Genomic DNA, 57,671 nt, shown 5'->3' with positions numbered 1-57,671 from the left:
GCCGACAAAGCCTTCGACCGTCTTCGACGGCGACAGATTGGGTGCGATCTTGGTTCGTCCGAACAGCTTTCCCCAGACGTACTGAAGCACGTCGCTAAGCTGAACAATGATCACCAGAAATGCGATCAGGAGCACATTGCGCTCTTCATATCCCGCGATGTGGAGCGTCAGAAGCGCAGGGACGTGCGACGCACAGAAGACGCAAATCATCAACGCCCACTGGACCTCGGCGATCCGGACAAGGAAGCGTTCGGTATCACCACGCAACACGGAAATGATTGGCATCAGCAAGAATGCGTAGACCGGGATGAAGATCGAGAAAATGCCGTACTCCTCAGCCCAGAGAAGGAAATACTGGATCGGAAGCACCACGAAAAAGGCGGCAGCGAGCGCCCAGTGATCTGCACGTTTGGTGTTGGTCAGTGTGATGAATTCCCGCAGGGCGGCAAACGAGCAAAAGCCGAAGAGGACCAGCACACCGATACGGCCAACGAGAAAGGCAAGCCCGATCAGGATCGCCATCACCCACCAGGCCTTGATGCGCGCATTGAGATTTTCGATGGCCGCATTCGACCCATCCTGCGAAAGTCGCCGCTGCAAAACGTAACCGATGGCTGACGCGACGATGAGGACGGTCAAGGTGCCCAGGACCAGTCTCCACAGATCGGAAGCTGCTGCGCTCATTCGTGACCGCCTATTTGTTTGCGGGATAGATCGAGAAGTGCGGACCGCGTCCTGGCCAGAAACGCCTCCTTGCTTTCGTCAGCGTCGATTTTCATGGGGCTGCCGAAAGTGACGGTGCAAATGAGAGGGATCGGAATGATCTCGCCCTTGGGCATGACGCGGTTGAGATTGTTGATCCAGACCGGAACAAGCAGCACGTCCGGCCGCGCCGACGCAAGGTGAAAGAGCCCGCTCTTGAACGGGAGGAGCGCCATCTCCGTCTGGTTGCGGGTGCCTTCCGGGAAGAGGATCAAAGAGGAGCCTCCATCGATTGCAGCCGCCATGGCTTCGACCGGGTCCTGCGTACGCTTATCAGGATCACGCTCGATCAGAACCGCGTCGAAGACGTCACGTCCGATGAAGCGATTGATCGCCGATTTCAGCCAATACTCAGCACCGGCAACGGGACGTGCCTGACTCCTAAGTCGCGGCGGCAGTACGGCCCACACCAGGATGAAATCGCCATGGCTGGAATGGTTTGCGAAGTAGATGCACTTGCCTTGGGGAGCGCCCTCGTTGGGCCAAATGGCGCGGACGGCCGTTATGGCACGTGCGAAGAGGACGATAGCTGCCGCAGCAGGTCTCGCAATCATCCTTCGCATCGATTTCAGCCCCCGCCGCGCCCACAAAGCAGATTGCTGGACCGTAACCGTATTTCTGCCCGCTCGAAAGCCCCACCAAAGCCTGATAGGCGCAACCGTCAAAGGTTGGTGTCGCAAGCCCCAATCAGCGCGCGAAGAGGCGATATCCCAGGTGGCGAGAGGTCGGCAGTTTTATCCCCGCCGCAGAGCAAAGCGTTAACCATGCTCGGCTACCAATTACATCAGTCGCAACGGAACGAGTCGATGTCAGTACAGTCAAAGAAAACCCTGAAGGCAATGACCACAAGCGAGATCGTCGTTTTCCCGGTCGCGTCACGTGCCGGTGATATCGCAAGGTGCGCCGCCGCCCTTGACAGCTGCCACGGCGAGGAAGCCGTCCGGTTCTGGAAAGCCGAGTGCCGCAAGCTGGCAGACCAACTGACATCGCTAGGCCTCTCAGAGTCTGAAGTGCGCCAGCAAGTGCTGACCTTTCAGGCCGAAGTGCAGGGGGAGCTTGTTCGAAGCCACCAGGCGCGAGCGATCTCTGAAAGCCGCAACGGTCGCGCGATCAAGCGATAACATCGCCGAACAGGGGACTCGCGGTAGCCAACCCTCCTGCGGCAACCCTACCATATCGTACGAACGATAAATCCAACCTCTCATCGCGCTAGCCGAGCTTTCTCGGTTAGCAATTCCATTGTCGCAGTGCGAGGACCGGAGCGGCGCACGGCCAAATGGCCGCGCTGAAAAGTCATCGCCGCTGTCTCGGTAGGAAAGCGGATGCTGACGAATAAAGTCTCGCCCGGCGAAACCGACCGCCCGCGAAAGCCGGGGCGTGGTTACGGATTGCCTGTTCCGGCTACCGTCAAGGCTACGGCTACTAAACACGCTGGAATCGCTTGCCATATCGAGTATCTTCAGCGAGATTTATGGCGCTCGGCTGGCTAGGGAGGCGCGGCCGGCAAGGTGTGGACCGCTATGGCCAGGCGTTTGTAAGGACCTTGAAGAGCGGTAGGCAGACTCGCTGCTGCTAATGCACCGGACCTGGGAGGAAAGGGCATGTATTCTGGTGGCCTGAAATTTGGCTTGGCGGAAGAGATCGAAGCACTACGGGACAGCGTCCGCCGCTTTGCTCTCGAGCGCATTGCACCGCTTGCCGACGAGACAGACCGCAGCAATAGCTTTCCCATGCGGCTCTGGCGTGCGATGGGCGAAATGGGGTTGCTCGGCATTACCGCAGATGAGACCTACGGCGGTGCCGGGCTGGGTTACCTTGCGCATTGCGTCGCCATGGAAGAAATCAGCCGCGCTTCCGCATCCGTCGGTCTCAGCTATGGCGCGCATTCCAATCTTTGCGTCAATCAGATCAGCCGCAATGGAACGCCGGCGCAGAAATCGCGCTATCTCCCGAAGCTCATTTCGGGCGAGCACGTCGGCGCACTTGCCATGTCGGAGCCAAATGCTGGATCCGACGTCATTTCGATGAAGCTTCGCGCCGAAAAGCGCGACAACGCCTACGTCCTGAATGGCAGCAAGATGTGGATCACCAACGGACCAGACGCCGATGTGCTGGTTGTGTATGCGAAGACAGATATCGAGGCTGGGCCTCGTGGAATCACGGCTTTCCTAGTGGAACGTGGCTTCAACGGTTTTACAACAGGGCCGAAGCTCGACAAGCTGGGGATGCGCGGCTCCAATACCTGCGAATTAATCTTCCTCGATTGCGAAATACCGCAAGAGAATATTCTCGGCGGCCTCGGCGGCGGCGCTCGCGTCCTGATGTCGGGCCTCGACTATGAGCGTGTGGTTCTCTCCGCCGGCCCGCTTGGAATAATGACCGCGTGCATGGACATCGTCGTGCCCTATCTTCACGAGCGGAAACAGTTCGGTCAGCCGATCGGCGAGTTCCAGCTGATGCAGGGAAAACTTGCCGACATGTATGTGGCGATGAACACGGCACGAGCCTATGTCTATGCCGTCGCAGCCGCCTGTGACCGCGGCGAAACAACACGCAAGGATGCGGCCGGCTGCATCCTCTATGCAGCCGAGCGCGCGACTTTCATGGCGCTAGAGACGATCCAGGCGCTCGGAGGAAACGGATACACCAACGACTATGCCGCGGGCCGGTTGCTCCGCGATGCAAAGCTCTACGAAATCGGTGCCGGGACATCGGAAATCCGGCGCATGCTGATTGGGCGCGAACTCTTTGCGGAGACGGCCTGATGCGAGAACTGATCCGCGAACCCGGCGCTGGTGACGAATGACGATTCTGAAGTCGCAGATATCGACGAACTCGGAAAACTTCAAGACGAATCGCGCTGCGATGGCGGACGCGATCCGCGGCATCGAAGAGGCGGCGGCATCGGCTGCCGGCGGTGGCGGGGCCGTCGCGCGCGAACGCCATGTCGGGCGTGGCAAGATGCTGCCGCGCGACCGTATCGCGGCGCTGCTCGATCAGGCGACACCATTTCTTGAGATAGGGCTGACCGCGGCGCACGGCATGTACAACAACGATGCGCCTGGAGCTGGCCTGATTACCGGCATTGGCCGCGTCGCAGGCCAAGATTGCATGATCGTGTGCAACGACGCGACCGTAAAAGGCGGCACCTACTATCCGATTACGGTGAAAAAGCATCTGCGTGCGCAGGAGATCGCCGCCCAGAACAACCTTCCATGCATCTATCTGGTCGATTCCGGTGGCGCCAATCTGCCGAACCAGGATGAGGTCTTTCCAGATCGAGACCATTTCGGTCGGATTTTCTTCAATCAGGCCAACATGTCGGCGGCTGGAATTCCGCAGATTTCGGTCGTGATGGGGTCTTGCACCGCGGGTGGCGCCTATGTTCCGGCAATGTCGGACGAAGCCATCATCGTCGAAGGCCAAGGCACGATTTTTCTTGCCGGGCCACCGCTCGTCAAGGCGGCTACCCGTGAAGTGGTCTCGGCGGAGGACCTCGGCGGTGGGGATGTTCACACACGGCTCTCGGGAGTGGCCGATCACCTAGCCCGCGACGACGCTCATGCGCTCGCCTTGGCACGGCAGGCTGTCGCTAATCTCAACCGGTGCAAGAACAAAGACGTGGCGCGTCGATCGCTAGAGGCGCCGCTTTTCGATCCAGCCGAAATTGCCGGAATCGTGCCGGCTGACGTTCGTACGCCATACGATGTCCGTGAGGTGATCGCCCGCGTCGTCGACGGCTCCCGGTTCGACGAGTTCAAGGCACGCTACGGAACTACGCTGGTTTGCGGCTTTGCGCATATTCATGGCATCCCCGTCGGGATCGTCGCAAACAACGGCGTGTTGTTTTCGGAGTCCGCGCTGAAGGGCGCGCATTTCGTCGAACTGTGCTCACAGCGGAAGATACCGCTGGTATTCCTCCAGAACATCACCGGCTTCATGGTGGGACGCAAGTACGAGACGGAAGGTATCGCCAAGAACGGCGCCAAACTGGTGACCGCGGTTGCGACGACCAGCGTGCCTAAAGTGACGATGCTGATCGGCGGCTCGTTCGGTGCCGGAAACTACGGGATGGCCGGACGAGCTTTCTCCCCACGCTTTCTCTGGACCTGGCCGAACAGCCGCATCTCGGTGATGGGCGGCGAGCAGGCGGCAGGCGTGCTTGCGACCGTTCGCAGCGAAGCGCTCGCTCGAGCAGGCACGCCATGGACGCCCGAGGAAGAAACAAGTTTCAAACAGCCGGTCCTCGACCTTTTCGAGAGGCAAAGCCATCCGCTTTACGCCTCGGCGCGCCTTTGGGACGACGGCATCATCGATCCTGCGAAGAGCCGCGACGTACTTGGTCTTTCGCTTTCCGCAACGCTCAACGCACCGATCGAAGATACGCGCTTCGGTCTGTTTCGGATGTGAGGCAGAGATGTTCCACAAGATCCTCATTGCAAACCGGGGCGAGATTGCCTGCAGGATCATCCGCACCGCCAAGCGCATGGGGATCAGCACGGTTGCGGTCTACTCGGATACCGACGTGGCGGCATTGCACGTCGAACTGGCCGACGAGGCGGTGCGCCTCGGCTCAGCCAGTGCCCGGGAGAGCTACCTTTCGATCGAGCGCATCATCGCAGCGGCTCACCGGACCGGCGCGGAAGCCATCCACCCCGGCTATGGCTTCCTGTCGGAGAACGCCGACTTTGCCGAGGCGGTGGAGGCTGCTGGGCTCGTGTTCATCGGACCGCAGCCATCATCGATCCGGGCAATGGGATTGAAGGATGCTGCGAAGGCATTGATGGACCAGTCGGGCGTTCCGGTCGTGCCGGGCTATCATGGCGAAGAGCAGGATAACGGATTCCTAGCTGATCAAGCGGTTCTGATCGGCTATCCCGTCCTCATAAAGGCTCGTGCCGGCGGCGGCGGCAAGGGCATGCGCCGCGTCGATCACGAAGACGATTTTCCGCAAGCGCTCGAAGCGGCTAGACGCGAGGCGATGGCAGCCTTTGGCGACGACGCCGTCCTGATCGAACGCTGCCTGATTCGCCCCCGCCATATCGAGGTCCAGATTTTCGGGGATCGTCATGGCAACGTCGTTCATCTCTTTGAACGCGATTGTTCGCTGCAGCGCCGCCATCAGAAAGTCATCGAGGAAGCGCCCGCGCCGGGCATGACGCCCGAGATGCGACGGGTGATGGGCGACGCTGCCGTGCGAGCGGCACGCGCAATCGGCTATCGCGGCGCCGGCACCGTCGAATTCATCGCGGATGTGTCGAACGGGCTCTGGCCGGACCGGTTCTATTTCATGGAGATGAACACCCGGCTTCAGGTCGAGCATCCCGTCACCGAAGCGATCAGCGGCGTTGATCTGGTGGAGTGGCAATTGCGGGTCGCCGCGGGCGAGCCTCTGCCGAAGAAGCAATCCGAACTGGAAATCTACGGATGGGCCTTTGAAGCACGAATCTATGCGGAGGACGCGTCCACCGGTTTCCTGCCTGCCACAGGCACGATCCGGCAGTTGAGTTTCCCGGATGTGACGGCACGGGTCGATGCCGGCGTGCGTTCCGGCGACGTCATCTCTGCCCATTATGATCCGCTGATTGCCAAGATGATCGTGCACGGCCCGAACCGAACGGTGGCACTGGCGCGCCTGACGAGAGCGTTGCAGGCGTCTCATATCGTCGGTGTTACGACCAATCTCGACTTCCTGGCACGCTTGAGCGCTGAAGCTGAGTTTGTTGCCGGCCATCCCGATACCGGATTGATCGAGCGCAACCTTCAGGCCCTCACCGCAGTCGAGCCTCCGACTGATACCACCATCGCGCTTGCAGCCGTGCTGTCCTTGGGAACGCTGGCGCCGCTGCAAGGCGGTAACCCCTGGGACGCGCTGGGGCACTGGCAGCTGTGGAGCGAGATGCAACGCATCGTCACGTTGTCGCACAAAGGGGGGCACGCCAGCCTGCGGATCGCCGCCAGGGGTTTCGATTTCTTTGCCGTCCACGATGGCCGAAGGGTTATCCCGGTGAAAATCGTCAGCCGCGCGGCTGAAGGTTGCAGGGCAGAAGTCGATGGCCGACAAATCGAGGTCATGGCAAGCCTGAGCGCCCACCAGCTTGTTTTGGGCATGGATAGCAAATCACACGTTTTCCATCTCGCCAATCCGCTCGATGCCGAGACCGGAAAGGCCGCCGCCGGAAACACGCTCATCGCGCCAATGCCCGGTTTCGTCAAGATCGTCCATACCCGCCAGGGCTCCGAGGTCGCCAAGGACGAACCTCTGCTCGTCATGGAGGCCATGAAGATGGAGTTAACACTTGTCGCGCCACGCGGCGGAACCATCGAAGCGGTGCAAGTCAGCGAAGGGCAGCAGGTCGATGAGGGTGCGGTTCTTCTCACCCTGCAGGAAGAGGAGAAATAGTCGTGCAGGTCGCAGAATCGTCCTTGCTGCCACGGGATGTCTCCATCGTGGAGATGGCGCCGCGCGACGGTCTGCAGAACGAGGCGGACCTAATTCCGACAGCAGCAAAGATCGCGCTCGTCGACCTGATTTCCGAATGCGGTTTCGAACGGATCGAGGTAACGAGCTTTGTCAGCCCAAAATGGGTGCCGCAACTCGCCGACGCCGCCGAGGTGATGGCCGGCATCAAACGCAGGCCCGGCGTACGCTACGCCGTGCTCACGCCGAACATGAAGGGTTTCGAGGCGGCGATGGCATCCGGTGCGGATGAGATTGCAATCTTCGCCTCCGCCTCGGAACGTTTCTCGCAACACAACATAAACTGCTCGATTGCTGAAAGCATCGAACGGTTCAAGCCTATTGCTGACGCGAGCCGACAGCGTGCGATTCCGATGCGTGGCTACGTCAGCTGTATCGTCGAGTGTCCCTACGAGGGAGCGATCGCGCCAGATGCGGCGGCAAAAGTCGTCGAACAGCTGCATGCGCTTGGCTGTTACGAGATCAGCCTCGGAGATACGATAGGTCGCGGCAGACCGGAAGAGGTCGAACGGATGCTGATGACCGTTCTGTCCTATGCGCCGGCTACGATGCTCGCCGGTCACTTCCATGACACTGACGGCTGGGCGCTCGACAACATCGCCGTTTCGCTGGAGCACGGTCTGCGCGTGTTCGATGCATCGGTCGGCGGACTTGGTGGCTGTCCCTACGCACCGGGCGCCAAGGGCAATGTCGACACGCTGGCGGTAGCAGAGTTTCTTGCTCGCAAGGGTTATCGGACAGGTCTGCTTCCGGCGAAGCTGAACGCGGCGGCCGCGTTTGCCCGGGACCTTGGAGGCGAACGCTGATGCCGCAAACCCTCCGTATCTTGATCGACGAACGCGGTGTCGCGCGCGTGACCCTTTCTCGGCCGGACAAACACAATGCAATGTCCGAACAGATGATCGACGAGTTGACTGAGGCGGCTGCAGTGCTGGGCGCTGACGATAATGTGCGCGTCGTCGTCATTGGCGGCGCGGGCAAGAGCTTCTGTGCCGGCGGTGATCTGGAATGGATGCGCACCCAGTTCGCGGCAAGCCGCTCCGAAAGAATCTTCGAAGCACGACGGCTGGCGATGATGTTCAAATCGCTGAATGAGCTTCCAAAGCCACTGATCGGCTGTATCCACGGAAACGCCTTCGGCGGCGGCATCGGCCTGATCAGCATCTGCGACATGGCGATTGCCGTGGAAACAGCACGCTTCGGCCTGACCGAGGTTCGGCTCGGACTTATACCGGCGACCATCAGCCCTTATGTGGTAGCGCGTATCGGCGCCGCTGCTCGACCGCTCTTCATCTCGGGCAGAATTTTCGACGCGTCGCATGCCAAGGCAATTGGCCTCGTCAACACTGTTGTCCCCGCAACCGAGCTCGACGGCGCAATGGAGACCGAGATCACTGCTTTCATTGCAGCCGTGCCGCAAGCCGCCGCCCGCGCCAAGGCTCTTGCGCGTTCGCTTGCGCCGTCTATTACCGGCGACGTCATCGAGGACGTCATTCATCAGCTCGCGGACAGCTGGGAAACCAAGGAGGCAATGGAAGGAATTTCAGCCTTCCTGGACAAGTCATAGCTTTCGCCGAGCTCGCTGATCGGCCATGCACCACACAGCCACCCCTCCAGACATGTCGTCCCTTAGAATCATTGGCTTTTATGTCACGGGAACCAATAAGGCGAACCTTCGTTATCCGATCAGCAACGACAAAGGAGATCCCCATGCTTTACTATGCACTTGTGTTTCTTGTTGTGGCACTGATTGCCGGCGTATTGGGCTTCGGTGGTATTGCGGGCGCTTCCGCATCCATCGCGCAGGTCCTGTTCTTCCTATTCCTCGTGTTGTTCGTAGTCTCGCTGGTGATGCGTCTCATGCGCCGCGCCTAGGATGCAGCACATAGTTCGGCAGAGCCGGCGCTATCCAAGCGCCGGTTTTTTATTCTCGGCGCAATCCCAGAGCGAGGCAGTTGCCCCGAGCGAAACATCTTGACTTGAATTATTGTAATAGTGTCCAACTTTCTCGGATGAGGGCACGACGGGGCCATGTTGTCGTAAAGCCCGCACCGCGTTTAAACCGATTAGTATCGCCCGTTGATTGCCCTCGCATGCTGCCGCACGGCACTAGGTAAACCCCGCGCTGTTCATGTGGCAGTCATACTTGGCGGTGCAAAAGGCTTCACATAATGACCACAACTCCGTTTGGATCCAGACCGAACCCATGACCATTTCCGTCACGTCTCCGAGCCCGTCCCGCGAGTCCGAAATGAAGCAGATCGATCACAACGATTCGATCCGCTCGACCTATCTTTCCATCGAAGACATCAAGGCGATGGGAGAATCCGCCGCCACCCGTGGAGTGGATGCGCTCCCAGCTTACGCGCCTTTCGATTTCTTCGCTCGGCACAAGGAAAATGAAAAAGAAATCCTGCGTGTCTACCGTACGACGGCGGCAGACGTTGAATCAGGCGAGACCATCACGCCAGCGGCGGAATGGCTGCTGGACAACCACTACATCGTCGAGGAAGCGATCCAGGAAGTACGTCGCGACTTCCCGAAACGGTTCTACCGCGAATTGCCGACAATCAACGTTGGCGGCACGCAAATTCCGCGAACGCTTGCGCTCGCCTGGCTGTATGTCGCCCACACCCATAGCACGATCTCCCAGGAAAGCCTCACCTCGCTGGTTGATGGCTTCCAGCAGAGCGAAACGCTGAGAATCGGCGAGCTCTGGGCCCTGCCGTCGCTGGTGCGCTACGTGCTGGTGGAAAACTTGCGCCGGATCTCAAGTCGAGTGGAGCGGAGCCGGCGCATGCGTCGCCGCGCCAATGAGGCGGCAGACGAACTTGTGCGGCTGACCGATCCAGCAAAGGCGGCCGAGTACCTGAAGTCGCTTCAGCCGCTTGCGGAAGACAATACATTTTCGACACAGTTCCTTTACCGCATGCGAGACGGTTCGCAGGCGTCCAGTGTCGCCATCGCGTGGCTTGACGAACAGCTGGAGACGCTCGGGCGCGACACCGAAGAGACGACGATGGCGGAACACAGCCGTCTGTCCTCCGGCAACGTCACGATGGGCAATATCATTCGAAGCCTCCGCGAAATCGACGATACCGAGTGGTCGGTATGGGTCGAACAAGTCAGCCACGTGGACAAACTGCTCTGGGATCATTCGGATTACGGCACGCTCGATTCCGGTTCACGCAACAAATACCGCAAGCAGATAGAAAAGCTCGCCAAACGGTCGTCAATGACCGAAATGGAAATCGCGCAGCTTTCGCTTGATATGACGCAGGAGGCAGTTGCCTCGGGAGAGCAGGAGCCACACGAGCCGAATGTCGGCGGCTACCTGACCGGTGCCCAACGGCCAAAGCTCGAAGCACGGGCAAACTATCGCCCGACGCTTGTCCAGTATTTTGTACGGACGGTCCGCAAGTTCAACTGGCTGTCGATTGCCGTTCCCGTGCTGCTGCTGACCGTCGTCGCCATGGCCATCGTTGGGCGGTTCATGGCGAATGCCGGCATGGGTCCGTTCGAGATCGCCGTCATGCTGATCATGTTTTCGCTCCCGGCCTCCGAGGGTGCGACAGGCCTGTTCAACACCTTGCTGTCGTTTTTCGTTACACCGGCGCGGCTCGTCGGCTACGAGTTCAAGGAAGGAATTCCGGAAGAGGCGCGGACGCTCCTGGTGGTGCCGTGCCTGATCTCGAACCGCGACAGCGTCGATGAACTCGTCCGCAATCTTGAGGTCCACTATCTCGCCAATCCGCGCGGTGAAATCTATTTCGCATTGCTCAGCGATTGGCCAGACAGCGAGGTTGAGGAAACCGTAACCGACCTCGAAGTCCTGGACTATGCCCGCCGCGAGGTCGCCAACCTTTCAGCACGTTACGCCTTTGACGGAAAAAACCGCTTCTATCTCCTGCACCGTCGCCGCCTCTACAATCCCTCCGAAGGCGTGTGGATGGGCTGGGAACGCAAGCGCGGGAAACTCCACGAACTGAACTTGCTGCTTCGCGGCGATCGCGACACGACCTACCTTCCTGGCGCCAACACGGCACCGGCAAACGTCCAGTACGTGATGACGCTCGACGCGGACACGCGCCTGATGCGCGACGCGGTCACCAAGCTCGTCGGCAAACTCTACCACCCTATCAACCGACCCGTTATCAATCCGACGACGGGTCGCGTCGAAAGCGGCTATGGGGTGCTGCAGCCACGCGTGACACCATCCCTGACAACGGGCAAGGACGCGTCGGTGTTCCAGCGGGTCTTCTCGATCAACCGCGGCTTGGATCCCTATGTCTTTACCGTTTCCGACGTCTACCAGGACCTCGCCGGCGAGGGCACGTTCACCGGCAAGGGCCTGTACCACGTCGATGCTTTTGAAGCGTCGCTGAAGGGCCGTATCGATGAAAACTCGGTGCTCAGCCATGACCTGCTCGAGGGCTCGATGGCGCGGTGCGCATTGGTCACAGACCTCGAGCTCGTGGAAGATTTCCCGGTCCGCTACGAGGTCGAGACCTCGCGCCAGCATCGCTGGGCACGCGGCGACTGGCAGCTGCTACCCTATATGTTCAACCCGAAGTACGGCGTCACCGCACTCGGCCGCTGGAAGATGTTCGACAATCTCCGTCGTTCGCTGACGCCAATTGCCTGGTTCTTCGCTTCCGTCCTGGGCTGGTATTTCATGGGTCCTCTCGGAGCGCTTATCTGGCAGATTCTCCTTATCTTTTGCCTGTTCGTCGCACCGACATTGTCACTCATCAACGGGATCATTCCGCGAACCAGCGATATCGTCGCTCGCGCCCACCTCTACACCGTATGGTCCGATATCCGCGCAGCCAATGCGCAAGTCGCACTGCGAATTGTCTTTATTGCCGATAGTGCCTGCATGATGGCTGACGCGATCGGCCGGTCTCTCTACCGGCTGATGGTCAGCCACAAGCTGATGCTCCAGTGGAAAACCGCAGCCAGCGTCCAGGCCGGCAAACAGGGCACGATCTTGTCCTACTACAAGGCGATGTGGCATGCGCCGGTGCTGGCAATCCTGGCCCTCGGCTTCGCAGCCCTTTCGGGTGACAACGCCTATCTGGTCGGAATCCCCTTCGCAGTACTCTGGATTCTTTCCCCGTTGGTCGCTTACTACGTCAGCCAGTCGGCAGAGACGGAAGATCGCTTGGAAGTTGCCGAGACCGTTTCCACCGAGCTTCGCAAGATCGCTCGTCGAACCTGGCGCTATTTCGAAACATTCACCACGGCCGAGCAGAACTTCCTGCCGCCGGACAACGTGCAGGAAACGCCACATATGATCGTGGCGACCCGCACCTCGCCGACCAACATTGGCGTCTATCTGCTGTCAGTCGTGTCCGGTCGCCATTTTGGCTGGTTCTCGTTCGAAGAAACCATCACGCGGCTCGAACAGACGATTGCCACCATCGATAAGATGGAGAAGTTCCGCGGCCACCTGTTCAACTGGTACCATACGGACACGTTGCAGACGCTTGGACCGCGTTACGTCTCGGCGGTCGACAGCGGAAATCTCGCCGGCCACCTCATCGCGATATCATCCGCTTGCCGTAACTGGGCCGAAGCGCCTTCAGCCCATATGCAGGGCAATCTGGATGGCGTTGGAGATACTGCCGGCATTCTCGCGGAAGTGCTTTCCGAGCTGCCTGATGATCGAAAGACCGTGCGTCCACTGCGTCGCCGGCTCGAAGAGCGCATCATCGGATTCCAGAATGCCCTGGCGGCGGTCAAGCGCGAGCACGAGTTCGCCTCCATCCGCATCATCAATCTGGCGGTGCTTGCCCGCGACATACAGAAACTCGCGGCAAATCTCGATCACGAGGTTAAGTCTGCGCTGAGTGCCGAAGTGACGCTTTGGGCAGAATCGCTCGTCAGGGTCTGTGAAGCTCACATCTCCGACAGTACCTTTGATCTGTCGAACATAGACGCACTGCGTCCGCGCTTGATCGCCCTCCGCGATCAGGCTCGCGACCTCGCCTTCTCCATGGATTTCGGCTTCCTGTTCCGTCCCGAACGCCGCCTCCTTTCGATCGGGTATCGCGTCGAAAGCGGCGAACTCGATCAGGCCTGCTACGACCTTCTGGCTTCCGAGTGCCGCCTGACCAGTCTGTTCGGGATCGCCAAGGGTGATTTGCCTACAGAGCACTGGTATCGCCTCGGCCGTCAGGTCGTGCCGGTCGGCTCCCGCGGTGCGCTGGTCTCGTGGTCCGGCTCAATGTTCGAATACCTCATGCCGCCGCTCGTGATGCAGGAGCGCGGGGGTGGTATCCTTAACCAGACCAACAACCTCGTGGTGGTCGAGCAGATGAACCACGCTCGCAAGCTGGGGATTCCGTGGGGCATTTCCGAAGCGGCGTTCAACGCACGCGACCACAATCTCAACTATCAGTACACAAACTTCGGCGTACCGACGCTCGGCCTCAAGCGCGGCCTTGGCCACAACGCCGTAATTGCGCCGTACGCATCGATCCTGGCCAGCCAGTACAATCCCCCGGCCGCGCTGGAAAATCTCCAACGCCTGCGCAAGCTCGGCGCCCTTGGCAAGTACGGTTTCCATGACGCCGTCGACTTCACACCGACACGTGTGCCGGAGGGCAAGACTTGCGCCGTCGTCTACAATTATTACGCCCACCACCATGGCATGTCGATTGCGGCGGTGGCAAACGTGGCTTTCAACGGCCACCTGCGCGAGCTCTTCCATTCGGATCCGGTCATCGAAGCTGCCGAACTCCTGCTTCAGGAAAAGGCGCCTCGCGATATCCCGGTGATGAGCGGCAAGCACGAATCCGACACGCCAGCCAGCATTCAGGACGATCTGCTGAAGCCCGAACTGCGTAAGATCTATGACCCCGCATCGCGCGATCGCGAGCTGGTGTTCCTCTCCAATGGCCATTACTCGATGATGCTAACGGCAACCGGCGTCGGCTACGCGCGCTGGAATGGCCAGTCCGTGTCGCGCTGGAAGGCTGATCCGACCGAAGATCGCTGGGGCACCTTTATTTTCCTTCGCGATACAGCGACCAACGAATGGTGGTCGGCGACTGCGGAGCCCAAGAGTGTCGAAGGAGAACAGGTGCGGGTTCTTTTCGCCGACGAAAAGGCGGAGTTCACGAAAACCGTTGGCGACCTGACCAGCGAGGTCGAATGCATCGTCGCAACAGAGCACGATGCCGAAGGCCGCCGTCTGACCTTGATCAACACCGGAACGGAAGACCGCTTCATCGAGGTAACCTCTTACCTCGAACCGGTACTCGCGACGGACGATGTCGACAACGCTCATCCGGCGTTCGCCCGTATGTTCGTCAAGACGGAAATCGGCAAGCGCGGCGATGTCATCCGCGTCGAGCGCAACAAGCGTGACCCCGGCGAGCCGAATATGGCAGTTGCCCACCTCATCGTGGATAATGCCGGTTCGTCGCGCCACACCGAATTCGAGACCGACCGACGCAGGTTCCTGGGACGCGCCCGGACCTTGGCGAATGCTGCCGCCTTCGATGCCGGCGCGACGCTTTCGGGCACCGACGGTTTCACGCTCGATCCCGTTCTGTCGCTGCGCCGCACGGTCCGCGTACCAGTCGGCAAGAAGGTCAGCGTCATCTTCTGGACAATTGCCGCTCCTAGCCGCCACGAGGTGGATCAGGCAGTCAGCCGCTACAGGCACGCCGATGCGTTCAATCACGAGCTCGTCCAGGCCTGGACACGCACGCAGGTACAGATGCGCCATGTCGGTGTGACATCGCAGCAGGCAGCTGCGTTCCAGTATCTCGGCCGACATCTTGTTTATCCGGATATGCAATTACGCGCCGACGCGGCAGCGGTCGAGGCCGGCATGCAATCGCAGTCGTCTCTCTGGCCATTGGCGATCTCGGGCGACTTCCCGATCTTCACCCTTCGCGTCAATGACGACATGGATCTCGATATCGTCCGAGAGGCCCTGCTCGCGCAGGAGTACCTCCGGTCCCGCGGCGTTACCGCCGACCTCGTCATCATGAACGAGCGCGCGTCGTCCTACGCACAGGACATGCAACACGCGGTCGACCAGATGGCGGAGAACGTGCGCCGCCTGGGTCAGGCCGACGGCCTGCGCCAGCACATTTTCGCGGTCAGAAAGGACCTGATGGAAGAGGCGACCTACCACGCCTTGATCTCGGCATCGCGTGTCACCTTCCACGCGAAGAACGGCAAAATCATCGATCAGCTCAATCGTGCCGTGGCGCTTTCCGCTCCGAGCAAGGAAGAGCAGCTGGAGCTTGAGCGCGTCAACCGCGCCAAAGGTCCCTCAAAGCCGATTGCGCTGACACCCGCATCTGAAATATCGAAGCAGGTTATAGAGGATGAAGGCGACCTGAGTTTCTGGAACGGAATGGGCGGCTTTTCCGGAGACGGCCGCGAGTATGTGGTGCGGTTGCCGGGCGGACACGCCACCCCGCAACCATGGATCAATGTCATCTCGAACGAAAAGTTCGGTTTCCACGTCTCCGCGGAAGGGGCTGGCTTCACGTGGAGCGCGAATTCGCGCGACTACCAACTGACGTCATGGTCAAACGATGCGGTCGTCAACCGGCCAGGCGAGGCAATTTACGTCGTCGATCGTGACGACGGCGCAGTGATGACACCATACGCAAGCCTTTCCAAGCGCCAGGATATTCGCTTCGAGGCACGTCACGGTCTAGGATACTCGACTTTCTCCAGCATCCAGAACGAGATAGCCCTCGAGATGACGCAAACCGTCGATCGTGAAAGGCCCGTCAAGCTGCAACGGCTGCGGCTGCGCAATCAGGGATCCAAACCGCGCAAACTTCGGCTCTACGGTTATGTCGAATGGATTCTGGGCAACAATGCCCAGAAGACTGCACCGTTCATCCTCTCTGAACTTGATGAGGAGACGGATGCCCTGTTCGCCAGCAACAACTACAGCATCGACTATTCCGGTCGTGTTGCGTTCTTCGCGGCGAGCGAAAGGCCATCGAGCTTCAGCACAAGCCGTCGCGAGTTCATCGCAAAGGGTGGCACGATCCAGTCGCCGCGCGCCGTAGTTTCCGCCGCCACGCTCGCCGGGGTGACCGATCTGGACGGCGATCCCGCGGCAGCGCTGGCGATCGATATCGAATTGGCGCCGGGTGAAGAACGACACATTTCCTTCTTCCTGGGCGACACCACGACGAAAGCCGAAGCGCGAACCTTGATTGCTGACATCCGGCAAACGGCATTCGATGATGTGGTTCACTCCAACCGCTCCTTCTGGCAGGACTTCACGGGCAAGGTACAGATCTCGACCCCGGATCAGGGCATGAACAACCTGATCAACACCTGGCTGCCCTATCAGAGCCTCGGTTGCCGCATCATGGCACGCACCGCGTTCTATCAGGCCAGCGGCGCTTTCGGTTTCCGCGACCAATTGCAGGACACCTTGGCCTTCGTGCTCCACGAGCCTTCGATCGCCCGCAAGCAGATCCTGAACGCTGCCTCGCGTCAGTTCCGCGAGGGTGACGTTCAGCATTGGTGGCTGCCGGGCACAGGTGCCGGCGTTCGCACGCTGATTTCCGACGATGTGGTCTGGCTCGCCTACGCCATCCATCACTACTGCAGCGTCACAGGCGACAAGGGCGTGCTCGACGAACAGCTTGCCTTCCTCGAGGGCCCCGCCCTTCTCGAAGGCCAGCACGATTCCTTCTATCGGCCAGAAATCTCCGAAGACACGGCCAGCGTCTATGAGCATGCGGCAATCGCGCTCGATCTCGCCATCGCGCGCAAGGGAGCAAACGGCCTGCCGCTGTTCCTCGGCGGTGATTGGAACGACGGCATGAACCGTGTCGGCGTTGGCGGCAAGGGTACCAGCGTATGGCTCGGCTGGTTCCTGGCCGGCGCCCTGCGCTCGTTTGCCTCCTACGCCGAGGAGCGCGGAGATACGGCGCGTGTTGAGCGTTGGGCAAAACATCTCGGCGAGTTGAAGACCGCGCTTGAAACCGTGGCCTGGGATGGCGCCTACTATCGGCGCGGCACTTTCGACGATGGCAGCTTGCTGGGCTCAAAGGAAAGCCTCGAATGCCAGATCGATTCGATCGCACAGTCGTGGAGCGTGCTGTCCGGAGAGGGTGATCCGGCCCATGCGGCCACGGCGATGGAGTCGGTTCTCGACAAACTCGTCGATCGCGATGCCCGAATCATCCGGCTCTTCACGCCTCCCTTCGCGAACTCCGCCAAGGATCCGGGTTACATCAAGGCCTATCCGCCGGGCGTGCGTGAAAACGGCGGCCAATACACTCACGCCGCGACCTGGGTGGTCATGGCGCTGGCGGAACTCGGTCGCGGCGATGATGCGTTGCGCTGCTTCGATTTGCTCAATCCGATCAGCCACGCACGGGACTCCGAATCGGCCGAACGCTACCGGGTCGAGCCCTATGTCATCGCCGCCGATGTTTATGGCGACGGGGAGCTCACCGGACGCGGTGGCTGGACGTGGTACACCGGATCGGCCGGCTGGCTCTATCGCGCTGCGATAGAGGGCATCCTCGGCATACGATTGAAGGATGGCCGCTTGTATGTCCGCCCGGCGCTACCGAGCGCATGGGACGGCTTCACCGCGGAGATCGAACACGCAGGTGCCAAATACCTCATTTCGGTCTCAAAATCGTCCCATGAGCGAGGCTACGATCTCGCTATCAACGGAGGCGGAGTCGCCGATCCCGAAGAGGGATATCCGGTCGGATAACAGCACTTTCCACGCTTACCATCCGGCATTTCGTTGCGGCCAAAGGGGAAACCTTTTGGCCGCAACTGCGTTTGCAAATCGGAAAAGCAGGAGATGTCTATGGCAGCAGCGCCCGGACGAACAGTCAGCGCCACACGGAGTTCCGTGGCATCAGCAACGCCAAAGCGCGACACACGATTGGATGTCCTACGAGGACTGGCGTTGATCACGATTTTCATCAACCATGTACCCGGGCAGATTTTCGAGCACCTGACAACGAAGAATTTCGGCTTCTCCGATGCAGCGGAAGCCTTCGTCCTTATTTCCGGTATAGCCGTCGGCCTGGCCTACGGTTCGCGCTTTCAGCCGAAAGCGTGGCTGCAAACGGCAGCCAAGGCCGCGAAGCGAGCTTTCACGCTCTACCTCGCCCACATGATCACTACCTTCATGACACTCGCGCTGTTTCTCACGGGTGCCTGGATTTATCATCGGCCCGGACTGCTTTGCGAAATCAATATTCTGGCGGTGCTCACCAATCCCCAAGCCGGCGTCCCATCGCTGCTGCTGCTAGGCCATCAAATAGGATACAACAACATTCTGCCGATGTACGGCGCACTTATGCTGACGGTGCCGATCATTTTGTTGTTGAACGCCGTAAGCCCGCTCCTTGCGCTTGCCGTCTCCGGCACGGTCTGGTTTCTCGCCGGTGTCTTCGAGATAGCTCCTCACAACATGTTGATCGAGGGCTACTGGTTCCTCAACCCGCTCTCCTGGCAACTGCTGTTCACGATCGGCATTGTGGGAATGATGCATGTCCGCCGTGGCGGCAAACTGCCGCAGCACCCGATCCTCTTTGCCCTCGCCGCAGCCTACGTCGCGTTGTCTTTCGCTTGGGTAGTCGGCCAGCTTTGGGGCTTCGGAAACGCACTGGCCTCGCTCGGCTTGCCGCCGGTTCTCACTGGCTTCGACAAGACGTTCCTTTCACTGCCCAGGCTATTGCATACTCTTGCTTTGGCCTACCTCGTCATCAACATACCGGCAATCTCGAGCATGTTGCGACGCCCGACCGATCACCCGCTGTCCATCCTTGGTCGACATTCGCTGAATATCTTCGTGGCCGGAACGATCCTCGCCATGGTCGGTCAGGTTATTCTCTATATCAACAATCACGATCAAGTTGTCGGCCCCGTGTTCGTCGTTGTCGGTCTCACCGCGCAATTTGCTTATGCCTACTACCTCGAGAGGAAGCGTCAGGCCAGCAGCACCACTGAACCACGATCCTCCAGTGTTTCCATGATCCCTGTCCCGGTTCGCGCTGATCACCAGCGCGGTCCGGGTCGGAGATAGGGTGTCCGGCGCGGCAGATACGATAGGTTCACCGACCCGGATCGACCAAAAACCTTGACTCCTGTGGAAAACCTTTTATGAGCAACGACGGAATAGGAATATCCATGGTTCGCGACGAACATACCATTGCTGCATGCAATGACCGGGCACGCAGTGCCAGGATGGATATTGCCGTTCCGGTTTCTTCCAAAACCAAGGCCAAAACGACGACGAAAACCGTCTGACGTCTCTGGCCTGCCGCTCTCTCCCCGGCCCGGCTGGGGACAGGAAGCCGCGATCCATTCGCGCCTTCCCCCTCACCGGACAAGAGGAGAGAAGAGAAAGAGAGCTTGAGAAATGGGTTTTAAAGTTGCAGTTGCGGGAGCTACCGGAAATGTCGGCCGGGAAATGCTCAATATCCTCTCCGAACGCGGATTTCCGGTTGACGAGGTGGTGGCGCTTGCCTCTTCGCGCTCGCAAGGCACCGAGGTTTCCTACGGTGACAGGACGCTGAAAGTCGCAAACCTCGAGAACTATGATTTCTCCGATACGGATATCTGCCTGATGTCTGCCGGCGGCGAGGTGTCGAAGAAGTTTTCACCGAAGATTGGTGCGCAGGGTTGCGTTGTCATCGACAACTCCTCGGCATGGCGTTACGACGCCGATGTGCCGTTGATCGTTCCCGAGGTAAACCCGGATGCCATCACGCAGTTCACCAAGCGCAACATCATCGCCAACCCGAACTGCTCGACCGCGCAGTTGGTTGTCGCGCTCAAGCCGCTGCACGACTTTGCCAAGATCAAGCGTGTCGTCGTTTCGACCTACCAGTCCGTTTCAGGCGCCGGCAAGGACGGCATGGACGAACTCTTCAACCAGACGCGCGCCGTCTTCGTTGCCGACCCGATCGAGAACAAGAAGTTCACCAAGCGTATCGCCTTCAACGTGATCCCGCATATCGATAGTTTCATGGAAGACGGCTACACCAAGGAAGAATGGAAGGTGCTGGCCGAAACCAAGAAGATGCTCGACCCGAAGATCAAAGTGACGTGCACCGCGGTTCGCGTCCCGGTTTTCATCGGTCATTCGGAAGCCGTCAATATCGAGTTCGAGAACGAGATCACGGCCGACCAGGCACGTGACATTCTGCGCGAAGCGCCGGGCTGCCTCGTCATCGACAAGCACGAGAACGGCGGCTACATCACGCCCTACGAGTCTGCCGGCGAAGATGCGACCTTTATCTCGCGCATCCGGGAAGACGCAACTGTCGAGAACGGACTTAACATCTGGGTCGTTTCCGACAACCTCCGCAAGGGCGCCGCTCTCAACGCGATTCAGATCGCTGAACTGCTCGTCAACCGCGGCCTGATCAAGCCGCGCAAGAAGGCGGCTTGAACCAATTGTTAACTATAGTTTGTTAAGCCCCGCTTAATAAGATAGGGCTTTCGCTAGGGCGGGTGGGTCTATTGTGGCTTCCCGCCCTTGCTAAATGAATGATGGTCACAATATCGCCGACTGTGGGCTGCTTGCCCCGTTTGAAGGCTAGCCAGATCCGGAATCGGGGTACCTCCATGCATGTAAAAAGATTTTTTCTGGCAGCTGCGGCAGCAGCAGCTATTCTCCACACAGTTCCTTCGGCAGCAAATGCGGCCCAATGCGGCAACACCGGCGCTGGCTTCGGCGCCTGGGTCGGCGAATTCAAGCAGGAGGCGGCTGCAAACGGGGTCAGCCGGTCAGTTCTTGACCGAGCTTTTGCAAATGTCGTTTACAACAGACCGACGATTTCAGCAGATCGCGGCCAGAAAAGCTTCAAGCTCTCTTTCGACGCCTTCATGCAAAAGCGCGGTGGGGCAACAATCATTTCTCGCGGCAAGGCGATGAAGCGTGCCAATGCTGCACTCTTCGCCTCCATTGAGCGCCGCTTTGGGGTGCCCGCCGGCCCATTGATTGCGATATGGGGCATGGAGACAGGCTTCGGCAGCTACATGGGGAATCAACATACACTGTCGGCGGTGTCGACGCTGGCCTACGATTGCCGTCGCTCCGCCTATTTCACGGACCAGCTCTACGCAGCACTTCAACTCGTCTCCGAGGGTTACCTGAATCCTCAAGCTCGCGGCGCGGCGCATGGTGAAATCGGCCAGACACAATTCCTCCCGCGCAATGTCGTGCTGTTCGGCATCGATGGAGATGGCGACGGCCGTGTCGATATGGTTGGTTCGCGTGCCGATGCCCTCGCATCGACAGCCAACTTCCTGAGAGGACACGGCTGGCAGCCGGGCGCTGGCTATCAACCCGGTGAACCCAATTTTGCAGCCATTGCCGGTTGGAACGCTGCGACGGTATACCAGCAGGCGATTGCCTATATCGGTCAGCAGATCGACAACAGCTGAGCGGGGCTCGATTTCAGCAGAGCAAGGCGCTGGATGAAAATCTGGCGCTTTTTATTGGTTTCGGATTTCGGGGCGGATGAAGTCGCGCGTCGCGGCATCCATGACCCACAATTCGCCTGTCGAGATATCGAACCAGGCGCCATGAAGACTTATCTTGCCGGCCTCTTCCAGAGCTTTGATGTTGGGAAAGGTTCTGAGGTTTTCGATTGAATTGCGGATCGACACGCGTTCGAGCGCTGTCTGACGCTCCGCTGCGGTCATTACATCGTTGCTTTGGATCTGTTCGGCGGCAGGCCGCACCAGCGACATCCAGCGCCCGATGAAATCTCCCGGTGACAATGGTTCCGCGTTGGGATCCAGCGCAGCCCGAATACCGCCGCACCGGCCATGTCCCATCACGACGATATCGGGAACCTTGAGCACTTGGACCGCGAATTCCAACGCCGCGGACGTCGCGTGAAAGTGCCCGTCCGGCTCGTATGGGGGGACCATGTTCGCAACGTTCCGGATAACGAAAAGTTCACCGGGACCGGCATCGAATATCAGCTCTGGCGCTGCGCGCGAATCCGAGCAGGCGACGACGAGCGTACTGGGGTTCTGACCGTCTTCGGCCAGCGCCTTGTATCGATCGCGTGCGTCTGCGTAACGCCCGTTCATAAAGTTGCGGTAACCGTTCAAAAGGGAATCTGGAAAATCCTGCATTCATTTCGAATACAGCGTGCACTAGGCAAGATCAACTATCGCACTGCAGAATGATAGACGGCTAGCTTCTGCGCCGCTGAGCCGGATGCATCAGGCGTCGCATCTGCACCATCGCCATGGGCGTGGCGAGGCTGGCTGAATCACTTGCCAGCGTCAATTCATCGCTGCCGCGCTTCACTGCGCGAGCCAGCACCTCGTACACACTAGCGGTCGACAGTTGCAGCGCCCTTTCGTCGTCCATCCCGGATAGAAGACGTGAAAGAAACAACGCGGCAAGAAGATCGCCCAAACCATTCGGCGGCTTCTCGATGACGCGGTGCTCCGCCAGCAATGCATGGCGCCCCGAAAGATAGAGGTTGCCCGTTCCACCAGCCATCATCGGCACCGCAGAAGTTACCAGCATGCGCGACGGGCCTAGCGCGAGAGCAGCATCCATGATGGCTGTATTATCTTCCAGCGGCGCGCCAGCCAACCAGGCAAGCTCGTACCGGTTTGGAGTGGCAAGCGAAGCGAGGGGTATGAGGTGATCACGGATCGCCTCCGCCGTTGCCAAGGGAACGTAGAGTCCCCCGAGGTCGCCCATAACAGGATCGCAGACATAGAAGACATCCGGGTCTCTTAGTCGCAGCGCCGTCACCAGCCGCGCGACGGAGCGCGCTTGGGCAGGATTGCCAAAATAGCCAGAGAGAACGGCCTTCACTTCTCCTAGCCAGGGCGCTCGAATGAGATCGTCGATCGCAGCGTCGAAATCGGATTCGGAAAAGGTCAACCGCGTCGAACGGCCGTGCCCGGGATGCCAGGGCAGCACGATCGTCGGTAGCGCCCACACCGGATGGCCCAATGTCTCCAACGCAAATACCGCCGCGCGATTTCCGACCGAACCACGCACGACATGGCTTGAGATGACGATCACGGTTCCCGGTGCAGTCTGCGACATTATGCTCGACCCAATTGCGACGATCCGTTGATCGTCTTTTTGCAGCTCCACTGTCAACCATCCTTCATGCAGACATGGAAATGTCGCGCCAAGGGAAACATCTGTCTGTGGAAGCCTGATCTTGTAAAATTTTACGTCTCGGCGAACAAAAACGCACGAAAGCTGCCAACGGGCGGCTTCTTTTAGCGATTCTTTCGTCGGATCTTCTGCTAACCTGTGCAAAATCAAAGAAATGGGAGTATCTGCGATGGCCGGACGGAACAGTCCAAAACGGGAAAAGCAACTCGAAAGCGCGGCCAAGATCGCAGCGGCAACAGGCGAAGCGCATCTCGATCCGGAGATTCTTTTTGGACGAGCAAGCAACGACGATCTGGAACTCTATACGCCGGAGATGCTGGCACTTGCCGCAGTGCACTCGGCAAGGGAACTGGCAGCCTGGGGAGGCAAGGCGCCGCACATCAGCGTCGAAACCGTCGACGATGTCGAGCCGAATGGGACGGCAGTTTCGATCCTGACGGTCACCGAGCGCAACATGCCCTTCCTCTATGAATCCGTCATGGGCGAGGTGACCAGCAGCTATCGCGACTTGTACATGGCAGTGCATCCGATCCTCGTAATAGATGACGGCAAGGCGCCTACGCTTTATTCCGCCGACGCGCCAAGCGAACCGGCAAAGCGGGTCAGCCTTATCCAACTTCACCTTGCTCCGCTAACCGCAGCGCAATCCGCCAATCTGATCGAGCGAATCGAGGCGGTTGTCGAACAGGTACGACTAACGGTGTCCGATTGGAGGCCAATGCTCGACAAACTCGGAACGGCAATAGACGCGCTTTCCGCTTACAATCCCGGTCGCAGAAAAGCGGAACGGGACGAGGCGCTCGCATTTCTGACCTGGCTGCGCGACACGAATTTCACCTTTCTCGGAATGCGAGAGTACGTCTATTCTGGGAAGGGGTCCGGCTCAAAGGTCGAGCGCGACAAGGGTGCTGGCCTCGGCATTCTTTCGAATCCTGATGTGCTCGTCCTGCGTACCGGAAAGGACGCCGTCACCACGACACCGGAGATTCTCGCCTTCCTGGACGGTCCGGATTTCCTGATTGTCACCAAGGCAAATGTGAAGTCGATCGTCCACCGCAGGGCCTACATGGACTATGTGGGCGTCAAGCGCTTCGACAAGAACGGCAACGTGGTCGGCGAACTGCGCATCGTTGGCCTTTTCACCTCGACGGCCTACACATCCCTTGCCAAGGATATCCCCCTGCTGCGGTCGAAGATCGACCGGGTGAAGGAGCATTTCGGCTTCGATCCGATGAGCCATTCGGGACGTATGCTGGACAACACGCTGGAATCCTATCCACGTGACGACCTTTTTCAGATTGACACGACGCTGCTCGCGACCTTCGCGGAACAGATCAATGACCTCGCAGATCGACCGCGGGTCCGAGCCTTGCCACGCATCGATCACTTCGACCGCTTTGTGTCCGTGATCGTCTATGTGCCGCGTGAGGAGTACGACTCGATCGTCCGCGAGAAGATCGGCAGCTATCTCAAGGAAGCCTATGATGGGCGCGTGTCGGCCTACTACCCGGCCTTTCCGGAAGGTGGAGTGGCACGCGTGCATTTCATCATCGGTCGTTCAGGCGGCAAGACGCCACGGGTTCCGCAAGCGAAACTAGAAGAGGCGATCCGCGCCATCACGGCACGTTGGGACGACCGCTTCGAAGCGCTGGCGGGTCCAAAGGCACTGCGAATTCATGTGACTCCCGCCTTTCAAGACCTCTTCCCGCCCGAAGAGACTTTTTCCGATTTGGCCGATATTGCGGCCTGTGCTGAGGGCGAAGCAATCCGCATCGCCTTTTATACCCGCGAGAAAGACGGTATCGAGCTTTGCTGCCTGAAGATCTTTCATGCGGCTGGTCAGCTTGCCTTGTCGCGCCGCGTGCCATTGCTTGAGAATCTCGGATTCAACGTGATTAGCGAGGGGACGTTTGACATCGATGTCACCCTCAGCGATGGCAGCGAGAAACTGGTCGTTCTGCACGATATGGATCTGGAAGCTCGCGCCGGCGTCGAAACTGACATCTCGCGGCACGGCGCAACTTTGGAAGAGGCATTTCTCGCGGCTTTTGCCGGCCGTATCGACAACGACAACTTCAACAGGCTGATCGTCTCGGCAGAGCTATCGGCCCGGGAAACCAGTGTCCTTCGCGCCTACGGCCGCTACTTGCGCCAGGTCGGAGTTCCCTATTCTCAGGACTACATAGCGACAACGCTCGACAAGTATCCGGCAATTGCCGGCCTGATCTTCCGGCTGTTCCACGAAACCCTTGATCCCAGGCAAGCCGAGAAAGCACGGATCAAGAAGGTTGCCGAACTGCACGGGAAGATCGAGGCGGCGTTGTCGGACGTCCCCAGTCTTGACGATGACCGAATCCTGCGTCGCTACGTGAATGTTGTAGACGCAACCCTGCGCACAAACTACTTCCAGCGCAATCCCGATGGCTCTCCCCGGACGATGCTCGCCTTCAAGCTTGATCCGAACCTCGTAGACGGCTTGCCGGCACCGCGTCCGTTCCGCGAGATGTTTGTCTACGGCGTCGAGGTCGAAGGCGTGCATTTGCGCTTCGGCAAAGTCGCCCGCGGTGGGCTACGCTGGTCGGATCGTGCGGAAGACTACCGCACGGAAGTATTGGGCCTGGTCAAAGCACAGCAGGTCAAGAACGCCGTTATCGTGCCGGTCGGCGCGAAGGGCGGCTTCTATCCCAAGAAGCTCCCGGTCGGCGGAACCCGTGACGAAATCTTCAATACGGGTCGGGACGCGTACAAGACCTACATCCGTACACTTCTCTCGATAACCGACAACATTGCCGGCATGGATATTGTGCCTCCCAAGGATACGGTACGGCTCGACGGCGACGATCCTTACTTTGTCGTGGCGGCCGACAAGGGTACTGCAACCTTCTCGGACACGGCCAACGCGCTTGCTCAGGAAGCCGGTTTCTGGCTCGATGACGCCTTCGCGTCCGGTGGTTCTGCCGGCTATGATCACAAGAAGATGGGGATCACCGCGCGTGGCGCGTGGGAGACCGTGAAACGCCACTTCCGCGAAATGGATATCGACATCCAGACCACGCCATTCACAGTCGCCGGCGTCGGCGATATGTCGGGCGACGTTTTCGGCAACGGCATGCTGCTCTCGCCGAAGATCAGGCTTATCGCTGCGTTCGACCACCGGGATATACTCATAGATCCCGATCCGGATATGGACAGGACGCTCGGCGAGCGTCAGCGCCTGTTTAACTTGCCGCGCTCAAGCTGGCAGGATTTCGACCGGGGCATTCTGTCGAAGGGCGCGATGGTCATCTCCCGCTCGGCCAAAACCGTGACCTTGACGCCGGAGGCCGTTGCTGCAATCGGCATCGACAAGGCGGTCGCCACCCCATTTGAGATCATGACGGCGATCCTCAAGAGCTCGGTCGATCTGCTTTGGTTCGGCGGGATAGGTACCTACGTCAAGGCGCTATCCGAAACTGATGCCGACGTCGGCGACCGTGCTAACGATTCGATCCGCGTGTCCGCTGACGACCTGCGCGCCAAGGTGATCGGCGAGGGGGCGAACCTTGGCGTCACCCAGAAGGGTCGCATCGCCTACGGTCTCAAGGGCGGTCGTTGCAATTCCGATGCGATCGACAATTCGGCCGGTGTAAACACCTCCGACGTCGAGGTGAATATCAAGATTGCACTCGCTGCAGCAATGCATGACGGCCACCTCACGCGGGCGAAGCGGGACCAGCTACTTTCCTCCATGACCGAAGAAGTCGCGACGCTTGTGCTTCGAAACAACTACCTGCAATCGCTCGCTATATCCCTCACAGAGCGCAAGGGAACGGGGAACGGGCTGGAACTCGGCCGATTCATGACCGTGCTGGAAGGTGCAAAGCAGCTGAACCGCAAGGTCGAGACCCTGCCGGACGACACGACGATGGCGGAGCGTTACGCGACGAACAAGCCTCTGACACGGCCGGAAATCGGTGTTCTGCTTTCCTACGCAAAGATCGTTCTTTTCGACGCTCTCGTGGCAAGCGATCTGCCGGATGACGCCTATTTCGCCGCCACGCTCTCACAGTACTTCCCGGCGAAGATGCGCAAGACGAATGCGTCGGATATTGCCGCGCATCGACTGAAACGCGAGATCATCGCTACGGTGCTCGCCAWCGACGCCATCAATCGCGGTGGGCCGGCCTTTGTCGTCAGCATGATGGATGCTACGGCCGCGTCCGCATCGGACGTAGTCCGGTCCGCGATCATCGCACGAGATGGTTTCGATCTAACCCGGCTCTGGGCCGAGACCGACGCCTTGGATGGCAAGGTTTCGGGGCAAATGCAAAATCGCATATACGAGGAAATCACCCGGATCTTCGTCATCCTGACGCGGTTGCTTTTGAAGACGCAGATGGCCAGGAGCGATATGGCAGCCACGATCGAGGGGCTGCAGGGCGCGCTCAGGAGGCTCAAGCCCATCTTCGCAAGTCAGATCGTGCCGGAGCTTGAGGCGCGCCGGAGCGAGTACCGGGAGGCAGGTCTGCCGGACAGCCTCGCCGCCGAAATCGCCGGACTGTTGGGCTTTGCGCTTGTGCCCGAAATTATGCAGATATCCGAACGTACGGGCGAGACGCTTGTTCGGGCGGCAGAATGTTACTTCGCCGTTTCGCGGACTTTCCGCGTCGGACGTCTTCTGGCAGCAGGGACCCGCATCGTCACCACTGACCACTACGAAAATCTGGCGCTCGCCCGCAGCGTCGATCAGATAGCCAGCGCCCGCAGAGACATCGTCATTGCGGCGCTGTCCAATCATGCTCAGGAGAAACTGCCGGTACAGGCATGGCACGCTGGTGACCGAATCAGGATCAATCGGATTGCGGAAGAACTTTCCAATCTCAGCGACAGTGGCGATCCGAACCTGGCGCGCATTACGGTGGCGGCAGGCCTGCTGACCGACCTTGCGCGTGATGGGACGAGGTGACACAGTCCGCTCGAAAACAGGAGCGGCCGGTGAATCGCATTGACTGGACGGGAACGCAGCCCGCGAAGGCAGCGGAAAGGGGCATCTGGGGCTGGATGCTCTTCGACTGGGCCGCCCAACCGTTCTTCACTGTTGTCACGACCTTCATCTTCGGCCCTTATTTCGTTTCGCGCCTTACCGCCGATCCGGTTTCCGCTCAAACGATGTGGAGCAATATGGCGACGATCTCCTCGGTGATCATTGCCGTTTTGTCACCGGTCCTCGGGTCGATTGCCGACCAGTCGGGGGCGCGGAAACCATGGATCGGCTTCTTCGCCATCATCAAGGTGGGGTGCCTCTTCGGCCTCTGGTTTGCCGCACCGGGCTCGCCGGTGATCTACCCGATGATCTTCATGATATTTGCCTCGATCGCGGCCGAATTCTCGATTGTTTTCAATGATTCCATGATGCCTCGCCTCGTCGGCAGGAACGAAGTCGGCAAGCTTTCGAACACGGCATGGGGTCTGGGTTATCTCGGTGGCATGATCGTGCTGATCGCCGTCGTGGCGCTACTGGCGGGCAATCCTGAAACCGGCAAGACCATCCTCGGTCTCAATCCGATGTTCGGCCTTGATCCGCATACCGGCGAGGATGCCAGGATCACCGGACCTATCTCGGCAGTCTGGTATTTCATCTTCATTCTGCCGATGTTCTTCTTCACGCCGGATGCCAGGAAGGGCCTTCCCTTCGGCGCCGCGGTTCGTTCGGGCCTGCGAGAACTCCGGAACACGCTTGGCGAATTGAAGGATCGCAGCGCGATCCTTCGGTTCCTTATTGCCCGTATGATTTATCAGGACGGCGTCAACGGCCTTCTCATTCTGGGTGGAGCTTTCGCCGCTGGCATGTTCGGCTGGGCGACGATCGAGATCGGGATTTATGGCATCATCCTCAATGTCGTCGCGATCTTCGGATGCATAGTTGCCGGTCGCGTGGACAGACGCATCGGCTCGAAAACCACGGTCGTCGTCAGCCTCGCCATGCTGCTGATCGCGACCGCCGGTATCGTCTCGACTGGTCCCGGCTACACGTTCTTCGGACTGCTGCCGCTCTCGACGTTCGACTCGGGAGGGCTTTTCGGTACAGCGGCGGAGAAAGCCTATATTGCCTACGGCCTCTTGATTGGTCTTGCCTTCGGCCCTGTTCAGGCCTCGTCGCGATCCTATCTCGCACGAAGCGTCAGCCCCGACGAAGCAGGCAGATACTTCGGAATCTACGCGCTGTCCGGTCGCGCCACCAGTTTCATGGCAACGCTGCTGTTTTCAGTAGTCACATACATGACGGGATCGTCGCGGCTTGGAATGACGACTCTGGTGCTCTTCCTTGCCGGAGGATTGATTTTGCTCATCCGCACGCCCTATCCGGCGGACAGGGCGTCGTAGCGTGGCTTTCAGTGGCGGAAATGACGCATGCCGGTGAACACCATTGCGACATTGTGTTCGTTGGCCGCATCGATGACCTCTTGATCACGCATCGAGCCACCCGGCTGGATGACGGCAGTCGCGCCGGCGGCGATCATCGACAGCAATCCGTCAGCGAAGGGCAGGAAAGCTTCGGAGGCAACGGCGGAGCCGTGGGTCAATGGCACCTCCAACCCGAGTGCACGCGCGGCCTCCTCGGCTTTGAGGCCGGCTATACGAGCGGAATCGACGCGGCTCATCTGCCCGGCACCGATGCCCGCAGTTTGGCCATTCTTGGCGTAGACAACCGCGTTCGACTTGACGTGCTTGGCCACCTTGAAGGCAAACCGCATGTCCTCGAGTTCCTGAGCCGTCGGCGCGCGCTTCGTGACGATCTTCAGATCGAGATCCTCAACCATGCCGTTGTCGCGGCTCTGCACCAGAAGCCCGCCTGACACCGTCTTTGCCGTCAGGCCCGCCGAGCGAGGATCAGGCAAGCCACCGGCCGCCAGCAGCCGAAGGTTAGCCTTGCGGGCGACGATCGCCTTTGCTTCATCGGTTACGTCGGGAGCGATGATGACTTCGGTAAAGAGCTTGATGATCTCTTCGGCCGTCTCCGCATCAAGCGTTTGGTTGAGCGCAATAATACCGCCGAAGGCCGACACGGAATCACAGGCCAGCGCCCGCTTGTAAGCCTCCACGAGGCTTCCACCGGTCGCAACGCCACAGGGGTTTGCGTGTTTGATGATGGCGCAAGCTGGAGACTTTTCGGGAAGGAATTCCGCGACCAGTTCGTAGGCAGCATCGGTGTCGTTGATATTGTTATAGGAAAGCTGCTTGCCCTGCAGCAACGCCGCGGTCGAAACGCCCGGACGTTGCTCGCCGGTCACATAGAACGCTGCCTTCTGGTGTGGATTCTCGCCGTAGCGCATCTCTTCCCGCAGAACGCCGCCGATCACCCGGTGGCGGGGTGTATCGATCGATAGCGCCTCGGCGAACCAGTTGGAGATCATCGCATCATACGCCGCTGTGCGAGCGAAGGCCTTCGCCGCCATGCGCTGGCGAAAGGCATATGAAGTGCGACCCGAATCCGACGACAGTTGCTCCAACAATTCCGGATAATCTGCCGGATCCGTCAGTATGGTCACGTAGGCGTGGTTCTTGGCCGAGGCGCGGATCATGGCTGGACCGCCGATGTCGATATTTTCCACGGTCGTCGGATAATCGCCGCCGGCGGCACGAACATCTTCGAACGGATAGAGATTGATGACCGCGATATCGATGCCCGCGATGCCGTGGGCTTTCATCGCTTTCTGATGGTCAGCGTCGTCGCGGATAGCCAACAGACCACCATGCACCTTCGGATGCAGGGTCTTGACCCGACCGTCCATGATTTCCGGAAAGCCGGTGATGTCCGAGACGTCGGTGACGGCAAGTCCCGCCGCCGCAATCGCCTTGTGCGTCCCGCCGGTCGAAAGCAGGCGAACCCCATTGTCGGCCAGCGCACGCGCGAGTTCGACGATGCCGGTCTTGTCAGAAACGGAAAGCAACGCGGTCTTTGCGCTGACCTTGTCGGGGGCAGGAATTTTCTTTGAAACAACGGCCATGAGGCTTCTCCGTTTGATCTTCAGGAGATATCCGGCGAGGGTCACGCGGACTATGGCGCCGCGTTAGCACAGCTTTGCCGCGACGCAAACAGCGACTAGCTCTTGCGGGACAAAAACCAGCGTATTTCAGGCTTTTCCGGATAGGAGAAATTGATTTCGATCTGATCCGACCCACAGACGCCGGAAGCGTCCGCGAAGAACACGTCCTCGGCGACCAGCACCTCGTTTCCGGGCGACGAGAAAAGCCAAGTCTCGCCATCCGGCGCCGTCATCATCACCGACTCGCCGTCCACCTGGTTGAGATTGATCGCTGGGTGCGCATGAAAGCGCGCGACGGCACGCAATGCTTTGTCGTCCTTGCGTTCCTCGGGGACGACCAAGCGGTCACGTCCGGTAACGATCAGACCCGTTGCGTTCAACGTCAATTCCCGCTCGTGGAGTGCGCCAAAAGTCTTGAGATACCCGTCGTGGCTGGCCTTTACGACATCGCGCCCGTCGTCTGCCAGCGCGCGGTCGACATTCACCGTCTTGACCGCTTCGGTAATGACATTCGATAGGAATTCCGACAGTGCGAAGCGGCTGGATGACGTATCGTTGAGCGTCACGGTCGAATGGGCGGCGGTGGTTCGCGCAATCTGGATATAACGACGACCGGCGAATTTGGGTGACCCCGAATTGACAATAAACCGATGACGCCCCGACGACATTTCGAATGACAGGCAGCCCGCATGCGCCGTGCGCGACATTTTGCCTGGTGGAGGAAGCCCGGTGTCGGCGATGATAACCGTTCTTCCCGCGGCCAGCCGCTGATAGCGTGAATGTGGCATCGCCTTAAATGGTTCGCCGGCTGTCTCGTCGTAACGCAAAAGCGACATCAGCTCCGTTGCCAGCGTCGATGTCGCACCGTTGAACAGTGCAAGGTCACCGTCCTGATGCCTGAAGAAACGAAGCGCCGGATACATGCGGTCGATACCCGAAATGAGCTTCTGCGGCAGATCGTGGCCAAGATTGACGTAGGTTTGCCGTAGCGGCAGCAGATCGAGTAGCAACTCAAGCCCGACCCGCGGGTTGCGGGAGACATGGCCGCCGTCAGGAAGTATCTGGCTATCGAACTCCTGATCGAGCGCCTCCGCGGCTCTGCGCAAAACGCCCGGGCGCGTCGGCATCGAAATCGACGCCATCGCGAGCGCGATGCGCAGCCGGAACCGAACTTCGCCAGGCGGGGCATATTTCACCATGCGGCGAAGAAACCGCACCTGAAAGGCCAGCGACTTGAGGAAACGACGATAGAAACCGCGATCGGCATTGTGCAGCACGACAGGCGAGTGTGAGAGCCAGGCGATCACCCGCTGCGCGGTCACATCGATTTCCCACGCAATGCCCTCGATACGTCCACCATGGATTGTCAGCCAACTGTTGACGATCGAGCGGGCGACATTCGAATGAAGGTCGCTCTTTTTTGTCCGCATATGGCGGAGCCAGCCGAAACCGTGGAGCCTGACTGCGAAGGAGCGAGAGGGAAGGCTGAAAGTGAACGGGGATTTCCCACCAGTTTCGAGAAGCCGACCCGCCAGGGGGAAACGACCGTTCAGGATCTCTTCCGCAACATGGGGATCAACGGCCCGCAAGTCGGTGGGTGCAACAATCAGGCGTTCGGGCGCGTGAACCGTATGGCGAAACAGACGCAGGCGCAGCAACGCGGCGCGGCACTCTGTGCGCCGCCAAGCTTCCCCCAGATAAAGACTCGAGAACCGCCCGGACCACATGTCTATTGTCTATTGACCCACGTCGTTAAGAATAGATGAATACGCCCGGCACAAACGACGATCGTCATATCAATTTATGACAGATGCTCAACTATGCCAGCTGCCTTTCGATCAGGCAACACGACGCAGCACCGCGGCGTAGAAGCCGTCGAGGCCCGGTGCGAAGCCGGCAGGTGCAGTCAGCATGTCGGGAGTCGTGCGGAAGTCACCAAGCGGGCTGATGGCAGCTTCGAGCCCCGGCCACCGGCTCGGCTCTATTGGGAAACGCTCCACCGCTGGCGTGTCCGCGAGAACGCGTCGGATCACTTCTTCGCCTTCTTCCGGGTCCAGCGAACAATTCGAGAAGACAATCGTCCCGTTAGGCTTCAACAGCGTGATGGCATGGCGAAGAAGGCGTTCCTGCAATGCTGCAAGCTTCGCGATGTCTTCCGGCCCCTTGGTCCAGAGCACATCGGGATGGCGACGGGTTGTTCCCGTGGACGAGCATGGCGCGTCAAGTAGGATCGCGTCGAACAGCTCTTCCGGCTGATATCGTGTGAGGTCGGTGGCTATCGTTTCCGCCTCAAGCCCGAGGCGGTCGAGATTGGAACGCAGCCGCTTGATGCGGTTTTCCGATTGCTCGACGGCGACGACGGTACCCCCAGCGAGAATAAGCTGGGCCGTCTTCCCGCCCGGAGCTGCGCAAAGATCGGCCACACGCTTGTCCGTCAGGTCGCCAAAGAGCCGGGCTGGGATGCTGGCAGCCGCATCCTGTACCCACCAGGCACCTTCCTCGAACCCATCAAGCGAAGGAATGCCCCCTGCGAAGGCAGCCAGCCGAACACCCCCCGTCGGCAGGACATAGCCGTTGAGCTTCCGCGCCCAACCCTCGGCATCCGATTTGACGCTCAGGTCGATCGCCGCCGGCTCGAGTTGCGATTCGGAAATCGCTCGCGCAACCTGCTTTCCGTAAGACTTCTCTAGCCGCTCGATAAACCAATCCGGCATTGGCGAGATGACACTGATCTGTGCCAGGATGTCTTCCTTCTCACGTCCCAGACGTCGCAGCACTGCATTTGCCACCTTCGCAAAGCGCCGGCTTCGCGGGTCATGATTAGCCTGCTCGACGGCGAGGTCGACAGCAGCATGGTCCGGTACGTCGAGATAAAGTATCTGGGCGGCAGCAACCGAAAGGACGTGCTGAAGGGCGCGCGCCCCTTCCGGCAAAGGCGAGTCCAGTAGCAATGAAATTGCGGCCTCGATCCGCGGCAGATGGCGAAGGGTAGTGTTCAGGATGGCCCGCGTGAGCGCGCGGTCTCCTTCGTTGAGCGCCTTATAGGCGGGATTTCCGTGCTCGTGGTCCAGCGCGCCGTCAAGTGGCAGCTTCCGGTCAACGACGGCCGCAAGAATCTTGGCAGCGGCGGCGCGAACCTGAAGCCCCGGCTTCTGCGGGCTTTGAGACGCGCGAGGGGCCGCGGATTCGTTCCTACGAAATGGCTTCTTTTTCCCGTCTGAATTCAAGACCATGGACCTTTTGGCGGTTGCGAGCCACCGCGGCTAAGGCCGGCATCCGGAACAGAGCGCGATTTGCGTGTCGGATTATCAGCGCGAACCGGCTGCGTCGAGGCATTCGTGTCGCTTCGTGCCATTTCCTCCAAAGCCGCAATGCGGTTGTCGGTGTTGGGATGCGTCGAAAACAGATTGTCCATTCCAGCCCCGGTCAGCGGATTGATGATAAACATATGTGCCGTTGCAGGATTACGTTCGGCGTCATAGTTGGGTGTATGAGCCGCGCTTCGCGCAATCTTGCCGAGCGCCGACGCAAGCCATAGCGGGTTTCCGCAGATCTCGGCCCCGCGACGGTCGGCGGAATACTCGCGAGTCCGGCTGATCGCCATTTGTACCAGCATCGCCGCCAGCGGTGCTACGATCATCGCCAGCAACACACCGATGAAGCCCAGAGGGTTGCTATTGTTGTCGCGATTTCCGCCGAGGAAGAAGGCGAAATTCCCAAGCATGGAAATCGCACCGGCCAACGTCGCTGTGATCGTCATCGTCAGTGTGTCGCGATTCTGGACGTGGGCCAGCTCATGTGCCATGACGCCTGCAACCTCTTCGGGCGAAAGCGCGCTCAGCAGGCCGGTGGAGGCAGCAACCGCAGCATTTTGAGGATTGCGGCCGGTGGCGAATGCATTCGGCTGTGGACTATCGTAGAGATACACCTTCGGCATCGGCAGTCCGGCATTGCGGGCAAGATCGCGGATGATCGAGAAGAATTCAGGAGCGTTGCTCTCATCAATCTCCTGCGCGCGGTAGGCGGAAAGCACCATCCGATCAGAATTCCAATAGGAAAAGAAATTCATGCCGGCCGCGATCACGAAGGCAATCATCATGCCGCCGCGGCCGCCGATCATGAAACCAACGACCATGAACAGCGCCGTCATGAAGGCAAGCAGCATGGCAGTTCGTACAAGATTCATCGGTCTCTCCCATCTCCCGCCGCACACCATCGGAATGACTAGGCTTTCAAACGCGGCGCCAGCGCAGTATGATTTGGTTATTCAACGGCCATTTTCAATATTTTTCGGGCGGACGTGCGTGATGCAAGCAGCGGATAACGACAATGTGGAAGCAACCGTAGCGGAAGGAACGCAAGTACCGCGCAAAACATTATCCCCAGCTGCCGCACGAGCGCTTGCAGAAGCTGAAGACCGCCGCAAGAATGAAAAGCCGAGCGATATGCCGGTTGAAATCGGAGGGCGAGGGGGAGCTGATCCTGCTCGCTTCGGCGATTGGGAAATCAACGGGCGGGCGATCGATTTCTAAGTAAATATTCCTATTGACTTTCGATCACAATCGGAATTTATTCCTTTTATGATGAATCTCATCCCCATGCTTTCGTTGATTCTTGTCGCAACAACCGTGACAGCTCACGCGCGTGACCAAATCGATGGGCCGGTAGCCGCCGAGATCCTGCGGGTAATCGATGGAGACACCCTGCTGGTAGAGGCGCGTCCTTGGCCTCAACAGCTGATGGAAGTCTACGTTCGCATTCGGGGTATCGATGCGCCGGAAATGCACTCAAAATGCGCCGAGGTAAGACTAGCCGGAATCGACGCGCGGCATGCTCTGGAGGACCTGACGGCTGGATCGCCGGAAATTCGGCTGACGCAAATCTCCGGCGACAAGTATTTTGGTCGCATTCTCGCGAACGTCACCCTTTCGGATGGGAGGAATCCGGCTACGGACCTTTTGGCCGGGGGCATTGTCCGCGCTTACGACGGCGGCCGCAAACCAAAAATGCCTTGTTCCGACGAAAACTAGGAAGCCGCGTCGATCCTGCGAAGCGGCCTCCTTAGCTCAGGCCGTTGCCTTGTTTTGTCGATTGGCTATGAGATCGTCGACGACCGCCGGATCGGCAAGTGTAGAGATATCACCGAGGGAGCCGAAATCGTCTTCGGCGATCTTGCGCAGAATGCGGCGCATAATCTTGCCGGAGCGGGTCTTAGGCAGGCCTGGTGCGAACTGGATTTTGTCGGGCGCGGCAATGGGTCCGATCTCGGCCCGAACATGCTTGACCAGCCGCTGACGGAGATCGTCGGTACCCTCGTTGCCCGCCATCAGCGTCACGTAACAGTAGATACCCTGGCCCTTGATCGGATGCGGGTAACCGACGACGGCTGCTTCCGAAACCAGACTGTGTGAAACGAGCGCCGACTCGACCTCGGCCGTACCGAGGCGGTGGCCTGAAACATTGAGAACATCGTCGACGCGCCCGGTGATCCAGTAATAGCCGTCCGCGTCGCGACGGCAGCCGTCGCCCGTGAAGTATTTACCCTTGTATGTCGAAAAATAGGTCTGAATGAAGCGCTCGTGGTCGCCGTAAACCGTGCGCATCTGCCCGGGCCAGCTGTCGGTGATGCAGAGATTGCCATCCGCCGCGCCCTCCAGCACATTGCCTTCATTGTCGACGAGCTGCGGCGTGACACCAAAGAACGGCAAGGTCGCCGAGCCGGGTTTCAAGTCGGTCGCGCCCGGCAGCGGCGTAATCATGTGGCCGCCGGTCTCCGTCTGCCACCAGGTGTCGATGACCGGGCAGCGCTTGTCACCGACCACGTTGTAATACCACTCCCAGGCTTCAGGATTGATCGGTTCGCCGACTGTACCGAGCAAACGCAGGCTCGAGCGGGACGAGCGCGTAACAAAGCTGTCGCCGGCTCCCATGAGGGATCGAATAGCCGTCGGCGCGGTGTAGAAGATGTTGACCTTGTGCTTGTCGATGACTTCCCAGAAACGCCCCTGATCCGGGAAGTTCGGCACACCTTCGAACATCAGCGTCGTGGCGCAGTTCGCTAGCGGACCGTAGACGATGTAGGAGTGTCCGGTCACCCAGCCCACATCGGCCGTGCACCAGTAGATATCGCCGGGGTGATAGTCGAACACATATTCGTGCGTCATTGCCGCATAAACGAGGTAGCCGCCCGTCGTGTGCAGCACCCCCTTCGGCTTTCCTGTCGAGCCCGAGGTGTAGAGGATGAATAGCGGATCCTCCGCCTTCATCTTCACCGGCGGGCATTCGGCCTTCACCGTAGCGATTTCCTGATGATGCCAAAGATCGCGGCCAGGTGCCCAGCCGGTCTTGCCGCCGGTGCGGCGCACGACCAGAACCTTGTCCACGATCACGTGCTGACGCGCGGCGATATGAATCGCGGTGTCAGTGTTGTCTTTCAACGGCACCGGTTTTCCGCCACGCACACCCTCATCGCAGGTGATAACGAAGGTCGACTCGCAGTCGACGATACGACCGGCCAGCGCTTCCGGCGAAAAGCCGCCGAAAACGACGGAATGCACCGCGCCAATCCGGGCACAGGCCAACATTGCGTAGGCCGCCTCGGGGATCATCGGCATGTAGATGGTCACACGGTCGCCCTTTTTGACTCCGTGCTTCTTCATCACGTTCGCCATGCGGCAAACGTGCTCGTACAGTTCGTTGTAGGTAATCTTCTTATCGACGTAGGGATTGTCGCCTTCGAAGATGATTGCAACCTGGTTGCCGTTGGTCTTCAGGTGCCGGTCGATGCAATTGTAGGAGACGTTTGTCTGTCCGTCCTCGAACCACTTGATCGAGACCCTGCCCTTGAAAGACGTGTTCTTGACCTTGGTGTAAGGCTTGAACCAGTCGATCCGCTTGCCATGCTTACCCCAGAACTTGTCGGGGTTCTCGACGCTTTCCTCGTACCATTTCTCGTACTTGGACTTATCGATAAGCGCACGGTTCTTCACCGGCTTTTGAACCGGATAGATCTTCTCCGACATGGAACTCCTCCTCACTCGGATACTGGACGATCTGAAAACGAAGCAGTCCAGATTGACTTTAGGCCATTCATAGCAGGTCGCATCCACCCGGCAATTAGACGAAGGTCATTTCAATCGTGATGAATTGCAATTATGCGTCACTGCGGTTATATAGCGGCATATTTCCCGGACATTGTGGTGACAATCCACGGACCGCGACACCGGCGCGGACGACAGAAGGACTATATCCATGGCTCAACAATTGCTCATGCCGAAGGCGACCGCTATCTGGCTCGTCGACAACACAGCCCTGTCTTTCGACCAGATCGCCCAGTTCTGCCGGCTGCATCCGCTCGAAGTGAAGGCAATTGCCGACGGCGAAGCCGCGCAGGGCATCAAGGGTCTCGACCCGATTTCCACCGGCCAGCTTTCCCGCGACGAGATTGCCCGTGCCGAAAAGAATCCGGCTCACAAGCTTAAGCTTTCGGAGCCGAAGGTTCGCGTGCCTGAATCCAAGCGCCGCGGCCCGCGCTACACACCGGTTTCCAAGCGTCAGGATCGACCGAACGCCATTCTCTGGCTGGTTCGCAACCATGCGGAACTGAAGGACGCACAGATATCCCGCCTGGTCGGCACCACCAAGTCGACGATCGAGCAGATTCGCGATCGCACCCACTGGAACTCGGCGAACCTCGCACCGATGGATCCTGTGACGCTTGGCCTATGCAGCCAGATCGATCTCGACATGGAAGTCGAAAAGGCCGCAAAGGGTCGTCCGCTGCCGACCGCCGCCGAACTCGGCGCGACCCTGCAGTCTGCGCAGGAGACAGAGCGCCTGACACCGAGCTACGAGCGCGAGGAAGAGAAGGAAATCGACGCCGATGCCGTCTTTGCAAAGCTCAAGTCGCTGAAGTCTTCGCCGAAGGATGAAGACGAGGACGACCAGTACTGATCCGTCAGACATCGAGTTCCCAAACCCCGCTTATGCGGGGTTTTTTGTTCGTCACATCGGCAACGAGCCGAATCCGCGATTTCGCAATGCGTCCGTTATCTCCTCGAGAACTGCCGGATCGTCGATGGTCGCCGGCATCTTCCACGGGAGGCCATCGGCAATCTTCTGCATCGTGCCGCGAAGGATCTTGCCAGATCGGGTCTTGGGCAAACGGTCGATGGTGATTGCTGTCTTGAAGGCAGCAACGGGCCCGATCTCCTCTCGGACAAGCTTCACCACCTCAGATTCAATGACCGATGTTTCCCGTGAAACATTCTTCTTCAGCACCAGAAAGCCGCATGGCACCTGTCCCTTGACCGGATCGGCGATGCCAACCACGGCGCACTCCGCCACATCCGGATGGGTGGCGCAGACTTCCTCCATCGCGCCCGTCGACAACCTATGGCCGGCGCAATTGATGATGTCGTCGGTGCGCGACATGATGAAAATATACCCGTCCTCGTCGACATAGCCGGCATCGGCCGTCTTGTAGTAGCCCGGAAATTCCGCGAGATAGGCCGAATTGAACCGCTCGTCAGCGTTCCAGAGCGTCGGCAAGCAACCAGGGGGCAGCGGAAGCTTGGCGACAATGTTGCCCAGCGTACCAGAAGGGACCGGATGACCGGCGTCGTCGAGGATCTCGATCTCGTATCCTGGCATAGGTACCGACGGCGAGCCATGCTTTATCGGCAACCTCTCTATACCCAATGGGTTAGCGGCAACCGGCCATCCCGTTTCGGTTTGCCACCAATGATCGATCACGGGAACGCCAAGCATTCGCTCCGCCCACTTTAATGTCTCCGGATCGGCTCGTTCCCCGGCAAGAAACAACGCCCGGAAATCCGGCATCGCGTGGTGCTTCAGAAGTGCACCTTCGCTATCCTCGCGCCTGATAGCACGAAAGGCTGTGGGAGCCGTGAAGAGCGCCCGAACTTTGTGCTCGGCAACCACACGCCAGAACGCACCGGCATCCGGGGTACCGACGGGTTTGCCCTCGAAGATCACAGTCGTGGCGCCTGCCAGAAGCGGTGCGTAGACGATATAGGAATGTCCGACGACCCAGCCGATGTCGGACGCCGCCCAAAAAACCTCGCCTGGTCGGATGCCATAGATATTCCCCATGGACCAGTGCAGCGCCACCATGTGACCGCCATTGTCGCGGACCACGCCTTTCGGCTGGCCGGTCGTCCCTGAGGTGTAGAGGATATAGAGCGGGTCAGTCGCCTTGACCGGTACGCATTCAACCTTTGCCCCCCGGTTCCGCGCCACTGCCACCTCAAAATCGAGATCGCGGAGGGGATTCAGCTCAGCCGCAAGCGGCGCCCTTTGGAGAACCAGACAATGCCGCGGCTTCAAACTGGCGGTTGCGATCGCCTGATCGACGAGCGGCTTGTAGGCGACGACGCGACCCGGCTCTAGCCCGCAGCTTGCCGTGATGATTAGTTTCGCCGCCGAATCGTCGATGCGCGCCGCGAGTTCGTTCGCAGCGAAACCGCCGAAAACCACCGAATGCACCGCGCCAATACGCGCACAGGCGAGCATCGACAGGATCGCCTCCGGTACCATCGGCATGTAGATGATGACGCGATCGCCCTTCGCAATCCCGTATTGCCGGAGTGTCGCGGCAATGGCGTTCACCTTCTCAAGCGCTTCGTCGTAAGTGAAGACAGACTTCGTGGCGGTGATAGGGCTATCATAGATAATAGCCCTGTCACTGCCGCGTCCCGCTGCGACGTGACGGTCAAGGCAATTGTAGCAGGTGTTGGTTTCGCCACCGACAAACCAGCGGCCATATGGGCCATCGTCGGCCGAAAATACATGCTCTGGCTGCTTGAACCAGGTGATCTCTTGCGCCGCTTTGCGCCAGAACGCCTCCGGGTCGAGTTTCCATCCCGCGTAGACTTGCTGATAGCTCTCCTGCATCTGCTCCTCCCCAGGATATGCGGTTATCCGTCAAATCTAGGGGACGAACAACAGGAGAGAAAGCCCGACCAAAGCAGCGTGTCAGCGTGCCCCGAAAATTGCAGATCCGACGCGAACGCTTGTTGCACCGAATGCAATCGCCGTTTCGTAGTCGCCAGACATCCCCATGGACAGCTTGCCAAGTCCGCTGGCCTTCGCCAGCTTTGCCAGCAGGGCAAAATGCGGCCCGGGATTTTCATCCGCTGGCGGGATGCACATGAGCCCTTCGATGGTAAGACCGAGTTCGTCTCGGCAGAAATCGACAAAGGCAGCGGTATCGCCAGGCTCAATACCTGCCTTTTGCGGCTCGAGACCGGTGTTTACCTGAACATAGAGCCGAACGCTCCTTGCCTGTCGCTTGATCTCGGCGGCGAGCGCCCGCGCGATTTTCTCGCGATCGATCGTCTCGATAACATCAAAGAGTGCGACGGCCTCCGTCACCTTGTTCGATTGCAATGGGCCAATCAGACGAAGCTCGATATCGACGGTCTCCGACTTCAGTTCGGGCCATTTTGCCTGACTTTCCTGAACCCGGTTTTCTCCGAAGATCCGCTGTCCCGCCTCTATCGCCGGCCGGATCGCTAGTGCGTCGAATGTCTTGGACACGGCAACGAGTTGCACAGATTCTGAAGATCGGCCGTCTTGGCGCTCGGCGTTCGCTATGCGCAAACGCACATCGTCCAGTCGCTCTTGAAGTTCCATCGTTTTGTCCCGACATGACCGGATGAAAAAGATGGCAATGCACTAAACGCCCGTTCTGTGCTTGCCAAGGCCCACCCGCGCGAAATCGTCGCCAAAGGGGGCGGGAACAGCCGTTCGAGACAGCTGCAAAACTTGACGCTACAGTGGTTTCATGGTGAAGGTCACCACCTACTCCCCTGATTTCCGGAAATACGAATACGATGGCTACCGAACGTTATAATCCGCGCGATGCCGAGCCTCGCTGGCAGCAAAAATGGAATGACGAAAAGGTCTTCGAGACCGACAATAGCGATCCGCGCGAAAAATACTACGTACTGGAGATGTTTCCGTATCCATCTGGACGCATTCACATGGGCCATGTGCGGAACTACGCCATGGGCGACGTGGTTGCCCGTTACAAACGAGCTCGCGGCTATAACGTTCTCCATCCGATGGGGTGGGATGCTTTTGGCATGCCGGCGGAAAACGCCGCGATGGAGCGCGGTGTGCATCCGGCATCGTGGACCCATCAGAACATCGCCTCCATGAGATCGCAGCTGAAGGCCATGGGCCTGTCGCTGGACTGGAGTCGCGAATTCGCGACCTGCGACGTAGCCTACTATCGGCACCAACAGCATCTCTTCCTGGATTTCCTGGAGAAAGGGCTCGTCTACCGCAAGCAGTCCAAGGTCAACTGGGATCCGGTCGACAATACGGTGCTGGCCAACGAGCAGGTCATCGAGGGGCGCGGCTGGCGTTCCGGCGCGCTCGTTGAGCAGCGGGAACTGACACAATGGTTCTTCAAGATAACAGATTTCAGCCAGGACCTGCTTGACGCGCTTGATACGCTTGACCAATGGCCAGAAAAAGTCCGGCTGATGCAGAAGAACTGGATCGGTCGTTCCGAAGGAATGACGCTGCGCTGGGAGATTGTCAAAGAGACCGCTCCGGCCGGCGAGACGGAAATCACGGTTTATACCACCAGACCGGATACGCTCTTTGGCGCTTCCTTCCTGGCGATCGCAGCCGATCATCCGCTCGCGAAAGATGCCGCTGCCAAGAATCCGGCTATCGACGCCTTCTGCGAGGAATGCCGCCGCGCCGGCACGTCCCTGGCGGCGCTGGAGACCGCTGAGAAGAAGGGGATCGACACAGGCATCCGCGTGAAGCATCCACTGGACCCTTCCTGGGAGCTGCCGGTCTATGTCGCGAACTTCGTGCTGATGGACTACGGGACGGGCGCGATTTTCGGCTGCCCGTCGGGCGACCAGCGCGACTTGGAGTTTGCCCGTAAATACGATCTGCCGGTCGTGCCGGTCGTGATGCCAAAGGACGGCGACGCAGCGACCTTCAGCGTGGGCGAGGTCGCCTACGATGGCGAGGGTGTCATGATCAACTCGCGCTTTCTCGATGGAACGACTACCGACGAGGCGTTCGGCATTGTTGTCGACCGGCTATCCGGGATGTCGCTTGGCAATGCTCCGCAGGGAGAGCGCAAGGTCAATTTCCGCCTGCGTGACTGGGGTATTTCTCGGCAGCGCTACTGGGGTTGCCCAATTCCGGTTATCCATTGCGAGGACTGCGGTGTCGTTCCCGTCCCGAAAAAGGACTTGCCGGTCGAACTGCCACAGGATGTGACTTTCGATCAACCGGGCAATCCGCTCGATCGCCATCCGACATGGCGCCATGTGGCGTGCCCCCACTGCGGCAAGGATGCCCGGCGTGAGACCGACACGATGGACACGTTTGTCGACTCGAGCTGGTATTTCACACGCTTCACGGCTCCGTGGGAGAGCAGCCCTACGGATTCCGAAGCCGCCAACCGCTGGCTGCCCGTCGATCAGTATATCGGCGGCATCGAGCACGCGATTCTGCACCTGCTTTACTCTCGCTTTTTCACGCGGGCGATGCGCGAGACCGGTCACGTCGACGTCAAGGAACCATTCAAAGGTCTCTTCACTCAGGGGATGGTCGTCCACGAGACTTATAGCCGGGGCTCTGGCATGAACCGTGAATGGGTAGCGCCGGCAGACATTCGCATCGAGGAACTGGACGGCAAACGCCGCGCTTACCTGCTGTCGAACAGCGAGGAGATCGCAATCGGCTCGATCGAGAAGATGTCGAAGTCGAAGAAGAATGTTGTCGACCCCGACGATATCATCGCATCTTATGGAGCGGATACAGCGCGCTTTTTCGTTCTGTCGGATTCGCCCCCTGAGCGCGATGTCATATGGTCCGAATCCGGCGTGGAGGGCGCTCATCGTTTCACCCAGCGCCTCTGGCGCCTCATCTCGGAGGCGTCAGGGAATTTGAAAGGCGTAGCGTCAGCTCCGGCCAGGGACGGCGAAGCACTTGCCATCTCCCAGGTGGCTCATAGGACGCTGAAGGCTGTCCAGAACGACTATGATAAGCTTTGGTTCAACAAGGCTGTCGCGCGGATCTACGAGCTCGTGAATGCGCTCGCCGCTCCCTTGAGCAGGATTTCGGCCGGTGAAGGCGATGCAGCCTATCGCGCCGCAGCTCGCGATGCAGCCGAAATCCTTGTTCAGCTGGTGGCTCCCATGACACCGCACCTTGCCGAGGAGTGCTGGACAGCGCTGGGCAACAGCGGCGTTCTGGCGCAGGCCGGCTGGCCAACCTATGATGAAAACCTGGTTGTCGAAAACGACGTGGTTCTCCCGGTTCAGATCAACGGGAAGAAGCGCGCCGAATTGACAATTTCTCGCGACGCAGATCAGAATGCCGTCACCGAAAGCGCGCTCGCGCTGGACGAGGTCAAGAGGGCGCTAAGCGGTCAGGTCCCGAAGAAGATCATTGTGGTTCCGCAAAGGATTGTGAACATTGTCGTTTAATATCGCCCCTAAGCTGGCGCGCGGTACAGGTGTTGCCGCGATCCTTGCTTCCACGATACTTCTCACGTCCTGCCAGGTTCGCCCGCTCTACTCCGAAGGTTCCGGTGCTGCGGGCAAGCTTGCGTCCGTCACCTTCTCTGAGCCGGCGAGTCGCGTCGAGCAGGAGGTGCGCAACCGATTGATCTTCCTCGCCTCAGGTGGTGGAGGAGAACCGGAAAACCCAGACTACAAGGTCGAATTGAGCGCGCGCTCCAGTGTCATCAGCACGCTACTTGTCGAGTCGTCCGACACCTCCCTTGCCGGGCGTGCGACAGTAAGCGTCGACTACACGCTGAAGGCAACAAAGGATGGACATGTGATCAAGGCGGGCAACCGCTACGCGACGGCGCTCGTCGACTTTCCGTTCCAGGAGTTCGCCAAGCAACGCGCCATTCGTGACGCGGAGAACCGCGCCGCCCGCCAGGCAGCCGAGTTTGTGGGCGCCGACATTGCGGCTGCTCTCGGCCGCTAGGGACGGTCATATGGCCGATATAAAATCGCACGAGTTTGAAGGGTTTCTACAGAAATCCGCCCGCAACTATCGCCTTTTTGTCGTCTATGGACCGGATCGGGGCTTGGTGTCCGAGCGGGCAACCGCGATTGCCGGGAGGACGGGCGTCTCGCTCGACGATCCCTTTTCGTTGATTAAGCTTGATATCGGCGACCTGCAACGAGATCACGGTCGACTTATCGACGAGGCGGGTGCGATCGGATTGTTCGGCGGCGACAAACTTATCTGGATCCGCGGGGCCAGCAACGAAAAGTATCTTGTTGATTCGCTGCACTCGCTCTCAGCCGACACACCAGATGCGACCTTCGTGATTGTCGAAGCGGGCGATCTCAAGAAGGGCTCCCTTCTCAGAAAATTGGCAGAGACCGCGCGAACGGTCATGACCATTCCATGCTATGCCGACGACACGCGTGCCCTAAATGGTCTGATAGACGCCGAGCTCTCTGAAACCGGACTGACTATAACGGCCGCGGCAAGGCAGGCGCTATTGGAGCTGATTGGCGGAGACCGGATTGCCTCTCGCAATGAACTGCGAAAGCTCGCCTTATATCGCCGCGGGTGTCAGACGATCGAGGAGCATCACGTGACGGAGATCATCGGCGACGCGAGTGCCATCTCCGTGGACGATGCCGTTGATGCAATACTGAGCGGCAACCCCGGAAACTTCCTTCATGCCATGCAGAAGATCATCGCGTCGAAGACCGCGATATTCCTGGTTATCCAGGCGTGCCTCAAGCAATTTCAGCTGATGGACGCGATGAAGGCCGAGATGGATGACAAGCGCCTTCCGGTGGGCCAGGTCATGCAAACTATGGGGCGCCACTTGCATTTCCGACGCAAGCCGATTGTCGAACAAGCTTTGCGAACGTGGTCATCTGAGGCTGTCACGCGTGAAACAAACCGGCTTCAGGCTGCCATCTTGCAAACACGCAAACGATCGAACCTTGAAGATACAATCGCGCTTCAAACCCTGCTTTCTACAACGCTACAGTCGGCCAGAAGATAGCGCCCACTCTACCGCCGCTCGAGAAGCCTGCAGATTTCCTCCAGCTGATCCAGCGACTTATAGGAAATCCGAATCTGACCCCCAGTTGCCTTGTGGTTAATCGTTACATCAAGCCCCAGGGTGTCGGAAAGCGTCCGTTCCAGGGCAAGCGTATCGGAATCCTTGTGGTCTCGCAGTTGGGCCGCCAGCTTGGGCTCGGACTGCGCCTTGATGTCGTTTTGCGCCAACCGTTCGGCGTCGCGAACGGACATGCCCTTGGACACAATTGTCCGGGCGAGCGCGGCGGGGTCTGAGGTCGGGACCAGGGCCCGAGCGTGACCCGCCGACAAACTACCACCCGCCAATAGGTCACGAACCGGCTCGGGCAGCTTCAAGAGCCGCAACGAGTTGGCGACATGACTGCGACTCTTGCCGATGATCTCACCCAGATCATTCTGCGTGTATCCATATTCCGCAATCAACTGTTCGTAGCCAAGCGCCTCTTCCAAGGGATTGAGATCCGACCGCTGAACGTTTTCAACAATCGCGATCTCGAGCGCCGTTTTGTCATCAACGTTGCGTACGATAACCGGAATTTCGACCAGACCCGCAAGCTGCGCCGCGCGCCAACGTCTTTCGCCGGCTATTATTTCGTGCTGGTTCACAGACAACGTGCGAACGACGACCGGCTGCACGATGCCATGCTGGCGAATAGAGCTCGCTAAATCATGCAATTCGCTTTCGTCAAAGAAACGACGAGGATTGCGCGGGTTGCGGCTCACGAATTCAATCGGCACCATGCGGTCAGGACTGACGTTTGGCTTTTCAGAATCGGCCACTACAGGCTGGTCCATCTCTCCAATAAGAGCGGCCAGACCGCGGCCCAGTCTTCGCTTAGAGACATCATCGTTCATTGTCGAGCTCGCTGTTAAATTCCTAAGCCGCCAAACGCTGGCGTTCCCGCTGTATAACCTCTGAGGCAAGTTGCAGATATGCCTGGCTACCCGCACACTTCAGATCGTACAGAATCGCCGGCTTTCCGTAGGATGGCGCCTCCGAGACGCGTACGTTGCGGGGAATCAAGGTGTGATAGACCTTCTCGCCGAGATGGGTGCGGACATCATTGACCACCTGTTGCGCAAGATTATTGCGGGAGTCAAACATCGTTAGCACAATACCTTGAATATCAAGGCGCGGATTCACGGTGCGTCGCACCTGGTCAACCGTCTCCAATAGCTGGCTCAGGCCCTCAAGCGCAAAAAATTCGCATTGCAGCGGCACCAGAACTGAATGTGCAGCGGCCATTGCGTTCATCGTCAACAGATTGAACGAGGGTGGGCAATCGACTAAAATGTATGAGAACCGAAAGGCGTCCTCCGCAGCGAGCGCCTTCTTCAGCTTGAAAACCCTATCGCTCTGCTGCGCAATTTCCATCTCGATGCCGAGCAGATCCATCGTCGATGGCACTATAAAAAGATTCGGCACCGCGGTCTGCTGCGAGACCTCTTCAATTCCATATTCGCCTAGCAACAAATCATAGGACGATAGTCGCCGCAGCTTACGCTCAATGCCGAGCCCGGTGCTTGCATTTCCCTGCGGATCGAGATCAACAATCAGCACACGCTCGCCTATCGCCGCCAAAGCGGTAGCCAAATTAATGGCTGTGGTCGTTTTGCCCACACCACCCTTTTGATTTGCGATGGTAATAATACGATTTCGTTCGCCAGCCATTGCAGCATCACCGATCTGTTACGCCGAGCGCCGGAGATTGAAAACCTCCAGAACAACTGAGTCTCGCTCGACAGCGCTCTTGTGTTCTAGCAGATCGAAGTTCCAGCCACCATTCGCTTTCTCGATCTCGGCACGGTAATCCCGGCCTTTATGAAGGTACGATCGAACGTTCGCGTTTGTCCGAGACCAAGGCTCGATGTACTCGAGCAGCTTCGAAAGGTCGGTTAGCGCGCGCGCAGAGACAAAGTCGCCAAGCGGGACGATAGTCGCCGCTTCCTCAATACGCACGGCATGAACACTGCCCCTGGCGCCAGTCTCACGTAGGGCACCTCTCAGGAATGCCGCCTTCTTGTGATTGCTTTCGATAAGATGAACCCAGCCGTCACCAAGCTCAGAAAGAAAGATTGCTGTAACGATCCCAGGAAACCCGCCTCCACTGCCGAGGTCGATCCAGTTGCCGGGGTGGGATTGAAGCTGAAAAATCTGCGCGCTGTCGGCTATGTGCCGCCGCCAGGCATCTTCCATCGTCGACGGTGCTGTTAGATTGATCGATTTGCTCCACTTCTGAAAAAGTGCAACAAAGTGCTCCAATCGCTCCTGTGTTTCACGTGAAACACGCCGACCGTTTATATTCATGGTAGGACTCTCAAAAACTGCATTATGCGGAGATCGCGACAACACTCTCAACACGTCTCAAATGCACGAGCAACAGCGAAATGGCAGCCGGTGTCATGCCATCGATCATCGTCGCCTGCGCAACGTTATGCGGCCGGTGAGATCGCAGCTTGTGCTTCAATTCATTTGACAGTCCCGATAGCGCATCAAAATCAAAATTATCGGGAATGACGCGTGCCTCATCGCGCTTCACATCGGCAATATCTGCCGACTGCCGACCCATATAGACGGCATACCGAGCTTCGATTTCCAAAGCCTCGCCAACTTCGGGCGCGATACCCGCAAGCTCCGGCCAAAGTGCCTTGAGGTTGGCCAATCCGATATCCGTGTGGGAAAGCAGATCGTAGGCAGAGCGCCTTTGCCCATCGAGATTAACCTTCAAGCCCGCACGGCCCGCCTCGTTGGGCGTCGCAACAAACGACGATAACTGCGCACGACCTGCATCCAACGCAGCGATGTACGTTTCGAAACGCCGGTGGCGGCTTGAGGATATGGCACCGAGTTGTATCGCCAGGGGTGTCAAACGGACGTCGGCATTGTCGGCCCGCAGCGACAACCTATACTCGGCGCGGGAGGTAAACATCCGGTACGGCTCCAATACGCCGCGCGATGTGAGATCATCAATCATCACGCCGATATACGAATCCGTACGGCTAAACTGCACCGCAGCGCTCCCACCCGCCAAGCGAGCCGCATTGGTACCGGCGACCAGACCCTGCGCCGCGGCCTCCTCATAGCCCGTCGTTCCATTGATCTGACCGGCGAGGAACAGACCGGCCATCTTCTTGACCTCAAGCGATGGCTTCAACTCACGCGGATCGACATGGTCATACTCGATCGCATAACCGGGTTGCAAAATCTTAGCTTGCTCTAATCCCGGGATAGTTCGAATAAATGCTTCCTGTACGTCGGCCGGGAGCGATGTCGAGACTCCGTTCGGATAGACCGTATCATCATCGAGCCCTTCCGGCTCGAGAAATACCTGATGCCCGTCGCGCTCACCGAACTTTACCAACTTGTCTTCGATGGATGGGCAGTAACGTGGCCCGACACCTTCGATTTGCCCAGAGTATAACGCTGATCGTCTTAGGTTGTCGACGATGATGCGGTGTGTCGCGTCGGTCGTTCGCGTGATGCCGCAGTCAACCTGAGGATTGGTAATCCTGTCGGTCATGAAAGAGAAGGGGACAGGATGCTCGTCGGCGCTCTGGCGGCCGACGGCTGACCAATCAATTGACTTGCCATCGAGACGCGCTGGCGTGCCGGTTTTCAGACGGCCAAGTTTGATGCCAAGGCCCAGGAGTGTGTGGGACAGACCGATCGACGGCTCTTCACCGGCTCGGCCGGCGGGAATCTTTTGGTCGCCGATATGAATAAGGCCCCTGAGAAAAGTCCCCGTCGTAAGCACAACCGAACCACAGTGTAGAATCCGGCTATCTTTCATGACTACAGCACGCACTCGACCATCCTGGCTCTCGATGTCGAAGGCATCGCCTTCGACAACGTCCAGATTGTGTGTCGCTTCGATCTCGGCACGCATCGCCATGCGATAGAGCTTTCGATCGGCCTGCGTCCTTGGACCTCGAACGGCCGGACCTTTTTTCCGATTGAGCATTCTGAACTGGATGCCCGATTGATCCGCGATACGGCCCATAAGCCCGTCCATCGCATCGATCTCACGGACAAGATGACCTTTGCCAAGACCGCCAATCGCTGGATTGCATGACATTACACCGATGGTGTCTCGTTTATGCGTGACCAGCGCAGTCTTGGCACCGAGTCGAGCGGCCGCGGCCGCGGCCTCACAGCCCGCGTGTCCACCACCAATGACAATGACATCATATCGAGGGGTATTCATTTCGATGCTCCTGAGCTTGCCTGGTGATGAGCGAAGTCATACCTTGAGTCAAGGCGTTTCACGTGAAACCATGGTGCGACACGCTGGTGCACGTGTTTCACGTGAATCATTTTCCGATGCAAAACTCACTGAAGATAAGATCGAGCAGATTCTCAACATCGACGCGCCCAGTAACGCGGCCGAGCGCGTCGGAAGCCACCCGCAGATCTTCAGCGCGCATTTCTAAGCCACGGCCGGTATCTGTCAGCGATGCGCGTACCGCGGCGAGGGAACGCGAAAGGGCATCGCTATGCCGCGAACGAGTTGGGATCGCCATCGATTGTGGGTGCACCTTTTCTTTCAAACGATCCGCGATGCAGCGACGCAGTTCGTCAAGACCGGTACCATCACGAGCTGAAACCGTCAGGTCGTATGTCCGTGCGCTGCCGCGCGGCAGATCGGCCTTGGTTCCGACAATCAAACTGTGCGCAGGCAAGGTCTCCATAGCGGCGGAAACCGTTAGATCCTCCGCATAGATGACCAAATCAGCCTCATCGATGATCTGCAGCGCCCGTCGAATTCCCTCCCGCTCAACGACCTCATCCGTGTCGCGTAGACCGGCAGTATCATGGAGCCTGACCAGGAACCCGTCGATGTGCAAGTCAGTTCGCAGAACATCTCGGGTTGTTCCTGCAACCTCCGTGACAATCGCGACGTCACGACGAACCAGTGCATTCATCAGGCTCGATTTCCCCGCATTGGGACGACCGGCGATGACAACCTTGAAACCATCGCGAATGATCTCACCCATTTCGGTCTGCTTCAGTTGGCTGTCGATCTCATCCGCCAACAGGACCATATCAGCCCATACTTGCTCAGAGACCGAGCCCGGAACATCATCCTCATCCGCAAAATCCAGTTCAGCCTCGATAAGGGCCCGTCCCCTCGTCAACCGTGATGCCCAGCCGTTGTAGATAGCGGATAAGCCCCCCGAGCTATGCTCCACCGCAAGGCGCCGCTGCATCTCCGTCTCCGCAGCGATAAGATCTGCAAGACCTTCAATCTCGACCAAATCAAGCTTGCCGTTTTCGAACGCGCGTCGCGAGAACTCGCCCGCGGTCGCTGGCCTGAGATTTGAAAAGCTCCCTAACTCCTCATACAGGGCTTGAACCACAGCACGCCCTCCGTGGAGGTGCAGCTCGGCGACATTCTCGCCTGTAAAAGAGTTGGGACCAGGGAAGAACAGGACGAGCCCGGTATCGAGGACTGTACCGTTGCGGGTCCGAATCTTTCTGAGGGTGGCGTGGCGCGGATCGGGTACTTCGCCGAGCAGACTTGTCAGAACAGATGTCACGTCCGGTCCACTAAGACGGACAACAGCCACGCCGGAGGGAACAGAACCACTGGACAGTGCAAAAATCGTTTGATCGGTACGAAGAGCACTCATTCCAAATCCGTTTGGTTCGAAGGCGAATCGATCTCCTGAAATGCGAGAGCCGGCCACGTTGGGTGACCGGCTCTCACTTTGAATCCGGCTAAGGATTAAGTATTCATCGACTCGAAGAAATCAGGGTTACTCTTAGTCTGTTTCAGCTTGTCGATAAGGAACTCAATTGCGTCGGTTGTGCCCATCGGGGCCAGAATGCGCCGCAGTACGAAGATCTTCTGCAAGTCTTGACGCGGCACGAGAAGGTCTTCCTTTCGTGTGCCGGACTTCAGGATATCCATCGCAGGGAAGATGCGCTTGTCTGCAACCTTGCGATCGAGAACAATTTCCGAGTTTCCGGTGCCCTTGAACTCTTCGAAAATCACCTCATCCATACGGCTGCCAGTGTCAATGAGGGCGGTCGCGATAATCGTCAGCGATCCGCCTTCCTCGATATTGCGTGCAGCACCAAAAAACCGCTTCGGTCGCTGTAGCGCATTTGCGTCGACACCACCGGTCAGCACCTTACCTGAAGACGGAACGACGGTGTTGTATGCACGGCCAAGGCGCGTGATCGAGTCAAGCAGGATCACCACGTCGCGCCCGTGTTCGACGAGACGCTTCGCCTTCTCGATCACCATTTCCGCAACCTGCACGTGGCGGGTTGCAGGCTCATCGAACGTCGACGATATGACTTCACCCCGAACCGAACGCTGCATATCCGTTACTTCTTCCGGCCGCTCATCGATCAGGAGAACGATCAGGTAGCACTCCGGGTGATTCGCGGTGATCGAATGCGCAATGTTCTGAAGCAGGACGGTCTTACCGGTACGAGGCGGTGCGACGATCAGGCCACGTTGGCCCTTGCCCAGGGGCGCCACCAGATCGATAACCCGCGAGGATAGATCCTTGTTCGTCGGAACATCGAGTTCCATCTTGAATCGTTCGTTCGGGTAAAGCGGCGTCAGGTTGTCGAAGTGAACTTTATGTCGGATTTTTTCGGGATCGTCGAAGTTGATGGTGTTGACTTTGAGCAACGCAAAATAGCGCTCGCCCTCCTTCGGTCCACGGATTGGCCCTTCAACCGTATCGCCGGTCTTCAGCGAGAAGCGGCGTATCTGGGAGGGCGATATGTAAATATCGTCAGGGCCCGGAAGATAGTTGGCACTCGGCGATCGCAGGAAACCAAAACCGTCCTGCAGGACCTCCACCACACCTTCGCCAATAATCTCAACATCCTGGCTAGCAAGCACTTTGAGTATAGCAAACATCAATTCCTGTTTGCGCATTGTGCTTGCATTTTCGACCTCGAGCGATTCGGCAAATGCCAGCAGATCCGTCGGGGATTTACTCTTAAGTTCTTGAAGCTTCATTTCAGCCATGAAGTGACCATTACTCTATATTTATGAAGGGGAAAGGCGATGTCGAGGCTGTGACCGGTCCTGCGAAACAATCGTAGACGATCAAACTTTACATACATGCCACAAGGATGAGGTGAGGGGAAAATAGCGAGTAAGGCGGACCGCCGCAAGGGGGCTGCTTAAAATGAAGCAAATTTAACTTGATCTCCATTTCCGCTCAGAACGGCTTGACCACCACCAGTATCACGATCGCGATCATAAGAACGGTCGGCGCCTCGTTCATGAAGCGCCAATAACGCGCCGATCGGCGATTCTGGTCGCGATCAAACGCATTGACCGCCCTGCTGAAGAAGATGTGAACGACAGTCAGGAGAACAACCAGACCAATTTTCGCATGCAGCCATCCACCCTGAAAGCCGTAGACAGACCAGGCGAGGTAAAGACCGAGGATCCACGTTAGCATCATCGCCGGGTTCATGATGACCTTCAGGAGCCGTCGTTCCATCACCTTGAAGGTTTCAGACTGCACAGATCCTCGCTCCGCATCGGTGTGATAGATGAACAGCCTCGGCATATAGAACAGTCCTGCCATCCAGGAGATCACCGCAATGATGTGAAGCGCCTTGATCCAGAGATAGAGATCGTCCGGATTCCAAACGAAAAGGCCCGCGGCCAATAAACCAAAAAAGGCGATCGCGAGATGGGCACGGCGACGGGCGTAGGTACCTGGTTTCGCGTCGGTCTGCCTTTCCATCAAACGGTGCCCCGCCCACGGACCCGCTCGACAAGGAGCCGGACATTTTCCGGATCGGCCTGCGGTGTTATTCCATGTCCCAAGTTGAATATCAGCGGTCCATTGCCAAGCTGCTGCAGGATGTCGTCGATACCGTCCTCGAGCGCGACGCCGCCCGCCACGACACGCATCGGATCCAGATTGCCTTGAACGGGTCCGTCCTTTTGCAGCTCCGCCGCGAATTCCAGCGGCACAGACCAGTCAAGGCCAATCGCATCGGCTTTTGTCTTCTGCCGGTATTGCTTCAGAAGATAACCCGCGCCCTTGGCGAACGCGATGATCCGTGCCTCCGGCCGTCGCGCTTTGATCGATGAGATCATCCGGGCAACCGGCTTAACAGCATATGCCTCAAACTCGCGTTCGCCGAGAACACCAGCCCAGGAATCAAATATCTGAACGGCATCAGCACCTGCATCAATCTGTGCCACCAGATAGTCGGCGGACACATCAGCGAGCAACAGCAGCAGACGCTCGAAAGCCTTCGGGTATCGGTAAGCGAAAAGGCGGGCAGGAGCCTGATCCGGTGTCCCGTGGCCCGCGATCATATAGGTCGCAACCGTCCAAGGAGCACCGCAAAACCCGAGTAGAGCGGTTTCCGACGGCAATTCATTCCTCAGCCGCCGGACTGTCTCAAGAACCGGCATGAGGTAGTCGATCAAATGCTCGGTTTCGATCCTGGAGATGCCAGCCTCATCGATCGGATCCATTTGAGGCCCGTGTCCTTCGGTGAAGCGGACGTTGCGCTTCATCGCATCAGGGATGACGAGAATATCCGAAAACAATATCGCTGCATCGAAGCCATACCGCCGGATCGGCTGCAGCGTGACCTCCACTGCGTGGTCTGGTGTGTAACAGAGGTCGAGGAAGCTTCCGGCTCTCGCCCGGGTTTCTCGATACTCAGGCAGATATCTTCCTGCTTGGCGCATCAACCAGATGGGAGGAGGACTGAGCGTTTCGCCGTCCAATACCCTGATAATTTTCCGGCGGATTTCAGTCACACACTTCTTCCCTATAAAAATATAAAAGATCTTTTAAAAGGTTTCTATTTCTTAGAGTCTGTTTCTATCAAGGATTAAAATCCGTCCACCGCCGAAGCGATTTGTCGCGCTCGCGCTTATGAAGTCGAAAGGCGCTGCAAACGAATTCGTGGAAATTGTGGACGGAGGCAAGAAGATATAATGATTACAACGTGATGTTAAACCTCGATGTTCAGCCAGAACTGTGGACAAACTCCGTGTATCTGTCCCGCGAGCCAAACGTTTCCACAGAACCCACAGACCGTCCGGAACTCATCTCTGAGAATCCGAATTGTGGAAAAGTAGGCATGTTTTCCCTTGCCTTACCCTTGGCTGGCCCCTTAGCTCTCCGTCATCCAGTCTTTTCAACAGGTGGCCGAAAATATCGTGGAGAACCGAACGAACTTCTTCCATCTGCATCTGATTTCTGACTCGACGGGTGAGACTCTCATTTCGGCGGGTCGCGCTGCGTCGGCGCAGTTCAAATCCGCCCAGCCCATCGAACACGTCTACCCACTCATTCGAAATCGGAAGCAACTGCTGCAGGTTCTTCAGTCGATTGACAGCCAGCCGGGCATCGTTCTCTACACAATCGTCGACCGTGAGCTGGCAATCTTTATCGATCAGCGTTGCGCAGAGATGGGCGTGGCGTCTGTCAATGTGCTCGAGCCCGTCATCAATGCCTTTCAAATCTACCTCGGGGCCCCGTCGCGCCGTCGTGTCGGCGCCCAGCACGTGATGAATGCGGGATACTTCGCCCGCATCGAAGCCCTTAACTTCACGATGGATCACGACGATGGCCAGATGCCGGACGACTATAACGACGCTGACGTCGTGATCATCGGCATCAGTCGAACCTCAAAGACGCCGACGAGTATCTATCTCGCCAATCGCGGCATCAAGACCGCCAACATCCCCATCGTCTACGGCGTACCACTCCCCGACGCACTGTTTTCGGCGCCAAAGCCATTGATCGTATGTCTCATTGCCACAACCGATCGGATATCCCAGGTTCGAGAGAATCGGATTCTGGGCGCGACCCCAGGCTTTGATCGGGGACAGTACACCGATCGCGCCGCCATTTCGGAGGAATTGAAATACGCCCGGTCCCTGTCCGCTCGGCACAATTGGCCGCTGATCGACGTAACCCGGCGATCTATCGAGGAGACGGCGGCCGCAATCGTTGCCCTTCGGCCGAAGCTGCGGTAAGCGCTGGCAACTACAACTATACGCCCGCGAGGTCTCGATGACACCAAAACTCCTGCTCGCATCGTCGAGCCCGTTTCGCCGGATGCTGATGGAGAATGCAGGGCTTGTGTTCGACTCCGAACCTGCCGTCATCGATGAACGGGCGATCGAAGCTCCCCTGGAGAGGGACGGGGCTACGCCAGACGCTGTTGCACTTGTTCTCGCGAAAGCGAAGGCAAAGGAAGTCAGTGATCGCTTTGCAGGCCATTTGGTGATTGGCTCCGACCAAACGATGTCGCTGGCGGATCGTACTTTCCATAAGCCCAGGGATATGGCCGATGCGGGAAACCATCTTCGGGCGCTGTCGGACAAGACGCACCGGCTAAACAGCGCCGTCGCTCTCGCGCGTGACGGCGATATCGTCTGGGAGCACGTATCGCATGCGGAATTGACGATGCGCCCCCTAAGTGACGATTTCATTCATCGGCATCTGAACCGGGTGGGAGCAAAAGCCCTGGCCAGCGTCGGTGCCTACCAGCTGGAAGGCGAGGGATTGCAGTTATTCTCGAGAATTGACGGCGACTATTTTACAATCCTGGGATTGCCCATGTTGCCATTGCTGCAAAAACTGAGGGAGCTTGGTGCCATCGATGGATGATTCACGTGAAACATTGGGACCGCGCGCGTTTGTTACCGGCTTCCCGATCAAGCATTCGCGTTCACCGCTGATCCATGGCCACTGGCTGAAAGCACTCGATCTTCCAGGCAGTTATGGCGCGCATGAGGTGACGCCGGCCGAGTTCCCCGCATTCATCCAGGCATTGAAGAGCGGCGATTCAGGGTTCGTCGGAGGCAATGTCACGATTCCGCACAAGGAAATGGCTTTCAGGCTGGCCGATCAACCGGATGAACTTTCCGAGGAGCTTGGTGCGTCGAACACGCTTTGGCTCGAGGACGGCAGGCTTCGAGCGACGAATACCGACGGCCGCGGCTTCACGGCCAATCTGGATGAGCGCCGTCCCGGTTGGGACAAGGTCCGATCTGCCATCATTCTTGGCGCCGGCGGCGCCAGCCGTGCGGTGATTCAAGCAGTTCGGGACCGTGGGCTGGATGAGATCCACATCGTCAACCGAACGATTGAACGGGCGCATGAACTTGCCGACCGCTTCGGCCCCAAGGTGCATGCTCATCCAATGTCATCACTTCCGGAGATA

At 58.6% G+C, this 57,671-nt stretch carries 42 protein-coding genes (2 of these 42 cut by a window edge); 23 read left to right on the top strand and 19 right to left on the bottom strand.

Going from position 1 to position 57,671, the window contains the following annotated elements:
- Positions 1 to 684, bottom strand: the 5' portion of a protein-coding gene (locus ASC90_RS14930; RefSeq protein ID WP_056541849.1) for a phosphatidate cytidylyltransferase. The gene continues 267 nt to the left of window position 1, outside the view; only the first 684 of its 951 coding nucleotides appear in the window; it begins with the start codon at positions 682 to 684; its stop codon lies off the left edge, out of view.
- Positions 681 to 1,325: a lysophospholipid acyltransferase family protein gene (locus ASC90_RS14925; protein ID WP_056541848.1), complete on the bottom strand. Its 645-nt coding sequence runs from the start codon at positions 1,323 to 1,325 to the stop codon at positions 681 to 683. Before ASC90_RS14925 ends, ASC90_RS14930 begins: the two co-directional genes overlap by 4 nt.
- A 243-nt stretch (positions 1,326 to 1,568) precedes the next feature.
- On the opposite strand from ASC90_RS14925, the gene ASC90_RS14920 reads away from it, so the two are divergent.
- The 12 genes from ASC90_RS14920 (at position 1,569) to ASC90_RS14875 (ending at position 21,664) form a co-directional block, all read left to right on the top strand.
- Positions 1,569 to 1,883, top strand: a complete 315-nt coding sequence (locus ASC90_RS14920; RefSeq protein WP_056541843.1) for a DUF6074 family protein — start codon at positions 1,569 to 1,571, stop codon at positions 1,881 to 1,883.
- Between the two features lie 480 nt (positions 1,884 to 2,363).
- Positions 2,364 to 3,527, top strand: a complete 1,164-nt coding sequence (locus ASC90_RS14915; protein ID WP_056541840.1) for an isovaleryl-CoA dehydrogenase — start codon at positions 2,364 to 2,366, stop codon at positions 3,525 to 3,527.
- Between the two features lie 37 nt (positions 3,528 to 3,564).
- Positions 3,565 to 5,172: a carboxyl transferase domain-containing protein gene (locus ASC90_RS14910; protein WP_056541837.1), complete on the top strand. Its 1,608-nt coding sequence runs from the start codon at positions 3,565 to 3,567 to the stop codon at positions 5,170 to 5,172.
- Between the two features lie 7 nt (positions 5,173 to 5,179).
- Positions 5,180 to 7,165: an acetyl/propionyl/methylcrotonyl-CoA carboxylase subunit alpha gene (locus tag ASC90_RS14905; RefSeq protein WP_056541835.1), complete on the top strand. Its 1,986-nt coding sequence runs from the start codon at positions 5,180 to 5,182 to the stop codon at positions 7,163 to 7,165.
- Complete coding sequence (locus ASC90_RS14900) at positions 7,162 to 8,049, top strand: hydroxymethylglutaryl-CoA lyase (RefSeq protein ID WP_056541832.1); 888 nt, start codon at positions 7,162 to 7,164, stop codon at positions 8,047 to 8,049. The genes ASC90_RS14905 and ASC90_RS14900 overlap by 4 nt, the downstream gene beginning before the upstream one ends.
- A complete protein-coding gene (locus ASC90_RS14895) occupies positions 8,049 to 8,810 on the top strand; it encodes a crotonase/enoyl-CoA hydratase family protein (RefSeq protein ID WP_056541829.1) in 762 nt (253 codons plus the stop codon). Before ASC90_RS14900 ends, ASC90_RS14895 begins: the two co-directional genes overlap by 1 nt.
- A gap of 143 nt (positions 8,811 to 8,953) precedes the next feature.
- The gene (locus tag ASC90_RS28330) at positions 8,954 to 9,118 is read left to right on the top strand and encodes a DUF1328 family protein (protein ID WP_082519926.1); all 165 of its coding nucleotides are present in this window, start codon (positions 8,954 to 8,956) and stop codon (positions 9,116 to 9,118) included.
- A gap of 331 nt (positions 9,119 to 9,449) precedes the next feature.
- The gene (locus tag ASC90_RS14890; protein ID WP_056542611.1) at positions 9,450 to 17,969 is read left to right on the top strand and encodes a glucoamylase family protein; all 8,520 of its coding nucleotides are present in this window, start codon (positions 9,450 to 9,452) and stop codon (positions 17,967 to 17,969) included.
- Between the two features lie 99 nt (positions 17,970 to 18,068).
- Positions 18,069 to 19,295, top strand: coding sequence for an OpgC domain-containing protein (opgC, locus tag ASC90_RS14885; RefSeq protein ID WP_056541825.1), 1,227 nt, complete (start codon positions 18,069 to 18,071; stop codon positions 19,293 to 19,295).
- Between the two features lie 77 nt (positions 19,296 to 19,372).
- Complete coding sequence (locus tag ASC90_RS28885) at positions 19,373 to 19,519, top strand: hypothetical protein (protein ID WP_156392959.1); 147 nt, start codon at positions 19,373 to 19,375, stop codon at positions 19,517 to 19,519.
- A 112-nt stretch (positions 19,520 to 19,631) separates the two neighbouring features.
- Positions 19,632 to 20,666 carry an aspartate-semialdehyde dehydrogenase gene (locus ASC90_RS14880; RefSeq protein WP_056541822.1) on the top strand — a complete coding sequence of 345 codons (1,035 nt, stop codon included), beginning with the start codon at positions 19,632 to 19,634 and terminating at the stop codon, positions 20,664 to 20,666.
- 176 nt (positions 20,667 to 20,842) lie between these two features.
- Positions 20,843 to 21,664, top strand: coding sequence for a lytic murein transglycosylase (locus ASC90_RS14875; protein WP_056541819.1), 822 nt, complete (start codon positions 20,843 to 20,845; stop codon positions 21,662 to 21,664).
- Between the two features lie 51 nt (positions 21,665 to 21,715).
- Here ASC90_RS14875 and ASC90_RS14870 read toward each other — a convergent pair whose 3' ends face one another.
- Both ASC90_RS14870 and pdxY read right to left on the bottom strand, forming a co-directional pair.
- On the bottom strand, positions 21,716 to 22,366 hold the full coding sequence (locus ASC90_RS14870) for a carbonic anhydrase (protein ID WP_056541814.1): 651 nt from the start codon (positions 22,364 to 22,366) through the stop codon (positions 21,716 to 21,718).
- 61 nt (positions 22,367 to 22,427) lie between these two features.
- The gene (gene pdxY / locus ASC90_RS14865) at positions 22,428 to 23,303 is read right to left on the bottom strand and encodes a pyridoxal kinase PdxY (protein ID WP_056542608.1); all 876 of its coding nucleotides are present in this window, start codon (positions 23,301 to 23,303) and stop codon (positions 22,428 to 22,430) included.
- A gap of 247 nt (positions 23,304 to 23,550) precedes the next feature.
- Here pdxY and ASC90_RS14860 point away from each other — a divergent pair, with 247 nt between their 5' ends.
- A complete protein-coding gene (locus ASC90_RS14860; RefSeq protein ID WP_056541811.1) occupies positions 23,551 to 28,326 on the top strand; it encodes an NAD-glutamate dehydrogenase in 4,776 nt (1,591 codons plus the stop codon).
- Positions 28,327 to 28,355: 29 nt separating this feature from the next.
- Positions 28,356 to 29,744 (top strand): MFS transporter, encoded by a 1,389-nt coding sequence (locus tag ASC90_RS14855; RefSeq protein ID WP_056541809.1) that lies wholly within the window; start codon positions 28,356 to 28,358, stop codon positions 29,742 to 29,744.
- A gap of 8 nt (positions 29,745 to 29,752) precedes the next feature.
- Here ASC90_RS14855 and purH read toward each other — a convergent pair whose 3' ends face one another.
- The 4 genes from purH to htpX form a co-directional block, all read right to left on the bottom strand.
- Entirely contained in the window at positions 29,753 to 31,369 is a 1,617-nt protein-coding gene (gene purH, locus ASC90_RS14850) for a bifunctional phosphoribosylaminoimidazolecarboxamide formyltransferase/IMP cyclohydrolase (protein ID WP_056541806.1), read from the bottom strand.
- A 95-nt stretch (positions 31,370 to 31,464) separates the two neighbouring features.
- The gene (locus ASC90_RS14845) at positions 31,465 to 33,135 is read right to left on the bottom strand and encodes a heparinase II/III family protein (RefSeq protein ID WP_056541802.1); all 1,671 of its coding nucleotides are present in this window, start codon (positions 33,133 to 33,135) and stop codon (positions 31,465 to 31,467) included.
- Between the two features lie 111 nt (positions 33,136 to 33,246).
- A complete protein-coding gene (locus ASC90_RS14840) occupies positions 33,247 to 34,641 on the bottom strand; it encodes an RsmB/NOP family class I SAM-dependent RNA methyltransferase (protein ID WP_056541799.1) in 1,395 nt (464 codons plus the stop codon).
- A complete protein-coding gene (gene htpX / locus ASC90_RS14835) occupies positions 34,632 to 35,594 on the bottom strand; it encodes a zinc metalloprotease HtpX (RefSeq protein WP_056541798.1) in 963 nt (320 codons plus the stop codon). The genes ASC90_RS14840 and htpX overlap by 10 nt, the downstream gene beginning before the upstream one ends.
- 121 nt (positions 35,595 to 35,715) lie before the next feature.
- Here htpX and ASC90_RS14830 point away from each other — a divergent pair, with 121 nt between their 5' ends.
- Together ASC90_RS14830 and ASC90_RS14825 are read left to right on the top strand one after the other, a co-directional pair.
- Positions 35,716 to 35,940 (top strand): DUF1674 domain-containing protein, encoded by a 225-nt coding sequence (locus ASC90_RS14830; protein ID WP_056541795.1) that lies wholly within the window; start codon positions 35,716 to 35,718, stop codon positions 35,938 to 35,940.
- Between the two features lie 48 nt (positions 35,941 to 35,988).
- Positions 35,989 to 36,438: a thermonuclease family protein gene (locus ASC90_RS14825; protein WP_056541792.1), complete on the top strand. Its 450-nt coding sequence runs from the start codon at positions 35,989 to 35,991 to the stop codon at positions 36,436 to 36,438.
- 36 nt (positions 36,439 to 36,474) lie between these two features.
- Here the strand turns inward: ASC90_RS14825 and acs are convergent, their stop codons facing one another.
- Positions 36,475 to 38,430, bottom strand: a complete 1,956-nt coding sequence (gene acs, locus ASC90_RS14820; RefSeq protein ID WP_056541790.1) for an acetate--CoA ligase — start codon at positions 38,428 to 38,430, stop codon at positions 36,475 to 36,477.
- A 229-nt stretch (positions 38,431 to 38,659) separates the two neighbouring features.
- On the opposite strand from acs, the gene ASC90_RS14815 reads away from it, so the two are divergent.
- Positions 38,660 to 39,361 carry a DUF1013 domain-containing protein gene (locus ASC90_RS14815; protein ID WP_056541786.1) on the top strand — a complete coding sequence of 234 codons (702 nt, stop codon included), beginning with the start codon at positions 38,660 to 38,662 and terminating at the stop codon, positions 39,359 to 39,361.
- A 51-nt stretch (positions 39,362 to 39,412) separates the two neighbouring features.
- Here ASC90_RS14815 and ASC90_RS14810 read toward each other — a convergent pair whose 3' ends face one another.
- Together ASC90_RS14810 and ASC90_RS14805 are read right to left on the bottom strand one after the other, a co-directional pair.
- On the bottom strand, positions 39,413 to 41,323 hold the full coding sequence (locus tag ASC90_RS14810) for a propionyl-CoA synthetase (protein ID WP_056541783.1): 1,911 nt from the start codon (positions 41,321 to 41,323) through the stop codon (positions 39,413 to 39,415).
- Positions 41,324 to 41,404: 81 nt separating this feature from the next.
- Complete coding sequence (locus ASC90_RS14805; protein ID WP_056541780.1) at positions 41,405 to 42,064, bottom strand: YggS family pyridoxal phosphate-dependent enzyme; 660 nt, start codon at positions 42,062 to 42,064, stop codon at positions 41,405 to 41,407.
- A 200-nt stretch (positions 42,065 to 42,264) separates the two neighbouring features.
- On the opposite strand from ASC90_RS14805, the gene leuS reads away from it, so the two are divergent.
- Genes leuS through holA form a run of 3 tightly spaced genes read left to right on the top strand, consistent with a single transcriptional unit; the run spans position 42,265 to position 46,451 of the window.
- On the top strand, positions 42,265 to 44,895 hold the full coding sequence (gene leuS, locus ASC90_RS14800) for a leucine--tRNA ligase (protein WP_056541777.1): 2,631 nt from the start codon (positions 42,265 to 42,267) through the stop codon (positions 44,893 to 44,895).
- Positions 44,885 to 45,406, top strand: coding sequence for an LPS assembly lipoprotein LptE (gene lptE / locus ASC90_RS14795; RefSeq protein ID WP_056541774.1), 522 nt, complete (start codon positions 44,885 to 44,887; stop codon positions 45,404 to 45,406). The genes leuS and lptE overlap by 11 nt, the downstream gene beginning before the upstream one ends.
- Positions 45,407 to 45,416: 10 nt before the next feature.
- Positions 45,417 to 46,451 carry a DNA polymerase III subunit delta gene (gene holA, locus ASC90_RS14790; protein WP_056541771.1) on the top strand — a complete coding sequence of 345 codons (1,035 nt, stop codon included), beginning with the start codon at positions 45,417 to 45,419 and terminating at the stop codon, positions 46,449 to 46,451.
- Between the two features lie 8 nt (positions 46,452 to 46,459).
- Here holA and ASC90_RS14785 read toward each other — a convergent pair whose 3' ends face one another.
- The 8 genes from ASC90_RS14785 to hemE all read right to left on the bottom strand — a co-directional run bounded on the left by ASC90_RS14785 (position 46,460) and on the right by hemE (position 55,251).
- The gene (locus ASC90_RS14785) at positions 46,460 to 47,344 is read right to left on the bottom strand and encodes a ParB/RepB/Spo0J family partition protein (protein WP_056541768.1); all 885 of its coding nucleotides are present in this window, start codon (positions 47,342 to 47,344) and stop codon (positions 46,460 to 46,462) included.
- 22 nt (positions 47,345 to 47,366) lie between these two features.
- On the bottom strand, positions 47,367 to 48,161 hold the full coding sequence (locus ASC90_RS14780) for a ParA family protein (protein ID WP_056541766.1): 795 nt from the start codon (positions 48,159 to 48,161) through the stop codon (positions 47,367 to 47,369).
- 18 nt (positions 48,162 to 48,179) lie between these two features.
- Positions 48,180 to 48,797 carry a 16S rRNA (guanine(527)-N(7))-methyltransferase RsmG gene (rsmG, locus tag ASC90_RS14775; RefSeq protein WP_056541763.1) on the bottom strand — a complete coding sequence of 206 codons (618 nt, stop codon included), beginning with the start codon at positions 48,795 to 48,797 and terminating at the stop codon, positions 48,180 to 48,182.
- 22 nt (positions 48,798 to 48,819) lie between these two features.
- Positions 48,820 to 50,694, bottom strand: coding sequence for a tRNA uridine-5-carboxymethylaminomethyl(34) synthesis enzyme MnmG (gene mnmG / locus ASC90_RS14770; RefSeq protein WP_056541760.1), 1,875 nt, complete (start codon positions 50,692 to 50,694; stop codon positions 48,820 to 48,822).
- Between the two features lie 106 nt (positions 50,695 to 50,800).
- Entirely contained in the window at positions 50,801 to 52,120 is a 1,320-nt protein-coding gene (gene mnmE / locus ASC90_RS14765) for a tRNA uridine-5-carboxymethylaminomethyl(34) synthesis GTPase MnmE (RefSeq protein ID WP_056541757.1), read from the bottom strand.
- Positions 52,121 to 52,215: 95 nt separating this feature from the next.
- The gene (rho, locus tag ASC90_RS14760) at positions 52,216 to 53,481 is read right to left on the bottom strand and encodes a transcription termination factor Rho (protein WP_156392957.1); all 1,266 of its coding nucleotides are present in this window, start codon (positions 53,479 to 53,481) and stop codon (positions 52,216 to 52,218) included.
- A 196-nt stretch (positions 53,482 to 53,677) separates the two neighbouring features.
- Positions 53,678 to 54,214: a protoporphyrinogen oxidase HemJ gene (gene hemJ, locus ASC90_RS14755; protein WP_056541751.1), complete on the bottom strand. Its 537-nt coding sequence runs from the start codon at positions 54,212 to 54,214 to the stop codon at positions 53,678 to 53,680.
- Complete coding sequence (hemE, locus tag ASC90_RS14750; protein ID WP_056541746.1) at positions 54,214 to 55,251, bottom strand: uroporphyrinogen decarboxylase; 1,038 nt, start codon at positions 55,249 to 55,251, stop codon at positions 54,214 to 54,216. The genes hemJ and hemE overlap by 1 nt, the downstream gene beginning before the upstream one ends.
- Before the next feature lie 405 nt (positions 55,252 to 55,656).
- On the opposite strand from hemE, the gene ASC90_RS14745 reads away from it, so the two are divergent.
- The 3 genes in view from ASC90_RS14745 to ASC90_RS14735 are tightly spaced (at most 37 nt apart) and all read left to right on the top strand, a layout consistent with a single transcriptional unit that may run on beyond the window.
- Positions 55,657 to 56,478, top strand: coding sequence for a pyruvate, water dikinase regulatory protein (locus ASC90_RS14745; protein WP_056541743.1), 822 nt, complete (start codon positions 55,657 to 55,659; stop codon positions 56,476 to 56,478).
- Positions 56,479 to 56,515: 37 nt separating this feature from the next.
- The gene (locus ASC90_RS14740; protein WP_056541740.1) at positions 56,516 to 57,115 is read left to right on the top strand and encodes a Maf-like protein; all 600 of its coding nucleotides are present in this window, start codon (positions 56,516 to 56,518) and stop codon (positions 57,113 to 57,115) included.
- On the top strand, positions 57,108 to 57,671 hold the 5' portion of the coding sequence (locus tag ASC90_RS14735; RefSeq protein WP_056541737.1) for a shikimate dehydrogenase. It continues 294 nt past the right edge of the window; the window shows 564 of its 858 coding nt (coding positions 1–564); the start codon lies at positions 57,108 to 57,110; the stop codon falls past the right edge of the window. Before ASC90_RS14740 ends, ASC90_RS14735 begins: the two co-directional genes overlap by 8 nt.

It is taken from the genome of Rhizobium sp. Root1220, assembly GCF_001426265.1.
In the GTDB taxonomy this organism is placed as follows: Bacteria; Pseudomonadota; Alphaproteobacteria; order Rhizobiales; family Rhizobiaceae; genus Rhizobium.
The sequence above is the reverse complement of the archived record's forward strand: the minus strand, read 5'-3'. Positions and strand labels throughout refer to the sequence as shown.

What these genes read in the sequence shown, in the direction of transcription:
- ASC90_RS14925 (WP_056541848.1), bottom strand. Translation starts at nt 1,325, where the DNA reads ATGCGAAGGATGATTGCGAGACCTGCTGCGGCAGCTATCGTCCTCTTC.
- ASC90_RS14920 (WP_056541843.1), top strand. Translation starts at nt 1,569, where the DNA reads ATGTCAGTACAGTCAAAGAAAACCCTGAAGGCAATGACCACAAGCGAG.
- ASC90_RS14915 (WP_056541840.1), top strand. Translation starts at nt 2,364, where the DNA reads ATGTATTCTGGTGGCCTGAAATTTGGCTTGGCGGAAGAGATCGAAGCA.
- ASC90_RS14910 (WP_056541837.1), top strand. Translation starts at nt 3,565, where the DNA reads ATGACGATTCTGAAGTCGCAGATATCGACGAACTCGGAAAACTTCAAG.
- ASC90_RS14905 (WP_056541835.1), top strand. Translation starts at nt 5,180, where the DNA reads ATGTTCCACAAGATCCTCATTGCAAACCGGGGCGAGATTGCCTGCAGG.
- ASC90_RS14895 (WP_056541829.1), top strand. Translation starts at nt 8,049, where the DNA reads ATGCCGCAAACCCTCCGTATCTTGATCGACGAACGCGGTGTCGCGCGC.
- ASC90_RS28330 (WP_082519926.1), top strand. Translation starts at nt 8,954, where the DNA reads ATGCTTTACTATGCACTTGTGTTTCTTGTTGTGGCACTGATTGCCGGC.
- ASC90_RS14890 (WP_056542611.1), top strand. Translation starts at nt 9,450, where the DNA reads ATGACCATTTCCGTCACGTCTCCGAGCCCGTCCCGCGAGTCCGAAATG.
- opgC (WP_056541825.1), top strand. Translation starts at nt 18,069, where the DNA reads ATGGCAGCAGCGCCCGGACGAACAGTCAGCGCCACACGGAGTTCCGTG.
- ASC90_RS28885 (WP_156392959.1), top strand. Translation starts at nt 19,373, where the DNA reads ATGAGCAACGACGGAATAGGAATATCCATGGTTCGCGACGAACATACC.
- ASC90_RS14880 (WP_056541822.1), top strand. Translation starts at nt 19,632, where the DNA reads ATGGGTTTTAAAGTTGCAGTTGCGGGAGCTACCGGAAATGTCGGCCGG.
- ASC90_RS14875 (WP_056541819.1), top strand. Translation starts at nt 20,843, where the DNA reads ATGCATGTAAAAAGATTTTTTCTGGCAGCTGCGGCAGCAGCAGCTATT.
- ASC90_RS14870 (WP_056541814.1), bottom strand. Translation starts at nt 22,366, where the DNA reads ATGCAGGATTTTCCAGATTCCCTTTTGAACGGTTACCGCAACTTTATG.
- pdxY (WP_056542608.1), bottom strand. Translation starts at nt 23,303, where the DNA reads ATGTCGCAGACTGCACCGGGAACCGTGATCGTCATCTCAAGCCATGTC.
- purH (WP_056541806.1), bottom strand. Translation starts at nt 31,369, where the DNA reads ATGGCCGTTGTTTCAAAGAAAATTCCTGCCCCCGACAAGGTCAGCGCA.
- ASC90_RS14845 (WP_056541802.1), bottom strand. Translation starts at nt 33,135, where the DNA reads ATGTGGTCCGGGCGGTTCTCGAGTCTTTATCTGGGGGAAGCTTGGCGG.
- ASC90_RS14840 (WP_056541799.1), bottom strand. Translation starts at nt 34,641, where the DNA reads ATGGTCTTGAATTCAGACGGGAAAAAGAAGCCATTTCGTAGGAACGAA.
- htpX (WP_056541798.1), bottom strand. Translation starts at nt 35,594, where the DNA reads ATGAATCTTGTACGAACTGCCATGCTGCTTGCCTTCATGACGGCGCTG.
- ASC90_RS14830 (WP_056541795.1), top strand. Translation starts at nt 35,716, where the DNA reads ATGCAAGCAGCGGATAACGACAATGTGGAAGCAACCGTAGCGGAAGGA.
- ASC90_RS14825 (WP_056541792.1), top strand. Translation starts at nt 35,989, where the DNA reads ATGATGAATCTCATCCCCATGCTTTCGTTGATTCTTGTCGCAACAACC.
- acs (WP_056541790.1), bottom strand. Translation starts at nt 38,430, where the DNA reads ATGTCGGAGAAGATCTATCCGGTTCAAAAGCCGGTGAAGAACCGTGCG.
- ASC90_RS14815 (WP_056541786.1), top strand. Translation starts at nt 38,660, where the DNA reads ATGGCTCAACAATTGCTCATGCCGAAGGCGACCGCTATCTGGCTCGTC.
- ASC90_RS14810 (WP_056541783.1), bottom strand. Translation starts at nt 41,323, where the DNA reads ATGCAGGAGAGCTATCAGCAAGTCTACGCGGGATGGAAACTCGACCCG.
- ASC90_RS14805 (WP_056541780.1), bottom strand. Translation starts at nt 42,064, where the DNA reads ATGGAACTTCAAGAGCGACTGGACGATGTGCGTTTGCGCATAGCGAAC.
- leuS (WP_056541777.1), top strand. Translation starts at nt 42,265, where the DNA reads ATGGCTACCGAACGTTATAATCCGCGCGATGCCGAGCCTCGCTGGCAG.
- holA (WP_056541771.1), top strand. Translation starts at nt 45,417, where the DNA reads ATGGCCGATATAAAATCGCACGAGTTTGAAGGGTTTCTACAGAAATCC.
- ASC90_RS14785 (WP_056541768.1), bottom strand. Translation starts at nt 47,344, where the DNA reads ATGAACGATGATGTCTCTAAGCGAAGACTGGGCCGCGGTCTGGCCGCT.
- ASC90_RS14780 (WP_056541766.1), bottom strand. Translation starts at nt 48,161, where the DNA reads ATGGCTGGCGAACGAAATCGTATTATTACCATCGCAAATCAAAAGGGT.
- rsmG (WP_056541763.1), bottom strand. Translation starts at nt 48,797, where the DNA reads ATGAATATAAACGGTCGGCGTGTTTCACGTGAAACACAGGAGCGATTG.
- mnmG (WP_056541760.1), bottom strand. Translation starts at nt 50,694, where the DNA reads ATGAATACCCCTCGATATGATGTCATTGTCATTGGTGGTGGACACGCG.
- mnmE (WP_056541757.1), bottom strand. Translation starts at nt 52,120, where the DNA reads ATGAGTGCTCTTCGTACCGATCAAACGATTTTTGCACTGTCCAGTGGT.
- rho (WP_156392957.1), bottom strand. Translation starts at nt 53,481, where the DNA reads ATGGCTGAAATGAAGCTTCAAGAACTTAAGAGTAAATCCCCGACGGAT.
- hemJ (WP_056541751.1), bottom strand. Translation starts at nt 54,214, where the DNA reads ATGGAAAGGCAGACCGACGCGAAACCAGGTACCTACGCCCGTCGCCGT.
- ASC90_RS14740 (WP_056541740.1), top strand. Translation starts at nt 56,516, where the DNA reads ATGACACCAAAACTCCTGCTCGCATCGTCGAGCCCGTTTCGCCGGATG.